We start from the raw sequence: 55,626 nt of genomic DNA, 5'->3' as shown, positions 1-55,626 counted from the left end.
GCCACGCACCCTGAACTGGCGCGACCTCGAGCGAGTCCATCGTCGGGCATGGCTCGACCGTTCGGCGCGAACGCCGCGGGTCAGATCAGCGATGTCAGAGATGGAGGGGTCGCGAGGTCAGCGCGTACTCGGCGCTCCGTCACACGCGGGAGGCTGGAGATCCGACGGGGCTGAAACGGCATCGTTGGAAAAAGAAACGTGCTGCAATACCGCGCTGAGTCCGTAAGACATGATACCTCCCCGTCCTGCCGTGATCGCTCACGACAAGGTCCTGCGTGTCCTGAAGACAACCGCGCCGTACTCCTGTCGCGGATGTCTGCCCAATGTACTCGTCGTCCGCTCGACTTCGCCACCTTGCGTGCCGGGGTAACTTCGCGATGTCTCTCATTTGCGCTTGGCGCGAGCGAGGAGATCCCGCTTGGAGACATTCAGACAAAGAGCTACCATTCCCACATTGCTGTGGGTTTTGAACCGACATCACTTGTTGAAGCGTCGCCTACGTGCCTACCGCCGCCGATCTGCACGTTCGCCCCGTTTCCTAAACCGCGCTGGTCTCAAGATCGTGGGCGCCGCTGACTGGGTTAAGGAATACACTAAGCGGAAAGACTCGCAACGAAATTGATTCACAGTTGAGGCGTCAAAAAACTTGACCTCGGTTAATGCCGCACAGGAGTTGTTCACAGGCTCCGAAGCAAGTTTTTGAATCCGTGCACAGAATCGAGAAGGCCGCGCGTCATGTGACAATTCTCGTTCAGCGCCAAATTTTTTTTATAAATTCGTCATGCGCCCGACGTGCGGGCGAATTTTCCAAATGCTTGTCGCTGCTATGTAGATAAGTGATTATCGAGTCATCGCTTTTCGAGACTCGTTTTGCAGGGTAACTCCACACTCGCTCGCGTTCCGGTGAATCTACGGTGTGCAGAACTCTCATCGGCCACCGATTCAATTCGCGCCCGCGGCACAGGGGTTTTTGCAACGCAGTGAAGTTTCCACTGTTGCAGAACATCGGCAGGTAGAACTACGGAACGAAAACTGACGCAGACGATTTAAATCGTCCAAGCGAGGCGTGAGCATCGCGTGACTGCTGGCGTGAAATTATGACAGCCAACAAAAAAGCCCGGCGTGAGGCCGGGCTTTTTGACGCGCTGACCGGATCGACCGATCAGACGATGTCGCCAAGATGACTTGGCAAGATTTACTTCGCGAGCTTGGCGATCTGCGCGGTGAGGCGCGAGACTTTGCGGCTGGCGTTGTTCTTGTGAATGATGTTGCGCTGGGCGGCGCGCATCAAGGCGGGCTCGGCAGTCGCGAGTGCCTTCACGGCAGCGGCGCGATCGCCGCTCTTGATGGCTTCCTCGACAGTGCGCACGGCGCCACGCATCTGGGTGCGGCGCGACTTGTTGACGGCGGTGCGGCGGGCGATCTTGCGCGTCGCTTTCTTGGCGGAAGTGGTATTGGCCATGGTCTCAATGTCCTTTGCGGGTACCGGTCGCGTCTTGGTCGGGTAGCGCCGGCTTGCTTGACCGCGTAATCGACGCTCGGATTTAGGGTGTTCGGTTGCTGGGCCGTTCCCGGAACATGAGCGACCGCCTTGCGGCTGTCTCTGAGGCTCCACGGTGACTTCAAGCTCGAGAGAGTCCTGAAGCCCAAGGTGCCTGCAACTGCTCAAAGAACAGCGGCGGCGGGATTGCGCCCACCGCCAGTTGGCGCCCTTATAGAGAGGGTCTTTCGCACCGTCAACGCTTTCGGGGGCTGGAAACGCGCCTTTGGCGGGCCGGTTTGGTGCCGTAACGCCCTGAAGAGGTTGAATTTCCGCCGTCGCCCGGCTATTGGCTGGCATCGTTTCGCAAGGTCGTCCGGTCGGGCGACCATCGTAGGTGAGGCATGATCCGCGGCTTTTTCCGACTGATTGGGCTGTTGCTGCTCGCCGGCGGGTTCATCTTCATGGTCTATGACGGCGCCCGCTGGGTGGCCGACCAGACCCTCAAATTCACCCGTTTCGGCCAGTTCTGGAACGACATCAATCAGGCCAGCCAATCGGCCTTCCGCACCTGGGTCGAGGCCAAGGCGCCTTGGCTCTGGACCTCGGTGATCCGCCTGGTGCTGGAGCAGCCGGTCTTCGCCGTCCTCGGCATTTTGGGCATCCTCCTGATGATCCTGTTCCGCCCGCGCAAGCCCTTGATCGGCTATTCCCGGGATTGAGCTTTCAAGTTCCGCTGGCCGCCGCGTAACAGCGCTGCCTCTTGCCGCGTAGAGCCCTATATTCCCACCTCATCGCGAGCACGCGCCTGGTCTCCCGACTGGCTCAGGCATGCGCTCGCTTCGGAGATCCATCATGCTGTTCATGCGCAAGACCACTGCATTGCCGAGCGCAGCTGACGCGCTGCCGGGCCGTGCGCAGGCCATCCCGACCGCGACCACCCATTTCGTCAACGGCGCAAAGCTGAAGCCGCCTTATCCCGCCGGTCTCGAGCAGGCATTGTTCGGCTTAGGCTGCTTCTGGGGCGCCGAGCGCAAGTTCTGGCAGCTTCGCGAGGGCATCTATGTGACGGCCGTCGGCTATGCCGGCGGTCACACGCCGAACCCGACCTATGAGGAGGTCTGCTCGGGCCGCACCGCCCACACCGAAGTGGTGCTGGTCGTGTTCGATCCGAACAAGATCTCCTACGAGACGCTTCTGAAGACTTTCTGGGAAAGCCACAACCCGACGCAGGGGATGCGCCAGGGCAACGACGTCGGCACGCAATACCGAAGCGCGATCTACACCACTTCCGATGCGCAGAAGCAGGCGGCCGAGCAGTCGAAGGCGCTCTATCAGAAGGCGCTCGCAGCGAAGGGGCTCGGTGCCATCACCACCGAGATCGCGCCCGCCGGTGCGTTCTATTTCGCCGAGGACTACCATCAGCAATATCTGGCGAAGAATCCCGCCGGCTATTGCGGCCTGGGCGGCACCGGCGTGTCCTGCCCGATCGGCGTTGGCGTGAGCGCGTGAGCTAAACGACGTGTCTTGCTTACCCTCCCCTGGAGGGGGAGGGTCGGCACGCGATCGAGCGAAGCGAGATTGCGTGACGGGGTGGGGTGATCTCTCCACTCGGGCACTGTTCGTCGCGGAAAGACCGTCACCCCACCCCGCTCGCGCTACGCGCGATCGACCCTCCCCCTCCAGGGGAGGGTGGCACCGTCATCCCTCCACTCAACGCTTTATTAACCATACCCGGTGCATCAGTGGAGCTGTCTCGTTTCGAGGGATGGGTCCGGTGCCGGTTGCACGCGCGTTTCGATGGTCGAACTTGGCGTCCTTGGCAGCGTCCGCCGCGCTGGCCCTTGGCGGCTGCATGCAGACCGCAACCCCCGTCGCGATGGTGCAGCCTCGTCCCGATCTCGATTCCATGGCCTACGGCCAGCCCTACGGCGTGCCGCAGCCGGTGGTCGTCGCCAACAACGGCGGCGGCGCCATCGCAGCCTTCAGCAATTCCTTTGCCGCCTCGCCCGCGCCGATGCCGGTCGGCTACGCCGCGCCGATGGCGGCACCGGTGCGCAATGGCGCCTCCTACCATCTCGACGCCGGCGACAAGCTTCGCGTCGTGGTCTATGGCCAGGAAGGTCTCACCAACAGCTATGCGATCGATGCCGGCGGCTCCATCACCATGCCGCTGATCGGCGCGGTGCCGGCCCGCGGCCGCACCACGGCAGGGCTGGCCGGCGAGATCGCCGCACGCCTGCGCAACGGCTACATCCGCGAACCTTCGGTGGCGGTCGAGATCGAGACCTATCGTCCGTTCTTCATCCTCGGCGAGGTCCTTGCGCCCGGCCAATATCCTTACGTGCCGAACATGACGGTCGAGAGCGCGGTCGCCATCGCCGGCGGTTTCTCCCCGCGCGCCAAGCGCGACGTGGTCACGGTCACGCACAGCGAGAACGGCGGCGCCATGCGCGCGGTCGTTCCGCTCGGCACGCCGCTCGCACCGGGCGACACCGTGTTCGTCGGCGAGCGCTGGTTCTAGGGTTCTCTCCTTCTGTCATTCCGGGGCGCGACGAAGTCGCGAGCCCGGAATCCATTCATCCACAAGCGCTGACGCTCGATGGATTCCGGGCTCGCGCTGCGCGCGCCCCGGAATGACGGTGGAGAAACCCGCACTCTATTTCAAATGCTTCGCGAAGAACGCCATGCTGCGCGGCCAGGCGATGTCGGCGCTGGCCTTGTCGTAGCTGGCGCGCTCGTCGCAATGGAAGCCGTGCTGGGCGCCCGGATAGATGTGGACTTCGACCTCGGGCCGCTTCGCCTTGACGGTCTCGACGTCGGTGAGCGGAATGCCCGCATCCTTCTCGCCGAAATGCAGCTGGGTCGGCACCTTCGGCGTCTCGTCGGCGAAGCGCACGACGGCGCCGCCGTAATAGCCGATCGCGGCCTTCAGGCCGGTCAATCGCGTCGCCGCGACGAAAGCGATGCTGCCCCCTAAGCAAAAGCCGATGATGCCCACGGGCCCGGTGCTCTTCACCGCATCGATCGCAGCTTGCGTGTCGCGCAGCATTGCCGCCCAGTCCGGATTGGCCACGAACTTGCGCGCCTCCGCGATCTCGTCGGGCGAATAGCCCGACTGGAAGTTCGGCGCCGTCCGGTCGAAGATCGACGGCGCGATCGCGACATAGCCTTCCCCGGCAAGGCGGTCGCAGACCGAGCGGATGTGGTGATTGACCCCAAAGATCTCCTGGATCACCACCACCGCGCCCTTCGGCGTGCCGGCGGGGTCGGCGCGATAGGCGCCGAGCTGGAAATTGTCGGAGGCCGTCAGCTTGATGTCTTGTCCCACGCGGGTTGTCCTTCTTGGTTGTTACGAACTCAGGCTCTCAGGATGACGGTCATAGATGAGAGCTCGCTGCTTCAACACCGTCATTGCGAGCCACCGGGTCCGCGCAAAGCGCGGCCCGATGACAGGCTCCGCGAAGCAATCCAGAATCCCTCCGCGGAAGCAGCCTGGATTGCTTCGCTGCGCTCGCAATGACGGAGTATGGTGTAGGGCCATTGTCCGCCAGCCAGCACCTCAAATCCTAGCGATAGCTTCACATTCTCTCAGGATGAAGCGCAGCACCTCACTCCCACATCCAGTTCTCGCCGTAATCCTCCTTCCATCCGGCCAGCCGTCCGTGACGGAATTGCAGGAACAGGCGGTGGCGAGAGGGGATCAGGCGGCTGCCGCCGATGTTGCGCAAAGCGAGATAGATCTCGTGGCCGGGACGTCCCCGCACATATTGCAGCGGCTGACCGAGCGCGCGTGCGGTTTGTTCGGCATCCATGCCGAAGGCGAGCGGAATGTTGTTCGACAAGGTCGTGACGAAGGGCTGGCGTGGCGGCACGGCGCCGATCGGCTCGGCCTGCGCAGATAGCGACAGCAGCATCGTGCCCGCAGCCAGCATCATCAGCTTCATCGCCCGTGTCCCTGCTCGATCGCCCTATGCCGGCAAGTTCTTCAGGAAAGGCGCGACCGCGTCAACAAAAGCCTGGGGTTGATCGATGTTGACGGCGTGTCCGGCGGCGGGGATCACGACCTTTTGTGCGCCGGGGATTTTTGCCGCCATGTAGTCGGACGCGGCGAGGAACGGCGTGTCGTCGGCGCCGACCACGATCAGGCTGGGCACCCGGATGTCGGGCAACAGCTCCATCACGCGCGCATCGCGCTGGGTCAGCATGCCGCGCGCGGCAAGCGCCAGTCCCCTGGCGTTGCGATGGCGCGCGGTGGCGCGCTCGCGCGTCGCCGCCTTCAACACGTCGAGGCCTTCGCGGTCGAGCCGCTCTGCGGTGGCAAGCGCCCGCGCGTTCCAGGCCTCGCGCGCATCGTCCTTCCTGAAGCCGGGGCCGGTGTCGATGATCAGCAGCGCGCGGGCCCGCTCCGGATGTGCGCGATAGAACGCGAGCGACATGTAGCCGCCGAGCGAAAGCCCGCCGATGATGGCGCGCTTCGCACCAACCGCATCGAGGATCGCCGCCATGTCGCCGATCGTCAGCGCTTCGCTGTACGCGTTCGCATCGTCGGGATAATCGGACTGGCCGTGACCGCGCATGTCCCACAGGATCAGCTGGTGATCCCTGGCCAGCGCATCGATCTGCCCATGCCACATCGCCGATGTCGAGGAATAGCCGTGCGTGAGCAGCAGCGGCGGCCCGTTGCCATGAACCTCGTAATAGATCCCGACGCCGTCCCGGTTTATCCTTGGCATTGTTTCCCGCCCTTTCTTTTCCTCGCCACTAACTCGGTGCTTCACCCTCCCCTGGAGGGGGAGGGTCGGCTCACATGGAGCGCAGCGAAATGTGAGACGGGGTGGGGTGACGGTCTTTCCACATCCAACAGTGCCCGTGTGGAGAGATCACCCCACCCCGCTCGCGCTTCGCGCGATCGACCCTCCCCCTCCAGGGGAGGGTAAGGGTTTGCGTGCGGCTGCACTCTAGCTCGCCAAGTTACCTCGAAGAAACCGCTCGAACGCGATGGCACGCATGCCTGACGCACGCGCTGTTGTGTCCAGTGGCTGCGTCGCCGCCCTTGGCGCGGCGCACAACGGGCGAGTGTGGCGGTCGATTTTTCGACTCGTTCCAAATTGCATTTGCCTCCGCGCCGGAACGCGATCATTCTCGCGGGCAAGGTTGACGCCAGCCCGGTGGGCGTCCGCCATTCAAGTTGCCGCCGTAAGCGGCTTCATGCACCGGCAGGGGAAGACGCCTATGCCAACACTCACCATCAACGGGCGGAGTCTGTCCGTGGATGCGGCGAACGACACGCCGCTCCTCTGGGCGATCCGCGAGCAATTGCAGATGACCGGCACCAAGTTCGGCTGCGGTGCCGGGCTGTGCGGTGCCTGCACCGTGCACGTCAACGGCGAAGCCGTACGCTCGTGCCAGACCATGGTCGGCGACGTCGCCGGCAAGAAGATCACCACCATCGAAGGTCTCTCCGCCAAGGGCGATCATCCCTTGCAGAAGGCCTGGATCGCCGAGCAGGTGCCGCAATGCGGCTATTGCCAGTCCGGGCAGATCATGCAGGCGGCGTCGCTGCTCGCGAAGAATCCCAATCCGACCAAGGAAGAGGTGGTCGCCCATATGGACGGCAATCTCTGCCGCTGCATGACCTATTCGCGGATCCAGAAGGCGATCATGCGCGCCGCATCCGAGATGCGCACCGCATCCGCCACCTCCAACGAGCGGAGGCCCACATGAACGAGCATGTGAAGAACGTGACACCCGAGACGACGGATCTCAGCCGCCGCTCCTTCCTCGTCGGCACCGCCGCGACCGGTCTCGTGCTCGGCTATGCCGGCGTGCCCGGCATCGAATCGGCAGCCGCCGCGCCGGCCAATTTCGAGCCGAGCGTCTGGTACGCGATCTCGCCGGACGGGCTCGTGACCGTGACCTGCGGCAAGGCCGACATGGGCCAGCACATCGCCTCCACCATGGCGCAGATCGTCTGCGAGGAACTGGGCGCGAAATGGAGCGACATGCGCGTGCAGCTCGCCTCCAACGATCCCAAGTTCAACGATCCCGTGCTGGGCGCACAGATCACCGGCGGCAGCTGGTCGACCATGATGAACTTCGAGGCGATGAGCCGGGCCGGTGCGGCCGGGCGGATCGCATTGACGGAAGGTGCCGCCGCCGCCATGGGCGTGCCGGCATCGGAGCTGGTGGTGCGCGATTCCATGATCGTGCATCCGAAGTCGAAAAAGCAGATGTCGTTCGCCGATGTCGTGAAAAGCGGCAAGGCGACGAAGACCTTCACGCCGGACGAGCTCAAGGCACTCAAGCTGAAAACACCCGATCAATACACCATGATCGGCGTGTCGGTGCCGCAGCTCGACATCCCCTCCAAGACCAACGGCACGGCCAAGTACGGCATCGACGTGATGTTGCCGGGCATGGTCTATGGCGCGGTGGTCACGCCGCCGGTGCGCTTCGGCGCCACGGTGAAATCGGTCGATGACAGCGCGGCAAAGAAAGTGCCGGGCTTCATCAAGGCCGTCACGCTCGACGACAAGACCGCAACGACGTCGGGCTGGGTCGTCGCCGTCGCCGGCACCTACGCCAACGCCAAGAAGGCGGCACAGGCGCTGAAGATCGCCTATGACGCGGGTCCGAACGCGAAGCTGTCGAGCCAGTCGCTGCTCGACGAAGCCAAGCGGCTCCAGGGCCTGGAGGATTCCGGCCAGTTCTTCGTCAAGGACGGCGATCCCAATGCTGCCTTCGGCTCGGCGGCCAAGGTGGTGGAGGCGGAATACACCACCAGCATCAACATCCACGCGCCGCTGGAGCCGATGAACGCCACCGCGGAGTTCAAGGGCGACATCCTGCACATCTATTCCGGCAACCAGTTCGCGACGCGCTCCGGTGCGATCGCGGCGGGCGCTGCCGGGATCGATCCGAAATTCGTCGTGATGCATCAGCATTGGCTGGGCGGCGGCTTCGGCCGGCGGCTCGATGCCGACATGATGATTCCGGCGGTGCAGGCGGCCAAGGCGGTCGGCAAGCCGGTGAAGGTGATCTATTCGCGCGAGAACGACATGACGATGGATTTCTCGCGTCCGCTCACCTACCAGAAGGTCAAGGCCGGCGTGGACGGCGATGGCAAGCTCGTTGCGATCAGCCACGACGTGGTCTCGGCCTGGCCGACCGCGCGCTGGGGAATCCCCGATTTCCTGACGCCCTCGGTCGACAAGAAGGGCCCGCTTGATTCCTTCACGGTCAATGGCGCGGACTTCTTCTACACCGTGCCCAACCATTATGTGCGGGCGATCAAGAACGAGCTCGCGCACAACGCCACGCCGTCCGGCCAGCTTCGCTCGGTGGCGCCGGGCTGGACGTTCTGGGCCGTCGAAAGCATGATCGACGAGATCGCGGCAGCGACGGGCAAGGATCCCGCGCAGTTCCGCATCTCCTTGCTCGACGGCGCCGGCAAGAACGACGGCGGCGCGCAGCGCTTGCGCAACACGCTGCTCGCCGCGATGGGACTGTCCGGCTACGGCACCAAGCAATTGCCGAAAGGCGAGGGCATGGGCGTCGCCTGCGTCTCCTCGCAGGAGCGCGCAACCGCGAGCTGGACGGCGTGCGTGGCTCACGTCGCCGTCGCGCCGTCGGGGGAGGTGACCGTGAAGAAGCTCACGGTCGCAACCGACGTCGGCACGCAGGTGCATCCCGACAATATCCGCGCCCAGGTCGAGGGTGCGGCGCTGTGGGGCCTGTCGCTGGCGATGTACGAGAAGGCGACACTCAAGGACGGTGGCATCGAGCAGACCAATTTCGACAGCTACACGCCCTTGCGGATGAGCCAGACGCCCGAGGTCGCGGTTGCCGTGATTGCCAACGGCGAGAAGGCGACCGGCGTCGGCGAGCCCGCGGTGACCGTGGTCGCGCCGGCCATCGGCAACGCCATCTACAATGCCAGCGGCGCCCGCGTCCGGGCGCTACCGATCACGGCGGAGGCCGTGAAGGCGAGCATGAAGGCGTAAGCCGAGCCGCGATTGCAGAATCAAATGGTCCGCCGGAGGGCAACCTCCGGCGGATTTGTTTTTGGAGCCGCCTCCCACCCTCACTGTCATGCCCAGCGAAAGCGGGGCATCCAGTACGCCGCGGCATCTCGGTTCCAGCCTTGCCGTCTCGGCGTACTGGGTCGCCCGGTCCCGGCTCCGCCAAGGCTACGCCGAGGCTCACACGGATGCCCGGCGCGCCGAAGCTTCAGCGAAGGTGGCAAGCCGGGCGACGACAGCGGAGGTAGGTCTTAGGGCCAGTAGAAATTCCCCTGTGTTATCAATGCCCGCTCTACTGTGCATGGGGTTGTTTTCTCACTTTTGAGGTCCCCCCCCCGGAACCCAATCCCTAAAATTGCGTGCAATTCCCCAAGCCTCCATTGAGCACGCCTCTTAAGGGCCAGAGAACCTGATCCGGCTTAGGCTCATCGGCCAATACGCCCGAGTTCCCGGTCCTTGTGGGGAAGCCATGAACGCCACAGCCAAATCCGCCGCCAAACGCCGGCTTCTGCTCGCCTCCGATCGCAGCGACGGCAGCAGCGAGCTCGCCAGCATCTTGAAAGCGGTCGGCGACGTCTCGACGGTGAAGACCGAGGAGATCCCCGCCCAGCCGGCGCGCGATCTCTCCGGCCTCGTGGTCGACATCAACCTGCGCTCGCCCGAGAGCGTGCAGCGGGTCCGCAACAAGCTGCGCGGCGATGCCTATCGTTCGATGCCGCGGCTGTTCGTGCTCGCGGACGCCCTGCATCACGGCACCATGCAGGCCTGGGCGCTCGGGGCCACCGACACCATCTCGCGGCCACTTCAGGCCGACGCCATCCTGCAGCGCATCCGCGCCGCCTTCCCGGACACCGCCGCCTATGACGCCACCGATCGCGGCAAGACGCTCAACCGCGGCGTCGAGGCGGCGCATGCGGTGCTGACCAAGATGTTCGAGAAGCTGCCGCTCGGCGTGCCCCTGACCTTCGACGACGTCATCGCCGCCGAGAGCAAGATCCTGAAGGCGATCAAGCATTCCTCGCTGCGTGAATGGCTCACCACGGTGGGCTGTCATCATGTCGGCAGCTATCGCCACTGCCTGTTCGTCACCGGCTTCGCCGTCGCCTTCGCCCAGCATCTCGGCATGCGCGAGGACGACCAGCGCCGCCTGACCCGCGCCGCGCTGCTGCACGACGTCGGCAAGGCCTTCGTTCCGGCCTGGCTGCTCGACAAGCCCGGCAAGCTCACCGACGAGGAGATGGCCGAGGTCCGCCAGCATCCGCGCCGCGGCTATGACGCGCTCGCCGCCCAAGGCAGCTTCCCGCCGGAGATGCTGGACGTGGTGCTGCATCACCACGAATTCCTCGACGGCTCGGGCTATCCGAACGGCCTGTCGTCGAACCAGATCAGCGACATCGTGCGGCTGACGACGATCGTCGACATCTACGCCGCGCTGGTGGAGAAGCGCGCCTACCGCATGCCCTTCACCCATTCCCGCGCCTTCACGATGATGGAAGGCATGGGCGGCAAGCTCGACCAGCAGCTGCTGCAGGCGTTCCGCCCGGTCGCGCTGGGGTCGTTCTAGGATAAGGATCTCTCCAACCTCGTCATTGCGAGGAGCGAAGCGACGAAGCAATCCAGACTGTCTCCGCGGAGGAACGCTGGATTGCTTCGCTTCGCTCGCAATGACGGGTGAACTGTCTTCGCGCGCCTCACCCCACCATCTTCCGCAGCTCCGCCTTCGCCACCTTCTCCAGCGTCGAGCGCGGCATGTCGTCGACGAACCTGATCTCGCGCGGCAGCTTGAAGTCGGCGAGGCCCTTGCGGCAGGCGTCCATCACGCGATCCTGCAGATCGGGCGCAGCGCCCGCGACGCCGCCCTGCGGGATGATGAAGACCACAGGCACCTCGTCCAGCATCGGATGCTTCTTCGCCACCACCGCGGCCTCGCCCACGCCCGGCACGACGGCGATCACCTGCTCGATCTCGGAGGCCGCAACGTTCTCGCCGCCGACCTTCAGCATGTCCTTGGCGCGGTCGCCGAACTTGATGAAGCCGTTCTGGAGCCGCTCGACACGGTCGCCGGTGAGAAAGAAGCCGTGCTCGTCAAAGCTCTCGCGCGTGGCCTTCTCGTTGTGCAGGTACTCGGCGAACAGCGACAGGCCCGGGATGCCCTTGATCGCGAGATTGCCGGTGTCGCCGACCTCCGTCGGCCGTCCGTCGTCGTCGGTGATGCGGATCTGATATTCGGGCGCGGCGCGGCCGATCGACATCGGGATGTTGGGCTGGTCGACCTCGCCGACGATGCCGTGGGTGATGGTCTCGGTCATGCCCCACCAGCCGATCATCTTGATGCCGAACGCGGCAAAGGCCGGCGGCTCGTTGATGGCGGTGCCCCACAGGCGGAACTTGTGGTCCTTCGGGATCTCCTGTTCGAGCAGCGCCTTCGTGCAGAACGGGATGGTCGAGGTCCAGGTCGCGCCATGCTCGCGTGCGACGCCCCAGAACCGGCTGGCCGAGAAGCGCGGCTGGATCACGCAAGTCGCTCCGACCCACAGCGTCGCCAGCATGGAATAGGCCAGCGCGTTGGTGTGGAACAGCGGCAAGTAGGCCTGGTGCACGTCGCCGGCGTGCAGGTCCTCATGCGCGGCGTTGATCTTGGCGCCCCACAGCGCGTTGGCATGGGTCCACAGCACCGCCTTGGGCCGCGACGTCGTGCCCGAGGTGTATTGCACGCTGCATGGCGCCAGCGGATCGGTCGCGCGCCGGGGACGATCGGCACTGTCGGCGAACAGCGATTCGAAGCTGTCGCCGCGCGACACCCCTTGCGCGGGCGCCGCGCCCGCATCGTGCGAGGTCACCGCCAGCCAACGGATGTTGCGGCAGTTCTGCGCGACGATGTCCGCATAGGCCGGCTGCGTGATCGCGGCGACCGCGGCGCAATGATCGGCGAAATACGCGATCTCGGCCGGCGCCGAGCGCGTGTTGGTGGTGACCGCGACGGCGCCCAGCTCGACGCAGGCGAACCAGGCCAGCATCGCCTCGATGCAATTGTCGAGATGAATGAGCACATATTCGCCCGGCTTGACGCCGCGCCTGGCGAGCCCGGCCGCGAGCGCGCCGACCCGCTCGTGAAACTCGCCGTAGCTCCAGCGCCGCGCCGGCGCATCGAACGGCGCCCAGATCAGGAACGGATGTGAGCTGCGGATTTCGGCGCGCATCTTCAAGAGCCAGGGCACGTCGAGCCCATCGAACGGGCCCACGATTCCGGCTGTGGTCTGTTGAACTGGCATGGCTCCTCCCGGTGCAGCCTGCATCTTGCTGGCGGCTGTCTTTTGATGATTGCGTCTTCCTGCCATCGGATGAGGCGTGAAGCAAATCGGGGGAGAGGGCCGAGCGCTCTCCACCGTCATTGCGAGGAGCCCTTGCGACGAAGCAATCCAGACTGGTTCCGCGGAGGGATTCTGGATTGGTTCGCTTCGCTCGCAATGACGGTGTTTGGGGCGGGAAGCGGAGGTCCTACCGGCTACCATCCTCGTACGACGAGATCTCGATCAGGCTGCCATCGGGATCCCGGCAATAGACCGAGCGCAGCGTGCCGCGGGCTCCTTGCCTCGGGCCCGGGCCTTCCTCGATCGCGACGCCATGTGCCCGCAAATGCGCCACCACCTCGTCCGGCGTGGCGGAAGTGAGAAAGCACAGGTCCTCGCTGCCCGCCGTCGGGTGGTCCGCGGTGAACCACTCCACCTTGTCGGCGTCGCGTTGCCGGACGTTGATCCTCTGGTTACCGAATTCAAGGAAAGTCCGCGGCGCTTTGCCGCCGCCGGGATCGAACAGCTTGACATCCATGCCGAGAATCTTGCCGTACCACGCAGCACTTGCCGCGACATCGGTGACATTGATCACGAGATGATCCAGGGCATGAACCTTGACCGTCATGTCTCATCCTTTCGTCGTGAAGTGCCCCGCGCACTTTCCGCCCGCGGCCAGCTTTGTTACAACCGCGGCCACGCGGCCTTCAAGCCATCCGACTTCAAGAACAACACTGGGAGAACCCTTGAGATGATCACTCGCCGTACCGCGCTGGGCCTGCTCGCCGCCAGTCCGCTTGCCGCCACCCCGCTGTCGAAGGCGCTTGCCGCCGATTATCCGGCCCGTCCGGTGAAATGGGTGGTGGGCTATCCGCCGGGCGGCGCCACCGACATCCTGGCACGGCTGATCGGCCAGCGGCTGTCGGAAAAGCTCGGCCAGCAATTCGTGATCGAGAACAAGCCGGGCGCCGGAAACAACATCGCGACCGAATCGGTCATCAATGCCGAGCCCGACGGCTACACGCTGCAGCTGGTCAATCCGGCCAACTACATCAACGCCTCGCTCTACGCCAATCTGAAGTTCAACTTCGTGCGCGACATCGCGCCGGTCGCCTCGTTCCAGCGCGTGCCGAACGTGATGACCGTCAACAAGGACGTGCCGGCCAAGAACGTCGCCGAGTTCATCGAGTACGTGAAGGCCAATCCCGGCAAGGTGAACATGGCTTCGTCCGGCAACGGCACCTCGGTGCATCTGTCCGGCGAGATGTTCATGGCCATGACAGGCTGCAAGATGCAGCACGTGCCCTATCGCGGCGCCGCGCCCGCGATCACCGACATGCTCGCCGGCCAGGTGCAGGTGATCTTCGACAACATGCCCTCGATCATCCAGCACATCCGCTCCGGCAGCCTGCGCGCCATCGGCGTCACCACCACGGAACGCTCGCCGCAGCTGTCCGACGTGCAGCCGATCGCCGACACCGTGAAGGGCTATGAGGCGAGCGCGCTGTTCGGCATGGGCGCGCCGAAGAACACGCCGAAGGAGATCATCGCCAAGCTCAACGCCGAGGTCAACGCGGTGATCAAGGAGCCCGACATGGCCAAGCGCCTGGTCGAACTCGGCGGCGAGCCGCGGGTGCAGACGCCCGAGGCGTTCGGCGAGGAGATCAAGGCCGAGACCGAGAAGTGGAAGAAGGTCGTCGAGTTCGCCGGCCTGAAGGTCGAGTAGCGATCTCGTGATGACCGGGAAGAGAGCCCTGCCGTTCGGCAGGGCTTTTTTCTTTGCGTTGCTTGGTTGATGCAGCCTGCGTCCAGCAACAGATCACGCAGTCGTGCGGATCCGCGTCTGCGGGTTCCGGCTTGACGGTGTCGCGCTCGCGTCTATGCTAAACCACATGGTTAAGTATAGGGACGAGACGCTGGACCGGACTTTTGCGGCGCTGTCCGACCCGACGCGGCGTGCCTTGCTGGCGCGCCTCGGCGAGCAGGACGGCCTGTCGGTGAGCGAGCTGGCGGCCCCGTTTGCGGTGTCGCTGCCGGCGATCATGAAGCATCTCGACGTGCTCACGGATGCCGGGCTGATCGTGCGCGAGAAGACCGGGCGCACGGTTGCCTGCCGGCTGACCGCGCAACCGATGGAGCAGGCGATGAACTGGCTCAATCGCTATGCGCAGTTCTGGTCCCACAATCTCGATCGCCTCGCCGCCTTCGTGGAGGAAGAGACATGGCCAACGCAGTCGCCAACGCCGCCGAACGCCCGGCAGAACGACCAAGCCTCACGCTCACGCGCCGGCTCCGCGCGCAGCCGCAAAAGGTCTACGCCGCCTGGACGCAAGCCGCGCAGCTAGCGCAATGGTTCGGGCCGCCGAACATGAAGCCGGCGACGCTTAAAGCCGAGCTCGACGTTCGCGTCGGCGGCCGGTTTCGCATCAGCTTCATTGGCGATGACGGCGAATATTTCGAGGCCGGCGGCCGTTATCGCGAGGTGATGCCGAACGAGCTTCTCGTCTTCACCTGGGCCTGGCACTCGACGCCGGAGCGTGAATCGCTGGTGACGATCTCGCTGAAACCTGATGGCGCCGGCACCTTGATGATCTTCCATCACGCCCAGTTCTTCGACGAGACCGCACGCGACAACCACCAGCGCGGCTGGAGCTCGTTGTTCGACAAGCTCGATGCTTTCGTCGCCTGACCAAGGAGAACGCCATGCAGCAACATCAGATCGTCTCGCGCGAGCAATGGATCGCCGCGCGCAAGGCCCTTCTGGACCATGAGAAGGAGTTGACCCAGGCCCGCGAACGGCTTGCCGACGAGCGCCGCCGGCTGCCCTGGGTCAAGGTCGACAAGGCGTACGAATTTGACGGGCCGAACGGCATTCTGTCGCTGGGCGACCTGTTCGAGGGCCGGCCGCAGCTCATCGTGCAGCACGTGATGTTCGCACCCGATTGGGAGGCGGCGTGCAAGAGCTGCTCGTTCTGGGCCGATGGGTTCGAGCGCATGGTGCCGCATTTGGCCGCGCGCGACACCGCGATGGTTGCGGTCTCGCTGGCGCCAAGCGCAAAGCTCGAGGCGTTCAAGAAGCGGATGGGCTGGACCTTCGACTGGGTTTCCTCAGGCCGCAACGACTTCAACCGCGATTACGGCGTGACGTACTCACAGGAAGAGGTCGCGACCGGCAAGCCGATGTATAATTTCGGGACCACGCCGCTGTACGGCCCCGAGCTGCCCGGCATCAGCGTGTTCTACCGCGACGAGGCCGGCGCGATCTTCCATACCTATTCCTGCTTCGCCCGCGGTCTCGACATGATGAACGCCGCTTATCAATATCTCGATCTCACCCCGCTCGGCCGTCACGAGGAAGGCCTGCCCTATCCGATGGACTGGGTGCGTCTGCGCGACCAGTACGAACCGCAGCCGGCGAAGGCGGCGTGCTGTCACGGGTGAGGGCAGCGCTCGACGCACATCAAATGTGTCATCGCCCGGCTTGACCGGGCGATCCAGTACTCCGAGGCGGCGCGGCTAGGGCCGAGAAGCCGCGGCGTACTGGATTCCCCGCTTTCGCGGGGAATGACAGCGGAGGGTGATATGCAGGGTGTGCCTTGCTCCGATAGCTACCGCTTCGCGTCGGCCTGCTCCGTCGCATTGCACGAGATCAGCATCGTGTACGGCCGGGCGTTGGCGGCGATGTCGGTGGTCTTGAGCTCGCTCTTTGGCTCGGCGGTCTGATAGGGCACGATCGAATTGTCGAGGAAGTCGCGCAGCACGCCGGTCTTGATGGCGAAGTTGATGTTCTCGGGGATGTTGCCGGTCGCCACCGCGATGCGCAAGGCCGGGATCTTGCCGGTGACCACGCCCACGACCTGGCCGGTGTTGTCGAACAGCGGCCCGCCGCTATTGCCGGGCTGCACGGGTGCGCTGATCTGCAGGAAGCGCGAGTCGTTGCGCATGCCGCTGAGCGAGCTCACGATGCCGGTGGTCACGCTGAAGTCCGACGTCAGGATGATAGGGAAAGCCGATCGCGACGACGGAATCGCCGGAGCGGATCGAGCGGTCGCGGATCCGGGCGAAGTCCTTGAAGGTCGTCGTCGAGGGCGCCTGCAACAGGGCGAGATCGTTGTTGGCGTCGCTCGACACGACGCGCAGCACCATTGCGGCTTCGCCGGTGAGATTGCCCTTGATGTCGCCGACGCAGCCGTCGATCACATGGTGGTTGGTGACGATGTGCCCGCCCGTGCTGACGACGAAGCCGGTGCCGCTCCTGGCTCGGGCAGGCTTGCCGCCGGAGGGCGGTGCCGCCTGCTTCTCCGCCGTCGCCGCCGGCTTGGCCGCACCCTTGGTGAAATCGCCCGCCTTGTCGAGCCCGTCGGCTTTCACCTTGCTTACGCAGTTGGTCAGTGCCGCGATCACCGGCCCGGTCGATGTCAGATCGAAATTCAGAACGGCGCGACCGGCTGTCGCCACCATGAGGCTCGCCTTCTGAAAGGTACGCACGACTTTGAGCGGCATGACGGCGGTGAGCATGTTGGACTGATACGCCGTAGCGTACAGCCTGGCTTGCTCCTGGCCGTCGAAGGTCACGTCGATCGCGGCGCTCTCGCCCTTGTTGAAGCGGTAGCTCGGACTCGCAAAAGCCAGCGTCCAGGTGCCGGTGGCATTGTAACCCACGACGAGAATGACGCCGTTCGCGTAAGGCGTCGTCGCCGCGCAATGGGAGAACGCGCCCGTCTCGTCATTGCTGAACGCGCCGCCGATCCAGTTGCCGACATTGACGGTGCCGAACGGCCCCGCCGCGTTCGCTCCGACCACACTCAGCTGCAACACCAACGCAACGACCAACGACCTCAACCACATACCAGCCCCCGGCAAACGCGCTTGCACCCATCTTATCCGCGAGGGCAGGTGAGGCGCAACCGTCAGTTGTCCGCTCTCATCGTTTCGGCTGCCCGCAGCAATTCGGGCTTGCATTTACTTTGCGGTGCCATATACTTTGCAATACAAAGTAACGGGACCAGCTGTCCTGCGAATGCCCGGGTGGAACGAGGTTTTGGCGGTGCCGATGCGCGATCTCGACAAGGCGCTGGCCGACATCGTGGCGATCCGCAGCCAGATCGCGGCGGGCACGGCCTTCCGCGGCTACGGCCCGGCCGCGATGGCTGCGACCGGCGCCGTCGCACTCATCACCGCCATTCTGCAGTTCTGGTTGCTGGATGATCCCACCGGCGAGCCGCTCGGTTTCTTCATCGGCTGGTTCATCGCCGCCGCGCTCTCGGGGCTGATCATCGGCATCGAGATGCGCGCGCGGTCGCGACGCCATCATTCCGGTCTCGCCGACGCGATGATTCACCAGGCGGTCGAGCAGTTCCTGCCGGCGGGCGTTGCCGGCGTTCTGCTCGCGGTGGTGATGTGGAAGTTCGCGAGCGAGACGCTGTGGCTGCTGCCGGGCCTGTGGCAGATCCTGGTGTCGCTCGGCATCTTCGCCTCGGTCCGCTCGTTGCCGCGCACCGTCGCGCTCGCCGGCGCCTGGTATTTCGTGTCCGGCTTCGCGGTCGTGGTGCTCGCGAGCCGAACCCACGCGCTGTCGCCATGGACCATGGGGCTGCCCTTCGTGATCGGGCAATCGCTCATGGCGGCCATTCTGCATTTCGCCTCCGGAGACAACGATGTCGAAGACTGACAGCGCGCCCTTCTCCTATGAAGGGCTCGACCGCGTGATCCACGAGAAGGCGAGGCTCGGCTTGTTGACGTCGCTGATGGCGCATCCCAAGGGGCTGGCATTCGGCGATCTCAAGCAGCTCTGCGGCCTCACCGACGGCAATCTCAGCCGGCACCTTGCCGTGCTCCAGGAGGCCGGCCTCGTCGAGGTGACCAAGGGCTACGAGGGCAACCGTCCGCACACCACCTGCCGTCTCACCAAGGCCGGCCGCCGCCGCTTCCTCGACTATCTCGCCGTGCTCGAGCGGCTGGTGCGCGACGCGGCGAAGGCCGCCGGCCGCGAGGCGCCGCCGCTCGGCCGCCTCGGTATCGCCTCGACCTGATCCTCCCCCTTTTTGACCGGAGACTTTGCAATGCAAAGTGACATCACGTCCCGTAACGAGAAGCTTCATGTCGGCATCATCATGGACGGCAACGGCCGCTGGGCGACGCGGCGCGGCCTGTCGCGCCTGCGCGGTCACGAGGCCGGCGTCGAGACCATCCGCCGCATCGTCGAGGCCGCCCCCAAGCAGGGCATCGGCACGCTGACGCTCTACGCCTTCTCCACGGACAATTGGCGGCGGCCGAAGGCCGAGGTCGCGGCGCTGATGACCTTGCTGCGCTTCTACCTCGCGAACGAAGTGCAGAGCCTCGTCAAGAACGGCGTGCGCCTCTCCGTCATCGGCCGCCGCGATCGCCTGCCCGACGGCATCGCCGCCGCGATCGCGCGCGCCGAGGCGGCCACCGCCGATGGCCGCACGCTGCATGTGCGCATCGCCGTCGATTATTCCGCGCGCGACGCCATCCTCAATGCCGCGGCGAAGGCGGCCGCGCTGACCAGCCTCACCCGCGAAGCCTTCTCGCAGCTGGTCACAGGCGAGGCTGGCCTTCGCGACGTCGATCTCATCATCCGTACCTCCGGCGAGAAGCGGCTGTCGGACTTCCTGCTTTGGGAAGGCGCCTATGCCGAGCTGCACTTCACCGAGCGGATGTGGCCCGAATTCGACGCGGGCGATCTCGCCGAGGCGCTCGCCGCCTTCCACAACCGCGAGCGCCGCTTTGGCGGACTGCAGGCGATCCTGCCAGGCGAAGTGCCTTCGCTGTCCCAGGTGTGACGCGCCTCGCGCCCGCCGCTCCCCGCTGATTGCCGCCCGGCATGGATCGTGCTCTAGTATTCCGGCACTGGGTATCGTCCCGCGACGGAGCTTTCGTACGATGCGTGCAGTCCTCGATTATTGCACCGGCGGAACGGAGCGGCAGCTTGCCGCCGGCACGATCATCGTCGCCGAGGGGGGCACCTCCGGCCATCTCTACGTGCTGATGCAAGGCAGGCTCGAGGTGCTCAAGGGCGAGATGGTGGTCGCCACCGTCACCGAGCCCGGCGCCGTGCTGGGTGAGATGTCCGTGCTGCTGGGCGAGCCGCACACCGCAACCGTGCGGGCCTGCTCCGACGCCATCGTCTACGAGTTCGAGGATGCCGCCTCGTTCCTCGAGAAGGAGCCGGGCGTGGCCCTGCTGATCGCAAAAATGCTGGCGCAGCGGCTCAACGTCGCCAACACTTACCTCGCCGATCTGAAGCGGCAATATGCCGGCCACGGTACGCATCTGGCCATGGTCGGCGAGGTGCTCCAGAGCATGATCAACCTGCCGCCGCTTGAGGTTTCGCCAGGCTCGGATCGGCAATCCGATCCAAGAATGTGAGCCAGTCGGGCGGCGCCTCGATGGCGGCGGCGGGCCGCTGCAGCGGCGCATTCAGGTCGATCCACTGCGCCGCGCCGGCCGCCAGCCAGAACGCCTTGTCGGCATCGAGATCGAGCACGATGTAGGTCGGCGGACGGCCGGGTTGCAGGCCCGTGTTGAAGACCCAGGTCTGGCCCAGCCGATCGAACCACGATCCATTGCTGATGAAGGGTGATTGATGCACATGGCCCGAGATCACCATCGACGGCTGGTATTGCATGATCCACTGCACCAGCTCGACGTCGCCGAAGAAGCGCTTGCCGCCCCAGCTCGTCGGTGAATCCGCCGGCGGCGCATGATGCGCCCAGATCCAGCGCTGCGGCCTGACGGCCGCGGCATCGCGCAACTGCGCGACGAGGCGTTGCTTGACCTGAGGTCCGTCCCACCACGGGCACACCGTGAACAGGGTGTCGCCGACGATAAGGCTGTCGCCGTCGCAGGCGATGCCGAGCTCGCGCACCTCCGAGATCCAGCGCGAAATCTTCTCACCTTCGGCGTTGCGCTCGTCGAGATCGTGATTGCCGGAGCAGAGGATCACGCGGGTCGTCGCGGCCAGCAGCGCGAGATACTTCTTCACCACCACGATCTGGGCGCGGAAATCCACCATCGAGCCGATGTCGAGCGCGTCGCCGGCGAAGATCACGAGGTCGAATCGCGGCGCCGCGCTGACCAGCCAGTCGAGCTGAGGCAGCGAATAGTGCAAGTCGGCCACGACCAGGCAGCGCATTGAAAATCCGTCAGGTCAAAGCAATCGGAAGGCTTGCGAATTGACGGATATTGCCACGGCCGGCATCCAAGGCAAGAAGCAAACCGGCCCTGTCGGCCCCGCCGACGCGGCAAAAGGGCCGCGCCCGAGCCGATCGGGGGCCGGCCGTCTTTCAGTTGCCCTTCTCCCTTCCCAGGATGCCACGGCCCGCCAGAGCCTCGGCAAGCTGCTCGGTGTAGATGATCCGGCTCCATCGATGCAGATGCGAGGGATAGTGCGCGTACATGATGTCCAGCATCATATCCGGCGTATCGAGGAAGTGCGATCTGTCGATGCCGAGCATGGCGGCGATCCTTTCACCAGCCTCGGCATGAAAGCTCTGTGGACCGCCTTGGGCATAGAGCGAATTGACCGGCGTGATGACGAGGTACACCTTCGACCGGTCGAACTTCGATAGCGTTTCCGACAAGGAGGCGAGCGCCTTCTCGAATTCCGCGTTCATCACGAACGGCTTGATCTTGGGATCGGGCTTGAAGAAGACGTGACCGGCCAGCGTGGCCTTGTAGGCGTCCAGCGAAGGAATATCGAGCATCCGATTGGGATCGATCGCGCTGCCATGCTCGCACCAAATGGTTGAAATGAACTGGTCCTTGCCGCCGTAATACACCGCGTAACCACCGGGCAGCGGATTGTAGACCGCTCGCTCCATCAGCAGGCGGATGTACTCCGGGCCTCCGGCCGGAAACGTCAGGCCGGACGGAACTTCGAAGCGGTTGGTCCGGATGAAACTCACCCATTCATTCCACCTCGGATCGCGCTCGTACTGAATCGGGTTGAACACCAGAACCAGCTTCCTGGGTTGGCGCCCGCGGGCGATCATCTTTTCAAGCATCGCGCCATAGCCATCCGGACCGACGAATCCGATGGTGCAGAACGACTCGATCCCGGACCCCGGGAATGCCCGCAACAACGTCGGGACGTGAATCCCCATCAGGCAGGAGCTATCGCCGAGAAAGGCAAGGTCGGCCGCAGGCAGCCGCTCCGAGCGCCTGATTTGCTCCAGGACGATGTAGGTCTCGATGCCGCGCGACCATTGATGCAAGCTCTGCTGATGGATGTAATGTGCGACGCCGAGAATGAGGGCGGTGAGCACGCCCAGCGGAATGAGCCGTCGGGCAACGATGCATACCGCACCTGCCAGCGGCCATTGTCCGATCGATTCGACCGTCTGTTTCAGGGGCATGATCTAGAACTGGAAATAGATGAAGGTGGCATTGACGTGTCCGGAGGCGGCGATCGTCATCGCCGCCAGCGTAGCAAACAGCGGATATCTCAGCCATGCAGGCCACTGCAGGACCGAATAGTCGCCACGCGACCGAAGCTGCCACTCCAGCAGCATCAGCGGCACGGACAGCGACAGGATCGCGAGACCGGCGGCGCTATGCACCGGAGCCCACTCCCAGTTGCCGAGGGCGTAGAGCATGCCCACCAGCAAGTTCCAATTGGACGCGCGGAAGAAGAACCAGCCCACGAACACCACCAGCATGGTGAGAGCCCAGCCGAGGCCGCGGGCGACCGTCGAGCCCGGCGCCTCCTTGCCGGAAAACGCGCGCCAGGCCACGAGGGCCAGGCCGTGAACCAGGCCCCAGAGCACGAAGGTCCATGACGCGCCGTGCCAGAGACCTCCCAGCGCCATCGTAAGCAGCAGGTTTCGGTTGGTGATGAGCTCGCCGCGGCGGTTGCCGCCGAGCGGGATGTAGAGATAGTCGCGCAGCCAGGTGCTGAGGCTGATGTGCCAGCGATGCCAGAACTCGCTGATCGAAACCGACCAGTAGGGGTAGCGGAAATTCCAGATCAGCTCGAAGCCGAACAGCAGCGCGACGCCTTTGGCGATCAGGCTGTATCCGTTGAAGTCGGCATAGATCTGGATGCCGAATGCGAACGTGGCGAGGATGACCGACCAACCGAAGGGCTGCTCCGGAATGAAGAGCGTGTCCACGATCGGCGCGAGGCTGTCTGCCACCACGACCTTCATGGCATAGCCGTAGATCAGGAGCCAGAGCGCGCGCTCGGCGTGATCGGACGTGAAACGTCGCGGCGCCGAAAATTGATCCAGGAGGTTGCTCGCCCGCTCGATCGGGCCGGCCACGAGCTGCGGGAAGAACGCCTTGAAGGCGAGAAACTTGACGACGTCCCTCTCGGCGGCATGCTTGCCGCGATAGACGTCGACCACGTAGGCGATGCCCTGGAAGGTGATGAAGGAGATGCCGAGCGGCAGCACGATGCGCAATGTCGGCAGGTTCGGATGAAGCCCCACGCGCTCGGCGATCATCGAGAACGAATCGATGAAGAAATTGAAGTATTTGAAGATCGCAAGAACGATCATCGCCGCTGCGATGGCGAGAGTGAGCAGGAGCTTTCGGGTTTGTTCGCGCTTGGAGGCGGCGATGACGATCGCCGCGGCATAGTTGACGATGGAAATGCCGGCGAGCAGGGGCAGAAAGCGCCAGTCCCACCAGCCGTAAAATACGTAGCTAGCGACCAGGATGATGACGTTCTGAACCGCAAGCCGCGAGGTGGCGTGATAGAGCAGAAAGGTCGCGGGAACAAAGCAAAGGAACGCCAGGGAAACGAACGACATCGCAGCAGACAGTCACTTGCTGAGCAGCAAGCGCGCCGCTCGCCATATCAATGGGGACGACAACGGGAAGGAAGACAGGGGCGTTGTGGTGACAAGGATCATTTCCATCACTCCGGCATCAGAATAGCAACCCCGAGATGAAATCAACATAAATTCGCCTGATCCGGCGATGCGATCAGGACGCCTGATATTCGCGGGACTGGACCCGCCGCGTGAATTCTGATGTCGTGGCGCATCCTCGAGAGCGCATGTCCACATGACCTCCTTCAAGACCGTTCGCGCCCGCGCCGAGAAGCGCAAGGGCGGGCCCAGGGCGCTGGACAAATTGATGCCGGCCAAGCCGGACCTGAAGCGGCTGGCCAAGCTCGGCGACGATCGTATCCTCGCCGAGATGACCAGGCGGGTGTTCTGCGCCGGCTTTGCCTGGAGCGTGATCGATTCCAAATGGGACGGCTTTGAAGCGGCCTTCCTGCATTTCCAGCCCGCCAAGCTCAGCTTCCAGCCCGAAGACTATTGGGAGGGCCTGCTGCGCGATGCGCGCATCGTGCGCAACGGCGCCAAGATCATGTCGGTGCGGGACAATGCCGCGTTCGTGCAGGAGATCGCGAAGGAGCACGGCAGCTTCGGCAAGTTTCTGGCGAAATGGCCGTCGTCCGACGAGATCGGCCTGCTCGATCTCCTCAATAAGCGCGGCAGCCGGCTGGGCGGCAACACCGGCCAGATGCTGCTGCGCTTCGTCGGCTGGGACGGCTTCGTGACGTCCAAGGACGTGGTGGCCTGCCTGCGCGATGCTGGTCTCGACATCGCCGAGGAGGTCAAGTCGAAGGGCGATCTCGCCAAGGTGCAGGCGCAGTTCAATGCCTGGGCCGAGGAGAGCGGCCTGCCGTACACATATCTGTCACGCATCTGCGCGCTGTCGGTCGGCGAGAACAGCAGCGAGTAGCGCGTCGATCGGCCGATCGTGTGCATCCTGTGGCGATCTTGTGCTGCGAACGCGGCCGATGAAACTCGCGATCACGAAATACATTTCGCAGGAACATTTGTCCGCAGCGCCTGTTCGGGACTCTGAGCCAGGCGCACAAGGGCGCAGGGAATGCTCGCTCCCGCCCGGCTCGATGACAACCGGATCCAGCAACGGAGCAGCTCATGAAGCTCACATCGGAACAGGTGAAGCAGACCGTCCACCAACTCGGCGCTCAGGTGCTGCCCGACGAACATCCGGCGATGCCGCAGCTCAACAGCATGTTCGGCGAGCACACTTTCTTCGTCGACGAGATGGGGCTCAAGGTCCTCGAGCCGACGGGATCGCTCGGCAGCGACCGCGAGAGCGGCGAGGTCGTCAGCCTCGCCGATTGGGGCGATTCCGACCTGACGCGCCTGATGGCGCATGAGCCCGAACCGACCGGCGTGATCGTGGTGTTCGAGCATATGAAGCATTGAACGGACCCGAGCGCGATTGCCTCCATCGGTGGCGGATCGAAACATCCGCCACCGTTCGTCGCGCCTGGTGCGCTCCGTCGCCGAAAGCTCGCGCCGCGTTCAGATGCCCAGCGTCAGCTGCGGCTCCGATTCGCCGGCGGCGTGGAGCGAGGACAGCGCAACTCCCAGCAGCCTGACGCGCTTGGGCAGCGGCATCTCGGCTTCGAGCAGGCCGCAGGCCAACCGCTCCAGATCGTCGCGCCCGGCAACGGCCGCCGCGACCGATCTGCTGCGCGTGATGATCTCGAAGTCGGCGAACTTGATCTTCAGGGTGACGGTGCGGCCGCGATTGCCGGTCGCCTCGCAATGCCGCCAGACCTTGTCGACGAGAGGCCTGAGCTCGGCGGCAAGCGCGTCGAAGGCGTCGAGGTCGGTCGAGAACGTGTTCTCCGCGCCGACAGATTTGCGGATCCGGTTGGCGCGCACAGGGCGTTCGTCGACGCCGCGTGATATCCAATAATAATACGCGCCCGACTTGCCGAAATTGGCGTTCATGAACTCCAGCGACTGGTTACGGATGTCGCGGCCGGTGAACAGGCCGAGCGCGTTCATCTTCGCCGCGGTCGCCGGACCGATGCCGTGGAACTTGCCGACCGGGAGCGTCTCGACGAAGGCGGGCCCCATCTCCGGCGAGATCACGAACTGGCCGTTGGGCTTGCGATGATCGGACGCGAGCTTGGCCAGGAACTTGTTGTAGGAGATGCCCGCCGACGCGTTGAGGCCGGTCTCGGCCTTGATCTTCGCGCGGATCCTCAGCGCGATGTCCCGCGCCAGCGGGATGCCTTGCAGGTTCTCCGTCACGTCGAGATAGGCTTCGTCCAGCGACAGCGGCTCGATGACGGGCGTGTGCTCGGCGAAGATGTCGCGGATTTGCCTGGAGATCGCCTTGTAGACCTCGAAGCGCGGCCTGACGAAGATCAGATCGGGACATTGCCGCTTCGCCGTCACCGACGGCATGGCCGAGCGGACGCCGAACCTGCGCGCCTCGTAGCTCGCTGCCGCAACGACACCGCGTTCCGCGGAGCCGCCGACCGCGACCGGCTTGCCGCGCAGCTCCGGATTGTCGCGCTGCTCCACCGACGCATAGAACGCATCCATGTCGATATGGATGATCTTGCGCACGGCCGCGGCTGCGCCAGGCATCGTGTCGGATTCGCTCATGGCAGGATGATACAATCGCGTGAAAAGAAGCGCGAGGTGATGGATGGGCGGTTGTCAAAGCGCGATCGCAGGCTTGTGAGTGGCAAGCAGGGGCACGCGACCCAATATGAGTCCGCGGAGGACAGGTCCATGCAATACAGCTCCGAGCTCATTCACACGATGCGTCAGGCACTGGAGACCGTGATGGCAAGCGTGCCGGCGCATCAGTCAGTCTTCGGCCTGAAAGCGGCCGTGGCCGAATGCATCCTGAAGGCCGCCGCACACGGCCAGACGTCATATGACGGACTGGTGACGACCGCGTCCGACCAGATCCAGGCGATTGTCGCGATGCTGAATTGAGTGCCGGCACGATCTCGTCTGACCTTGATACGCCCTGCCAATGTAGCGTCCTGGGAGCCGTTGGCACGTCACGCTCATGCGAAGTTCATTCGCGTCTTTGCACGTAAAGCGAGATGAATCGATCGATCATGGCGTTGATCTGCTCCGGCACCTCGAGCGACAGGAAATGCCCGGAGCCAACAGCCTTGGCCGTAACCAGTTGCGGGCATAGTGCGCCAAGGCGGTCTAGATCCGCGAGCCGATGAGCCGCTTCGATATACAGCACCGGGACCCGGCACGCTTGGGCGCACTGACCCGCCCGATGCACATCCCAGGGAAACAGACTCCTAAACGTCGACACCAGCACGTGCTGTGGCGTCGCCAGGAAGGTCTGTTCGACATGGGCGTGGCATCTATCGGTCGGCAGACAGGAGTCCGCCACGATTTTTCGGATCTCGTCCGCAAAGTTCGGCCCCTGCAGGCCCTCCAGGTAGCTGGTGAACACCGCTCCCGCCGAGGCAGGGAAGAGCACGCCGGAATCGAGCAGCACCAGCCCCGCAGGAAAATCCGGATAACGGGCCGCAATTTCGAGTGCCATGTTGCCGCCCATGCTTTGACCCACGATGACCGGATTCGTTATCTCTTGCCGGGCACACGTGCCGACCGAAGTACTCCATCTGTGGCGCAAAGTGGGTGCGATCCCCGCCAAGGCCATGGACGAACAGGAACTCAGGCGATCCCTTCCCAGCGATGTCGAACGACAGTTGGATACCTTCACGCGCGAGCTTCATTGGTCATCTCCGTATCCACCGGCATTCCAGGCTTCTCGGGCAATGATGCGGGTAAGGGGGCTGGGGCGACCCGTCGATCGCTGACGTCAAGCCTCGAACGGCTCCTTGCAATCGCGTATGGCCAATCTTCGAGCGCGTCCTAGCGCGTGGTCCGGAAAAGTGTGCAGCGGTTTTCCGAAAAGACTATGTCCAAACAACCATCTAAAGCGCGATGAGACCCATCCCAATCGCATCGCGCTGTTAGGAGACTCGCACGGCCTCGCGCAAAATCCTGAGCTGGCGCACCCGACACGATTCGAACGTGTGACCTTTGCCTTCGGAGGGCAACGCTCTATCCAGCTGAGCTACGGGTGCAGTTGCAGGTTCATTTAGCCGATTGGCGCGGGGCGGGCAACCGCTTCTCGCCGGAGCGCGCTTCAGGCCGATTTGCGCCTGACCGGGGCCGGAACCGGCTTTCCGCCGCGGGCGGCGAATTCGGCAAGCGCCCGTTCGGCGCAGACGACGCGGTTGCGGCCGAGGCGTTTGGCGACATAGAGCGCCTCGTCGGCGGCGCCGAGCAGCCGGTCCGGGCCGCCGTCGCTCCCATCAGGAACGTGGCTGGCGACGCCGACGCTGAGGGTGACGTGATCGCCGGCACCCATCGCACCATGGGCGATCGCCAAGGCCATGACGGCATAGCGGATCTGCTCGGCCACCATGCAGGCGGTGTCAGAATCCATGTCGGGCAGGATCAGCGCAAACTCCTCGCCGCCATAGCGGCTGGCGAGATCGAGCGGGCGCACCGCGTGCCGGCTGACGACGCCAGCAACCGCGCGCAGGCACTCGTCGCCGCTCTGGTGGCCGTGCTGGTCGTTGAACAGCTTGAAATGGTCGACGTCGACGAACAGCAGCGCCAGCGGCTTCTGCGTGCGCTGGGCGCGGGCCCATTCGCCGAGCAGCATCTGGTCGAAGGCGCGGCGGTTCGCCAAGCCGGTCAGCCCGTCCTTGGTGGCGAGCTCCTTCAGGGCCATCTCGGCGCGCTTCTGGTCGGTGAGGTCGCGCAGCGTCTCCACCACCGCAATCAGGTTGCCAGCCTCGTCGTGGATCGGGCCGGCGTCGATGGCGAGATAGAGTTGGCTGCCGAGCTTGGGCATCACGCACCAGTTCTCCGCGGAGAAGCCGAGCCCGTTGTGGCCGCGCGCGGCATATTCCGGATAGTACTCCGGCAGCTGCTCGGGCCGGTCGAGCGCGACGAGGTCGGCAAGGCAGGGGCGCTTCGTCTCGTAGAACGCCTGCCAGTGCTTGCTGGTGCCGATCACCTCGGAGGCGGCGACGCCGGTCAGCCGCTCGCAGGCCCTGTTCCAGATCACGACGCGGCGCTTCGGGTCGATCACGAAGGTCGGCACCACCAGGTGCTGCATCAGCCGCACCGCGTAGGAATCGGCGACATCGACGGTCCTGCGCGACTTCGGCATCAGGCCACCGCCGCCACGGGCAAGGTTCCGGGCGAGCCATCGCCGGCACCGAACAGCTTGCGCACCTCGCTGGCCGGCTTCGGCGCGCTGAACAGATAGCCCTGCATCTGCGTGCAGCCGAGCGCGCGCAGCATGTCGCGCTGCGCCTCGGTCTCGACGCCCTCGGCCACCGTGGTCATGCTGCTGGCGGCCGCGATGTTCACCACCGCCTGCACGATGACCGGCGAGCCGGTGGTCTCGGCGATGTCGGCGACGAAGCAGCGGTCGATCTTGATCTTGTCGAACGGGAAGCGCTTCAGGTAGCTCAGCGAGGAATAGCCGGTGCCGAAATCGTCGAGCGCGATGCGCACGCCGATCGCGCGGAGCTGGTGCAGGATCGAGAGCGCCGCCTCGTCATCGCGGATCAGCACGGCCTCGGTGATCTCGAGCTCGAGCCGGCGCGGATCCAGCCCGGAGGCGGCGAGCGCGCTCGCAATCCGCAGCGCCAGCGTGTCGCATTTGAGCTGGACGGGCGAGACGTTGACCGCGACGCGCACTTGCGCCGGCCAGGTCGCGGCCTCGTTGCAGGCCATGCGCAGCACCCAGTCGCCGAGCTCGGTGATCAGGCCGGTGTCCTCGGCGACCGGAATGAACTCGGCCGGCGACACCATGCCGCGCTCGGGATGGCGCCAGCGCAGCAGCGCCTCGCAGCCGGAGACTTCGTTGGTGCGCAGGTCGACCAGCGGCTGATAGTGGATCTCGAAGCCGCCGTTCACCAGGGCCTGGCGCAGATCCTGCTCCATGCTGAGGCGCGCCTTGGCGCTGGCATCCATCTCCGGCTCGAAGAAGCGGTGGGTGCGGCGGCCCTCGGCCTTGGCGCCGTACATCGCGAGGTCGGCGTTCTTGATGAGTTGATCGAGGTCTGAGCCGTCCTGCGGCGCCAGCGCAATGCCGATGCTGGCATCGGTCGAGAGCTGGTGGCCGAGGCAATGATAGGGCTGGCGGATCGCCTGGTAGATCCTCGTCACGAAGGACAGCACGTCCGCGGGGGATTGAATCCCGGTCTGGATCACCGCGAACTCGTCGCCGCCGAGCCGCGCGATCAGGTCGCCCTGCTTGAGGCAGCCGCGGAGGCGGCCTGCGATCGCCTTCAGCAACTCGTCGCCGACGTGGTGGCCGAGCGAATCGTTGATGCCCTTGAACTCGTCGACATCGATATAGAGCAGCGCGAACTGGCAGCCATCGGCGACGTTCGCCAGCTCGCGTTCGATCTGCTCGCGGAACAGGGTCCGGTTCGGCAGGTCGGTCAGCGCATCGTAATGCGCCATATGCGCGATCTTCTCGTCGGCGCGCCGACGCTCGGTGACGTCGTCGATGACATGAATGAGATAGCGCGGCTCGCCGGCGCCGTCGTTGATGCCGATGCGGGTCGAGGTGATGTAGCGCAGGCCCATGCCGGGCATCTGCCAGGCGTGCTCGTCCTTGAACAAGCCCTTGGCCGATTTCAGCGCCCTGCTGTCGTCGTCGGTGATGTGGGCGGCGGCCCCCTCGGGGAAGATGTCGAAGGCGGTCTTGCCGACGACGTCCTGGCGGGACTGGCCGAACAGCTGCTCGGCGACAACGTTGAGCAGCAGATATTGCCGCGTCCGGGCGTCCTTCACGGTGATCTGCGACGGGATGTGGTCGATGATCTCGCGCAGGAATGTGTAGTTGCGGTCGCGCTCCTGCTCCAGGTTGCGGCGCTCGGTGATGTCCTCGATCGTGGCGACCCATCCGCCCTGTGCGAGCGGCGTGTTGATGACCTGGAAGGCGCGGCCATTGGCCAGTTGATGGGTCAGCGTCGAGACCGTGCCTTCGGCGACGACCCTCATGACCTCGGCGCAAAACGCCTCGACGTCGCCGTCGAACGCGCCGCGCTCCTTGCGATGATACATCGCCTCTCGGATGTGACAGCCGGGCTTGATGACGTCGTGCGAAAGGCCGAACATCTCGGCGTAGCGGCGGTTGCAGGTGACGATGGTGCCGCCGGCGTCGTACAGGATCAGCCCCTGCGACATGTTGTTGAGGGCGGTGTCGAGTCGGAGCCGCTCCGCCTCGATCCGCTGCTGGGCCTCGCGGTTCTGCCGGTTGATCTGGCGGATGATCAGATAGAGGATCAGCGCGATCACGCCCGCCGAGAAGCCCGCCGTTGCCACCATGAAGCCGGTCTGCTGCCGCCAGTCCGCGAGCGCCGCTGCCGTGATGTTGGTGGCGATGATGACCAGCGGGAAATGCGTCAGCGACGCGGCCGAGCCGAGCCGCTCCTCGCCGGTGACGGGGCTCCTGCCGCGGAGCGTCTGCTGACCGCCTTCGGCCAGCACTTTCTGCATCAGCGGCGCGTCCTTGAAGTTCCGCCCGATCAGTTCCTCGGCGTGCGGATAGCGCGCCAGCAACTTGCCCTCGCGGTCGAGCAACGAAATGGCCGTGCCGTCGGCGAGCGCGACCGATGCGAAGTATTGCTGATAGCTGTCCGGATCGATCCGCCGCACCATGGCGCCGAGGAAGGTGCCGTCCGCGCCGCGCAGCCGGCGTGCGACGACCGTGGTCCATTTGCCGATCAGGAAGCTGCGGACCGATTCCAGGATCACCGGCTCGGCCGCCGGGTTGAATTTGAACGACTGGAAATAGGCGCGCGAGGAGACGTTGATCTTGGGCAGCGGCTGGGCCCGCGACCAGTTGATCAGCTCGCCCTCGGCATCGTAGATCGCGATGTCGCCGAGATACGACACGGAGCTGATCTTGCTGCGCAGCATCTGGTTGGCCGCTGGCCCCGACATGCGCTCGCGGAACATCGCAGGCGAGGTGATCTCCGGCAGGTTCATCTGCCCGATCAGGTCGGCGGCGACGACGTCGGAATCCTCGAATTGCTGATCGAAATGCCGCGCGATCAGCTTCACCGTGTTTTCAAGCTCGCGTTCGCGGTTGGCGAGGGTCCGCTCGCGAAACTCGCCGACGGCTACCGCCGTGGCGATGAAGATTCCCGCGACCAGAAACACGCCGCACAGGGTCAGCCACAGGACGGGACCACGGCGCGCCAAGGCCTCCCAGCCGTTTCTCGCGGCTTGAGACATTCCGGCTGCTACCCTGGCAAAGACCTGGCGCATTCCCCCTCACTGGAGGACCAGGAATACACCGCACAAATGGCGCAAACCTTAGGAAAGCCAGTTACCTAAGCATTAATGCAGCTGGGCTGATCGCACATCCATATGCAGCACCGCGGGTATCACGCGCGAGGATTGTGTCGTGCGCGCCGCAATCACAGCGCTGCATCATGAATCATCGGTTAATGCGAGGGGCCGGCGGTCTTCTTGCCGCCGCCATGGCGCAGCCGTCCGACCACGCCGGTCGGGAAGAAATAGACGCTGGCTATGAACAGCAGCCCGAGCCAGAGCAGCCAGCGGTCGGGATGCAACAGCCCCGGCAGCAGCGGCAGGCCGGCTTCGTCCGCCGCCTTGGAGGCGACGCCCATCAGCGACTGCAGATAGTTCTGCGCGAGGATGAAGATCGTGGCGCCGATGATCGCGCCGTAGATCGTGCCCATGCCGCCGATCACCACCATCAGCAGGATGTCCAGCATGATGGAGAAGCTGAGCGAGGTGTCGGGACCTGCATAGCGCAGCCACAGCGCGTTCAGGATGCCGGCGCTGGCGGCGACGAGGGCCGCAAGGCAGTTGGCGTAGGTCAGGTGGAACACGGTGCGGAAGCCGAGCGCCTCGGCGCGAAAGCGGTTCTCGCGGATCGCCTGCAGCACGCGCCCGAACGGCGAGTTCACCACGCGGAGCAGAGCGAGGATCATCAGGCCTGAGATCGCGAACACCAGGTAGAAGGTCAGGATGCGGCCGTTGATCTCGAAGCCGAACAGGTTCTTGGGGATCAGCACCGTGCCGGGGCGGAGCAGCTCCGGCAGCTGGAAGCTGCGCCCGTCCTCACCGCCGGTCAGCCAGGACAGCTGCGAGGCCAACACCTGGAAGGCGGAGGCGACCGCGAGCGTGATCATGGCAAAGAAGATCGCGGCGACGCGCAGCGAGAACAGCCCGATCGCGAGCGCCAGCAACGCGGCGAGCGGCAGGCCGGTGACGATGCCGGTGCCGACCGCGGCCCAATTCGGACCCATCCCGTACAGCGCGATCGCGATGGCGTAGCTGCCGATGCCGTAGAACATGGTGTGGGCGAACGACACCGACCCGGTATAGCCGAGCAAGAGATCGTAGGAAGCGACGAGGGCTGCGAAGACGCAGATCTTGGCCGCGACGTTCAGCGCCTTGGCGCCCGGAAACAGGAACGGCGTCGCCGCCAGCGCCAGGATGATGACGACGAGAACGAGGGTCAGGACGCGGCTGCGCGGCGGATCGCCCGAGAGGATCATCATCGGCTGGTCACCGCATAGAGGCCGCGCGGCCGCCACATCAGAATGGCGACCATCAGCAGGATGTTGGAGACGAGGGCGAGCTTCGGCACCAGGAAGCCGCCGTAATTGGCGACCATGGCGACGAGGATGGCGCCGATGAAGCAGCCGCCGATCGATCCCAGCCCGCCGATGATGACGACGATGAAAATGAGCACGGTGAGGTCGTCGCTCATCGAGGCGTGGACCTGCTCGCGATAGAGCGCCCACATCACGCCGCCGAGGCCGGCCAGCGCCGATCCCGTCATGAACACGCCGAGGAACAGGCGGCGGATGCGATAGCCGAGCGCCTCGACCATCTCGCGGTTCTCGACGCCGGCGCGGATCAAGAGGCCGAGCTTGGTGCGGTTGAGCACGAGCTGGATCGCGATGAAGACAGAAAGCCCGATCAGCATCGCCAGCACGCGGTACTTGGCGATCGCGACGTCGCCGAGGATGAAGGAGCCGCGCAGCGAGGCCGGCAGCGGCATCGGGATGATCTGCGGTCCCCACAGCGCATAGAGCGTCTGTTCCGCAACAATGAGGCCGCCGGTCGTCATCAGGATCTGCTTCAGGTGCTGGCCGTAGACGGGCAGGATCAGCACGCGCTCGACGACGAGGCCGAGCGCGCCCGACACCGCCATCGACAGCAGCGCGGCCGGGGCCAGCACCGCGAGGTTCGTCCAGAGCGAGTCGGCCTGGATGGAGGCCGCGAACGGCGCCAGAACGAGCATGGCAACATAGGCGCCGACGGCGATGAAGGCGCCATGGCCGAAATTGAGCACGTCCATCAGGCCGAACACCAGCGTGAGCCCTGAGGCCATGATGAAGATCATCATGCCCATGGCAAGGCTCGCGGCGGTCAGGGTCAGCCAGGACGAGGTCGATCCGATCAGCGGGATCATCAGCAGCGCCAGCGCCACCGGCAGCAGGATCGGCGCGAGGTCGCGCTTCGGCTTCGGCAGCGGATCGGTTGCGGCAAGGTCTGTCACTGATGCGCCTCCAGGCTCAGGCCGAGCAGCCGCTCCTGCAGCGGCACGTCGGCGGCGAGCGCCGCCATCTCGCCGCGATGAACGATGGTGCCGTTGTCCATGACCAGCACGTTGTCGCCGAGCTCGCGGGCGGCAAAGAAATTCTGTTCGACCAGGAGGATCGTCGCGCCCTTGCGCTTGATCTCCTTCAGGCACTCGATCAGCGCCATCACGATGGCGGGCGCGAGGCCCTTGGTCGGCTCGTCGATCAGGAGCAGCTTGCGCGGCTCGATGATGGCGCGGGCGATCGACAGCATCTGCTTCTGCCCGCCCGACAGGCTCCCCGCGCGCGACAGCCAGAAGCGGCGCAGCGCCGGGAAGAAGCCGAAGATCCAATCCAGCTGCGTGTCGTCGATCGGCGCGTCGCGCGCCGCCAGCACCAGGTTCTCCTTCACCGTGAGATCGGAGAACACCGCCATGCTCTCCGGCACGTAGCCGACGCCGAGCCGCGCGATGTCGGGCGTCGCAAGGCTCTCGATGCGCCGGCCGGCGAGGGTGATCTCGCCTTTTGAAGCCTGCCACAGGCCCATGATGGTGCGCAGCGTCGTGGTCTTGCCGGCGCCGTTGCGGCCGAGCAGCATCGTGACCTGTCCTTGCGGCACCGTGAGATCGATGCCCTGGAGGATGTGATAGCGCCCGATATGGGTGTGCACGCCGGACAGCTTGAGGAGATCGCTCATGATGCGCTCCCTGCCGCGCTCTCTATAGCGTTCTTGGGCGCGACGCCGAGATAGGCTTCCTGCACGATCGGCGAGGCGATCACTTCGGCAGGCACGCCGTCGGCCACCAGCTGTCCGTTATGCAGCACGATGATGCGGTCCGCGAGCGAGCGCACCACGTCCATCTTGTGCTCGACCAGCAAAATAATCTTGCTCCTGTCCTGCTTGAGCTGCGCGATCAGGTTGAGGACGACAGGCACCTCGTCGATGCTCATGCCGGCGGTCGGCTCGTCGAACATGAACACCTTTGGCTCCAGCGCGATCATCAGGGCCACTTCCAGCTTGCGCTGGTCGCCATGCGACAGCGCGGTCGCAGTGACGCCGCGGCGATTGCCAAGCGCGACCTGGTCGAGAATGGCGTCGGCGCGCGCGATCAGGTCGCGCCGCACCATCCAGGGCCGCAGCATCTCGTAATGGGTGCCGCTAGCGGCCTGCACCGCGAGGCGAACATTCTCTTCCACCGTCAGGTTGGGAAACAGGTTGGTGAGCTGGAACGCGCGTCCGAGACCCGCACGGGTCCGCATCGGCGCGGAATGCTGGGTGATGTCGGTGCCGTCGAACAGGATGCTGCCGCCAGATGCCCGCAGCTGGCCCGAGATCAGATTGAAATAGGTGGTCTTGCCGGCGCCGTTCGGCCCGACGATGGCGGTAAGCTCGCCCGGGCGAAACGTGCAGGAGACATTGTTGACCGCGACATGGCCGCCGAAGCGGATGGTGAGATCGCGGGTTTCGAGGGTGAGGGGCATGGGTTCAAGCGTGTCGGCTGGTTGTGACACCTCTCCCCGAAGGGGAGAGGTCGATTTGCGCAGCAAATCGGGTGAGGGGCACAGGTCCCACGAGAGGGTGGTACCCCTCACCCGGCGCTTCGCGCCGACCTCTCCCTACGGGAGAGGTGAAGAAATCACCGCTTGTTCTTGATCGGAACGTCCATGTCCTCGATCTTCAGCTCGCGCACCGGCTCGAGCACGGCCCAGGCGACGTTCGGATCGACCTTGACCTTGAAGTGATACATGCTCTGCAGCGCCTGATGGTCCTCTTTCCGGAACACCATCTTCCCCTTGGGCGTATCAAACTCCAGGCCTTCCATCGCGGTGATCAGCTTCTCGGAGTCGGTCGACTTCGCCTTGGTGACGGCGGCGACGACGGACATCGCAGCCGCAAAACCGCCCGCGGTGAAGAAGTCCGGCGGCGCGTTGAAGCGCTTCTGGTGCTCGGCGACCAGCCAGTCGTTCACCGGGTTCTTGGGGATCTCATAGAAGTAATAGGTCGCGCCTTCCATGCCGGGCAGGCCCTTGTAGGCTGCGAGCGCCGGCAGGATGTTGCCGCCGGTGGAGAGCTCGATGCCATAGCGCTTCGGATCCATGTCCTGGAGCTTGGCCAGCGGATTGCCGGCGCCGGCCCAGATCACCCAGATCACCTTGCGACCGGGCTTGTCCTTCAGCGCGTCGAACAGGCGTTGGCCGACCGCGGTGAAGTCGGTGGTCGAGGTCGGGGCATATTCTTCCGCCGCGAGCGTCGCACCGGTCTTGGCGAGCGCCTCCTTGAAGGCGGCGACGCCGTCGCGGCCGAAGGCGTAGTCCTGCGCCAGCGTCGCCACGGTGACGCCCTGCTTGCCGATCGCGACCGCGTTGGAGATCGCGTCCTGCGAGGAGTTGCGCGCGGTGCGGAAGATGTAGCGATTCCACTTCTCGCCGGTAATCTGGTCCGCGACCGCGGGTTCGACGATCAGGATCTTCTTGTTCTCCTCGGCGACGGGAAGAATGGCGAGCGCCGCGGCCGACGACGTCGTGCCGATCGCGATGTCGGCCTTGTCGTCCTGATAGGCTTCCGCGAGAGCGGCCTTGGCGAGGTCCGGCTTGCCCTGGTCGTCCTTGGTGATGATGACGATCTTGCGGCCGTCGAGCGTCATGCTGCCTTTGGTGGCGTATTCGAAGCCCATCTTCAGGCCGGTCTCGGTCTGCTTGGCGTAGGCTTCGAGCGGACCGGTCTTGCCGTAGATCAGCGCGATCTTGAGATCGTCGGCCAGCGCGGAGGTGCCCACGCCGAGCGCGAGAATGGTTGTTGCTATGATGAGTGATCGACGCACGATGGTCCCTCCTGATTCAAAGTTTCTCGGCAACAGCGATTTGCACAACGTTACAGACATTGCAATTGAACCTTCCGCCTGAGCATCTCGGCCTTTCGAACATGCATCATTTTTGAGCTGGCCGCGCATCGCCGGCGCCCTCGGCTTGACGCCGATCAGACTGCGCTTCCTCCGCGCTCTCGAAGATGTGCGGCGCGACGCCGCGCTTCTCCAGGGCTTCGCCGAGCTTGATGCGCAGGAAGCCCGACGTGGTGTAGCGCGACACACCGGAATAGAAGCGGTCGACGAGGCTGCGGACCATGGCCGAATAATCGTCCATCAGCTCCGGCAGGATGGAAAAATTGTCATAATTGACGATGGCGTAGACCCGGCGTCCGAGCGGCGCCAGGCGGGCCTCGACAATGGCAGCGATGGTGTCGATCTCGGTCTTGCTGCGCAGCGGATAGCGTTCCAGGTTGACGAAGAACAGGTTTTGCTGCTCGTCCAGCGTGAAGCGCTGGTCAAGCGGGATCGTGAGCAGGCGCTCGCGCAGCTCCATCAGCCCGTCGCCGAAAATGCGCGAGTCCATCAGCGCCGGATCGCGCGGGATCAGCGGCTTGAAATCCATCAGGCGCAGGATGTCGCGCTCGATGTCGATGCCGGGCGCGATCTCGATGAGCTCGAGCCCGCCCGGCCGGAGCTCGAACACGCAACGCTCGGTGACGTACAGCGTGCGCTGCTTGCGCGCGGCGGCAAACGGGCCGCTGAAGGTGACGTGCTCGACGCTCTCCACGAACTTGCGCGACTTGGCCTCGTCGAGGATGGCGAGCTTGCCGTCCTTCACCGCAATGCGCTGCTTGCCCGCGCCGAAGGTGCCGACGAAGATCACTTCCTTGGCGTTCTGGCTGATGTTGATGAAGCCGCCGGCCCCGGCAAGCTTCGGTCCGAATTTGCTGACATTGAGGTTGCCCACGCGATCGACCTGGGCGAGGCCGAGGAAGGCGGCATCGAGGCCGCCGCCGTCGTAGAAATCGAACTGATAGGGCTGGTCGATCACCGCCTGCGTGTTGATCGCCGCGCCGAAATCGATGCCGCTCGCGGGGATGCCGCCGATCACGCCGGGTTCCGCCGTCAGCGTGATGAGATCGATGATGCGCTCTTCGTTGGCGACCGAGGCGATCCCCTCCGGCATGCCGATGCCGAGATTGACGACGCTGTTGGCCTTCAGCTCCAGCGCGGCGCGCCGGGCGATGATCTTGCGCTCGCTGATCGGCATCACCGGCAGCGAGGCGGCGCGGACGCGGATCTCGCTCGAGAACGCCGGATTGTATTGCGTGCCGAACGTCTGCCAGTGATTCTCCGGCTTCGCTACCACGACGCAGTCGACGAGGATGCCGGGAATCTTGACCTGGCGCGGATTGAGGCTGCCGGCCTCGGCGACGCGCTCGACCTGGGCGATGACGATGCCGCCGGAATTGTGCGCCGCCATGGCGATGGTGAGCGCTTCCAGCGTCAGCGCCTCCTTCTCCATGGTGAGATTGCCGTCGGGATCGCCGGTGGTGGCGCGGATGATCCCGACGTCGATGGGAAAGGTCTTGTAGAGCAGGCACTGCTCGCCGCGCAGCGTGATCAGCTCCACCAGGTCCTCGGTGGTGCGCGCATTCAGCTTGCCGCCGCCGTGCCGGGGATCGACGAAGGTGCCCATGCCGACGCGGGTGATGTGGCCGGGGCGGTGCGCGGCGATGTCGCGGAACAGATGCGTGATGACGCCTTGCGGCAGGTTGTAGGCCTCGATCTGGTTCGCGATCGCGAGCTGCTGCAATTTCGGCGCAAGACCCCAATGCCCGCCGATCACGCGCCGCACCAGGCCTTCATGCGCGAAATGATTGAGGCCGCGCTGCTTGCCGTCGCCCTGCCCGGCGGCATAGACCAGCGTCAGGTTGCGCGGCTTGCCTTGCGTATAGGGCGCATCGCCCTCGTGGGACAGATAGAGCTCCTCCAGCGCGACCGCGATCTCCTCGGCAAAGCCGATGCCGACGAAGCCGCCGGTCGCCACCGTGTCGCCGTCGCGGATCAGCATGACGGCTTCATTCGCCGAGACGACCTTGCCCTTCTCGGAGTTGCGCAGATAAGGCAGAGCTGGATGATGGCTCACGGCGTTCCTCCCGCTCCCTGGACCGTAGGCCTTGTTTTGCTTGATCTTATCGCGAAGAGCTGCCCCGGAACAGGTTGCTCCTCGCGAAGGAAAGACGGCAAAGCGGATAGCAAGGTCCGCGCCAGATCCCGCAGTGCCGCGCAAAACGGCTGAAATCTGCGGCAATTGCCTGCAATTCACCCCCGAAGAGCGGCCGGATGCGGTGTCCGGAATCCGAGACTCCGGACACTCCCATGTCTCGAAACTCAGACGGGCGCCGATCCCGAGGCGAGGCCGAATTTGGCGAGCTTCTTGTAGAAGGTCGCACGCGAGATCCGCAGCATCCTGGCGGCCTCGGTGATCTGGCCGTTGCTGGCGGCGAGCGCTTGTTCGAGTGTCTGCTTCTCGAACTCGGCCTCGGCTTCGGCATAGGGCACCACCGATCCGGCCGGGCGCTCGGGCGGTGCAAGCCTGACCTCGGTCTCGATCGGGAGAATGCGGGCGACATCCTCGCCGGTCAGCCGCCCGGAATCGCTGAGGATCAGTGCGCGCTCGAGGATATTGCGGAGCTCGCGGACATTGCCCGGCCAGTCGTAACGAGCGAGCGCAGCGAGCGCGCTCGGCGTGATCTTCGCCTTGACGTAGTCGCCCGATGCGCTGATGTCGTCGAGCAGCCGGGCGCAGATGTCAGGGAGATCGTCCAGGCAGTGGCGCAGCGGCGGCAGGTCGACCGAAAGCACGTTGAGACGGTAGTAGAGGTCGGCGCGAAATGCGCCGTCGCTGACGCGCTTGCGCAGGTCCACATTGGTCGCGGCGATGACGCGGACGTCGACCCTGGTGATCTTGTCCGAGCCGAGCGGCTCGATCTCGCGCTCCTGGAGCACCCGCAACAGCTTTGCTTGGAGCTGCAGCGGCATCTCGCCGATCTCGTCGAGGAACAGCGTGCCGCCGTCGGCAATGCGGAATTTGCCCTCGCGTCCCCGTCGGTCGGCGCCGGTATAGGCGCCCGGCGCAGTGCCGAAGAACTCCGATTCGATCAGCGTCTCGGGGATGGCGGCGACGTTGACGCTGACGAACGGCTTCTCGGCGCGCGAGGAGGCGTTGTGGATCGCCTGCGCCAGCATCTCCTTTCCCGTCCCGGTCTCGCCGGTGAGCAGCACCGTGACGCTCTGCCGCGCGGCGCGGCTGGCGAGCTCCTTGGCGCGCGCGATGGCCGGCGTCGTGCCGACGAAATCGGCGAAGGTGAAACGCGCCGCGCGGGCGTTGGACAATTGCCGCCGCGCCAGCCGCAGATCGCTCTCGAGCTGGGCGACGCGGGCGAGCAGGGGCTTCAGGCTTTCGAGATGATCGTAGAGCACGAAGCCGATCGCGCCGATCACCGTCCCGTTCTCGTCCTCGATCGGCATGCGGGTGACGACGAGCTGCTCGCCGCCGAGCTCCATGATGTCGAGCAGGATCGGCTCGCCGGTCTCTGCCACCCTCCGCATCAGGCTGTTGGGGATGACCTCCTCGATCGACCGGCCGATCGCCTCGCTGGGATGGTTGAGGCCGAGGGCTGCAAGATATTTCTCGTTGACGTAGACGACGCGCCCGCCGCGATCGATCGCAATCGCGCCCTCGCAGAGCTTCTCCAGCCGCTCGAACAGCGTCTCCATCGCGCGCGCACGGAGATAGGCGGGATCGCTGATCGAGGAGGAAGCGGCAGGCATGAGATACCTCGGGGAGGTCCGCCTGTGTATTACCAAAAGTGTAGCGATTTCAAAGGGGGAATTGGTGGCTGAAGCCAGCTCCAGCAATTGCTGTCGTCCCGGGGCGCGAAGCGAGCCCGGGACCCATACCCCCAGGGAGCAATTTGGCGAAGACTCTGAGTGGGAGCGTCGCGCAGCAACTGCGCTCTGTGGTTATGGGTCCCGGGCTCGCGCTTTGCGCGCCCCGGGACGACAGCGGGATGTGTTGCGCTGCCCCTACCGCCGATACCCGCTCGCCCGTGAATAGCCCTGGCGGTTCTGTTGCGCGGGGCGGCTTGCCACGCTGACCCGCGCCTCGCTCGACGAGGGCGTTGCGAGCTTCAGCTCCTCCAGGAAGATCGGCCGCGAGAAGTAATAGCCCTGCGCGTAGCGGATCTTGGTGGCGGCCTGCAGATAGGCCAGCTCCTCGTAGGATTCGAGGCCTTCGGCGATCACCGTCATGCCGAGCGCCTCGCTCAAGGATTCGATCGCGCGCAGGATGCCCTGGCTGCGCGGACGCTTATGGATGTCGGTGATGAAGGAGCGGTCGATCTTGATCTCGTCGGCGGTGATGTCGGCGAGCGCCGAGAGCGAGGAATAGCCGGTGCCGAAATCGTCGATCGAGATGCCGACGCCGAGCTTGCGGAACATCGGCAGGATCTCAGCCTGGAAGTGATTCTTGGCGACGAAGGCGTCTTCCGTCACCTCGATCATGAACCGCTGCGGAAAGCCGGTGTCGTCCAGCGCCTGCGCAAAGCTGCGCATGAACTCGGGATTGCCGGCCTGCTTGGCGGCGACGTTGATGCTGATGGTCGCTTCCGGGCCGAACGTGTCGTTGATCAGGTCGATCGACTTGACGATCTCGGCGAGCACGAGATGGGTCAGCTCGTCGATCAGGCCGAGTTCGCCGGCAAGATTGATGAACGAGCCGGGTGCCTGGATCACGCCTTCGTCGTCACGTAGGCGCACCAAGGCCTCGATGCCCTTCACCGCCTGCGTGCGGATGTCGACCTTGGACTGGAAGGCGCAGCAGAAGCGCTTTTCCAGGATCGCGAGCCGCAGCGACTGCTCGACCTTCATCCGCGCCTGCGCCTCGCGCTCCATGCTGGCATCGAAGAAAGCGGCCAGTCCCTTGCCGTTGTTCTTGATGCGGTACATCGCGATGTCCGCGTTCTGCCGCAGCGTCTCGAAGCTGCCGCCATGGTCGGGATAGAGGCTGATGCCGACCGAGGTCGAGGCGAACACTTCCGAATGGTCGATGAAGAACGGCGCGGTCAGCCGCTCCAGCGTCGATTGCATGAATTCGGCGACTTCCTCCTGTCCCTGGATCGGTGACAGCAGCAGCAGGAATTCGTCGCCGGAGATGCGCGAGAGCATGTCGGAATCGCGCAAGTCCCGTCCGAGCCGCTTCGACAACTCGACCAGCAGCGCGTCGCCCACGGCGTGGCCGTAATAATCGTTGATGTGCTTGAAATTGTCGACGTCGAGAAAGGCCAGCGCAAAGCGTTCGTCGCCGCGGTCGCGCGCGAGCAGGGCATTGGCGCGGTGCTCGATCACGCGCCGCGAGGGCAGCCCGGTCAGCTCGTCGAAATAGGCCGAGCGGAACAGCTGGTCCTCGAAGTTCTTCTGCTCGGTGATGTCGGAGGATGCCGAGATCAGGAGCTCGCGTCCGTCGAGACGAACCGGACGATGGGTCGTGAGCAGCACCTTTCGCGCGGCGCCGGCGTGAAGCGCTTCCTCGGTCACGACCGGCTGGCCGGCGCTCAGTGCCTGCCGGCAGGCTTCGCGGCGCGGCGTCAGATCGGGTGAAGGACGGCTGCCATCCAGGCCGAGCTGCGCGGCGGCGGCATCGTTGACCAGCAGCAGTTCGCCATTCGCGTCCTGCACGGTGAGGCCGGCCGGCAGCATTCTAACGATTTCCTTGAGAAAACCGAGCTCGGCTTCAGTCGCGCCGGAATATCGATTGTCGTTCATAGAAGTCATGAATCTTGTTGTTTGAGCGCGCCTTTAGCAATGGGCGCGATCTTCCGCGGTTCCCTCTTAAGTTTGGTTAAGGGGTCGGGAGAAATACGGGGGTGTTTTGGAGAAAACTTGCGAGGATCCGACGCGCGCCGACGATCGTCATTAACAGAGCGTCAACGCGCTCAGCAAAACAGCGCGAGGTATGCGCGTGGGAGCGATTTCGCCTGCGGCCATCCTTCGAGACGCCCGCCGTCGGCGGGCCCTCAGGATGAGGAGCGGAGCGCGCTGCGCCAGTTTCAGCGAACACCGAGGCCGCTTAGCCTCATCCTGAGGAGACCGCGAAGCGGTCGTCTCGAAGGACGAGGCGCTTGCTCAGGTCGCGCAAATGCCGCACGCGATTGCGCCACCGCGCAAGCGGGGGGAAGGATTACACCTTTCATGTCGCGATGTTCTATTCGCTTCGTGGAATTCGACACTGCATGATGCAATGCAGACCGGTTTTCAGATACGAGATCTCGGTCCTGCCGTCGAAAGCCGAGAGTGCCGATTTCAAGAGCTTGGTGCCGAAGCCGGGCTCCGACACCTTGTCCACGCTCGGTCCTTCGGTTTCGTCCCAGGTGACGGTCAGGCGGTCGTCGATGATGGTCCATGACACCTGCAACAGACCGCGCGGGGCGGAGAATGCGCCGTACTTGCCCGCATTGGTGGCTAGCTCGTGAAACATCAATGACAGCGTGACGGCGAGCTTCGGCGGCAGGAACAGCCGCTCGCCGTTGAGCGTGAAGCGGACATGGCCGTAAGGCCCGAGCTCGGAGATCAGGAGGTCGCGGATGTCGCAGCCGGCCTTGTCGATCCGCGAGATCAAATCGTCGGTTGCGGCCAGCGAGCGCAGCCGCGGATCGACCCGGGCCCAGACCTGCGGCTGGTCGTGCAGCACCTGGTGCAGCACCGCATGCACCGTGGACAGCTTGTTCTTCAGCCGGTGCTGGAGCTCCTCCACCAGCAGCTTGCGATAATCTTCTTCCTCGATCAGGCGTTTGGAAATTCGGCGCTGCTCGGCCAGCATGGTGCGATAATGCTCGACACCCCAGATGGTCATCGCGCACACGGCCCAGTAAAGTGCCAGCAGGGCAAACCGCGCGCGATCGGCAAAAGCATCGCCGAAATTGAGGACGACGCCGAGCACGCCGCCGACGAGCGCCGTCACGATGCCGATCCGGAAGCCGCCCAGGGCCGCAGCAAAGAACACGGCCGGGAAGTAGGGCGTGAAATAGATGTCGGGACGAACCTGAGCGAGGCCCCAGCGGACCAGGGTTGCACCCAACAGGCAGACCACCGCAAAGCCGATGCTCAGACCGAGCGAAGGCGGCGCCGTACCCTGCCAGCCCTTGCGGAACTCGTCGATCAGCTTCTTCATGCGCTGCCCGGTTGCGATGGGCGTACGACGATCGAGCGGCCCGCGAGGATGTTACGCATGCCGCTCGTCCAAGCATAGCTTGCCTTGTCGGAAGCGGGCAGGGATAGTGACCGCTGCGGCGACGGCGGCCGGCATTCGCCTTTTGGCATCAAATCGCTCGAAAACAGGAACATTCCATGGGCAGGCTGGACGGCAAGGTTGCGGTGATTACGGGAGCGACGAGCGGCATCGGATTGCGCACTGCGGAAGTCTTCGTTGCCGAAGGTGCCAAAATTGTGATCGCGGGTCGGCGCGTGCCGGAAGGCGAGGCGTTGGCGAAGCAACTCGGGGAGAGTTGCATCTTCCGTCAGACCGACGTCACCGTCGAAGCGCAGATGCAGGCGCTGATCGCGCTTGCGGTGGACAAGTTCGGCAGGATCGATTGCCTGTTCAACAATGCCGGCGGGCCGGCACAGACCGGCGGCATCGAGGGCCTCGAGGTCGAGCGGTTCGATGCGGCCATGGCGACGCTGGTGCGCAGCGTCATGCTCGGCATGAAGCACGCCGCGCCCTACATGAAGAAGCAGGGCGCGGGCAGCATCATCAACAATGGCAGCATTGCTGGCCGCCTCGCCGGCTTCTCGTCGTCGATGGTCTATAGTGCGGCCAAGGCGGCGGTGATCCACCTCACCAAATGCGTGGCGATGGAGCTCGGCGAATCCAACGTCCGCGTCAACGCGATCTCGCCCGGTGCGATCGCGACCGGCATCTTCGGCAAGGCGCTGGGGCTCTCGACCGATGCCGCCGAGAAGACGCCGGCAGTGATGCGCGAGGTCTACAAGACCGCGCAGCCGATCCCGCGGGCCGGCCTCCCCGACGACATCGCGCAGGCCGCAGTGTTCCTGGCGAGCGACGAATCCAGCTTCATCAACGGCCACGACCTCGTCGTCGACGGCGCCATGACCGGCGGCCGCAATTGGAGCCTGCAGCAGCAGGGCTATGTGGCCCTGCGCAAGGCGTTCGATCAGGGGGCGTAGAAGCCCCCGCCGACGGTGCCGTAGGGTGGGCAAAGGCGCGCTCTTCGCGCGCCGTGCCCACCATCGATGTTTGAACCCGGCGAGGCATGGTGGGCACGCTTCGCTTTGCCCACCCTACGAGACTAGGCTTCCGTCATTGCGAGGAGCCCTTGCGACGAAGCAATCCAGACTGTTTCCGGGGAGACAGTCTGGATTGCTTCGCTTCGCTCGCAATGACGGTGGTGACGCTAAACCGCCCTCACTCGCACCCGCAGCCCGTCCCGCGGCTTCGGGATCGGCCACATCTGCCAGTCCGGCTTGTAGCCTGGTGCGAGCGACACCTCGATGTTCTCCAGGAAATGCCGCGCGAAACACTTCGCCTGCATGTAGGCGAAGTGCAGGCCTAGGCACATATGCGCGCCGCCGCCGAAGGGCACGAAGGCGAAACGGTGGCGGCCGCGCTGCGCGTCCTCGGTGAAGCGCAGGGGATCGAAACGGTCCGGCTCCGGCCAGATCTCCTTCATGTGGTGCGTATAAAGCGGGTTGATGCCGACCGCTGTGCCGGCGGGGATCGCAAAACCCTTGAAGCTGAAATCGCGCATCGCGCGGCGCGGCATCGACGGCACCGGCGGCTTGATCCGCAGCGCTTCCTTGAACGCCATCTCGGTCAGCGGCATCTTTTCCAGATCGTCGAAGCTGGTCGGCGCGCCGGAGACGAGACCGAGCGCGAGCACCTCCGCGCGCAGCCGGTCCTGCCAGTCCCGATTGGCGGCGAGCTCGCCGATGAAGGAGGTCAGCGACGAGGTCAGCGTGTCGTGCGCGGCCATCATCAGGAAGCTCATATGGTCGATGATGTCCTGGTCCGACAGCAGCGCGCCGTCCTCATGGGTGGCGCGGCAGAGCTGCGAGAACAAATCGTCGCCGCCGTGATTGCCGCGTCGCAGCGGAATCTGCTCGCGGAAATAGGCGATGATGCGCTTGCGTCCCTTCACCCCTCGCGCCATCTGGGTGCCGGGCAGGGGACGGCGGATCGGGGTGACGGCGGCCGCCACCATGTCGATGAAGGCGCGGTTGATCTCGTCGACCTCGGGCCCGATATCGGCGCCGAGGAACGAGGCCGCGGCGAGATCGAGTGTGAGCTGCTTCATCGCCGGATAAAGCTGCATCTCGCCCGGCTTGGCCTTCCATTGCGCGACGCGCGCGGAAATGCCGCGGTCGAGATCTCCGAGATAGGACTTCATCGGCCCGGATTTGAAGGCGACCGAGAGCGCCTTGCGATGCAGGCGATGCTCCTCGAAATCCAGCAGCATCAATCCGCGCGGAAACAACAGCCCCAGCACCTTGTCCCAGCCATGAGTCGAGGAGAACAGCTTCTGCTGGTCGAACAGCACGAGCTCGTTGGCCTCGGGCCCGAGCAGCACGACATTGGTCTCGCCGAAAAAATGCGTGCGGTAGACCAGGCCGTACTTGGCGCCGTTCGCTTCGATGTGGCCCTTGGGATCGGCGAGCACCTGAAAGGTCTTGCCGATGATCGGCCAGCCTTCGTCGCCGGGAATGTGGGTCAGCTCGTTGCGCCGCGGCGGAGTGAACGGAAGCGCAGGGGCGGCCAAATTCTGCATCGACATGACGATCGCTCCGATTGGCTGGCTCGGCGAGCATAGCATATCGAGGTAGGCCAGCGCGCCGATCGTCTCATGCACAATGTCGTCAGCCGCCATCGGCGCCGCAGCGAGGGCAACGGCGCTTGAGAGCCTCCCTGCGGCCATCCTTCGAGATGCCCGCCTTCGGCGGGCCCTCAGGATGAGGACGGAGTGCGCGGCAGCAGTTTCAACGGATTCCGATGCCGCCTAGCCTCATCCTGAGGAGACCGCTGAAAGCGGTCGTCTCGAAGGACGAGGCGCTCGCTCAGGCGCCGCCGAGAAGTTCTGTATGAGCTGAGCCTTGCCCTACCGCTTCGCCGCTTCCTTCTGCAGATCCGGCGCGTTGACGGCGGGAATGGCGACGCGGCCGGGGCCGGTGACCTTCAGCGCCTCGGCGGCCTTCTCGTTCTCCATGATCTTGGCCATCACGGCCTGGCCCGCGCGCTCGAAGATCGCGCGGTTCTCGATCACGAATTTTTGCGACCTGCGCAGCCCGTCGATGTAGCCGTTGATCTCGGGCACGACGTAGCGCGCCACCATGTCCCAGCTCCGGCGTGTGTTTTCCGGATTGGCCCAGTCGTGCACGAAGCCGATGATGGCGCCGACGCCGCCGGAGACCTGCATCACGTTCTTGATGGTTTTGACGAGATCGTCGGGCGTGCCGATGGTGGACGCCGCGCCCTCGACGAAGGCGGTCTTGTCGACGGCCTCGTCGGGCGAGGAGAACGCGGTGAGGCCCGGCCGCTGCAGCGTGCCGACATTATATTCGTTGTGCCAGCGCATCAGGCCCGCGCCGGCCTCGCGTCGGGCTTGTTCACGCGTCTCCGCGATGTGCCAGGTCAAGAGCACGCGCCAGTCGGCGCGATCGACCTTGGTGCCGTGCTTCTTGGCGGCATCCTCGGCGAACTGCCATTGCTGCTGCAGCGACATCAAGCCCTGCGTCGTCATCGAGCCCAGCGAGATGATACCGATGCCGTATTTGCCGGCCAGCGTCATGCCGGAGGGCGAGATCTGCGAGGCCACCACGAACGGCATCTCCTCCTGCAAGGGCAGAATCTGCAGCGCGGCGTCGTTCATGGTGAACCAGTCGCTCTTGGCGGTGACGCGCTCGCCGTTGAAGAGGCGGCGGATCACGCCGATCGCCTCGTCCTGGCGGTCGCGCTGCGTCATCGGATCGATGCCGAGCGTGTGCGCATCGGAGGCGAGCGCGCCCGGTCCGGAGCCGAAAATGGCGCGGCCGCCGGTCATATGATCGAGCTGCACCATGCGCTGGGCGACGTTGAAGGGATGGTGATAGGGCAGCGACACCACGCCGCTGCCGAGCTTGATCCGCTTGGTGCGCTCGCCGGCCGCGGCCAGGAACATCTCGGGCGAGGCGATCATCTCCCAGCCCGAGGAATGATGCTCGCCGCACCAGAACTCGTCATAGCCGAGCGCATCCAGCTGCTCGACGAGGTCGAGATCGCGCCGGAACTGCAGCATCGGATGCTCCCCGATCGGGTGATGCGGGGCAAGAAAGGCTCCGAACTTCAGGCGCGCCATGTGTTCTCTCCGGCTGAATTTTCTGTTTGTTGGTCGTGTCAGGCTACGTGCCTGACGGCACGAACGCAATCACGCGATGTCCCGCGTGGTGGAATGCAGGCATGCGCCGAAGCGAGGAGGGGAGCCTCAGCGGGGGCTGATGTAATTCAGTGTCTCGATGGTGCCACGCCGTCATTGCGAGCGCAGCGAAGCAATCCAGAGTATCTCCGCGGCATGACTCTGGATTGCTTCGCTGCGCTCGCAATGACGTGTCGAGAGGGCGTCGCTCAAGTGATATCGGACTCGCCGAGAGGCGAAGCGATCTGCGATCGAATGAAGAGGCGCACGCGCTGGCGCCCAGGATGATCGTCTTCAGCTATGGCGCGACGATCAGATCGGAAATGCGGCCGGAATGGCCGCAATCAGCACGCGTAGCCTTTCTCGTCTCGATCGCGCTGTTTGTGACATTAACCGTGACCCCGCGCCGCATTTCCGGCGCGGATGCGCCGCGCCTCTGCAGGAAGTCGAGGCATTGCTGTTAATACCTGCGGAATCCTGCGGTCTTCCCGCGAATTTCACCGAGATCGACAGCGCACGGTCTTTTTATTTTGCAACGCAGCAACTATCTGGTTGGGCTGGACGTTGAACGTCGCCCACCAGGACATTGCCGTGTCATTAGCCAGAAATATCGATCTCTTGAGACGTCTGCCCAGGCTGGACGGACTGCGCTTCGCCGAGCCCGGCCGCGGTGCAGGTGGATTCAGCCCGCTGCAGGAGGTCACTGGCTTCGGCGACAATCCCGGCGCCTTGCGCATGTTCGCGTTCGTGCCGGCGCAATTGCAGCGGCCGCGCGCGCTCGTCGTCGTGCTGCATGGCTGCGGGCAGACGGCGGCCGGTTACGATCTCGGCGCGGGCTGGTCGACGCTCGCGCAGCATTACGGCTTTGCGCTGCTGATGCCCGAGCAGCAGCGCATCAACAACGCCAACACCTGCTTCAACTGGTTCAATCCGGAGGACACCGCGCGGGACAGCGGCGAGCCGCGTTCGATCCGCGCGATGATCGCGCACATGGTGAAGGCGCATCGCATCGATCCCAGGCGCGTCTTCATCACCGGCCTGTCGGCCGGCGGCGGCATGACCTCGGTGATGCTCGCGACCTATCCGGAAGTCTTTACCGCCGGCGCGATCATTGCCGGGCTGCCTTACGGCATCGCTTCCAATCTGCGCGAGGCGCTCGACGGCATGTTTCATTCTCCGGCGCGTCCCGCGCGCGAGCTCGGCGATCTCGTGCGCAGCGCCTCCGATCATCGTGGGCCCTGGCCGAGGGTTTCGGTGTGGCACGGCAGCGCCGACCGCACCGTCAATCCCGGCAATGCCAACGAGATCGTCAAGCAGTGGCTCGACCTGCACGGTCTGCCCGAAGTGCCGATGGCGGAGACCAATGTCGACGGCTATCCGCGCCAGGCCTGGTGGGACAAGGACGGCGAGACGCTGGTCGAGTCCTTTGCCATCACCGACATGGCGCACGGCACGCCGCTTGGGCTGGCCGACAACGATCAGCGCTACGGCATCGAAGGCGCCTTCCTGATCGAGGCCGGCATCTCATCGTCCTATCACATCGCTAAGTTCTTCGGCCTCACCGGCTGGATTCCGGACGCCGCCACGAAGAAGGCGGAGGCCAAGCCTGCCATGAAGTCCGCTACGAAGCCTGCCGCGAAACCGGCGCTCTCGCCTGCGCCGCATCTCGCCCGCTCGATCCGCACCGCGGTTGCCGCAGAGCCGGCCGAGCCGCAGCGCGAAATGGCGCGCGGCTTCGACATCGGCCAGATCATCACCCGCGCGCTGACGGCCGCGGGATTGATGAAGTAGTTGGTCGACACACATTCAGCCGTCGTCCCGGACAAGCGCGCCTCAAGCGCGCGCAGATCCGGGGCCCATAGCCACAGGACAAAGTTGGGCACGAAGAGGTAACTCCGAGTCCCGTAACCACATCTCCCTGTGGTTATGGATCCCGGATCTGCGCTTGCGCTTGTCCGGGATGACAGCGGAGTTTGTAGCGCCTCACATCTCGCCGGTGATGAACGGATTGGTCATCCGCTCCTGGCCGATGCTCGAGCCCGCGCCGTGGCCGCAGATGAAGCCGACGTCGTCGCCGAGCGGCAGCAATTTCGTCTTGATCGAGTCGATCAGCGTGGCGTGACTGCCGCCGGGCAGGTCGGTGCGCCCCACCGAGCCGGCGAACAGCACGTCGCCGACATGGGCAAAGCGCAGATCCTTGTTGAAGAACACCACGCTGCCCGGCGAGTGGCCGGGGCAATGCAGGATGTCGAAGTGCAGGTCGCCGATCGACACGCGCTCGCCCTCGTCGAGCCAGCGGTCGGGCGTGAAATCGCGTCCTCCGGTCATGCCGAAGCGCGCGCCGCTCGCCACGACGTTGTCGAGCAGGAACTTGTCCGCGACATGCGGACCCTCGATCGGCACCTTCAGCGCATCGCGCAGCTCGGCCGCGCCGCCGACGTGATCGATATGGCCATGGGTCAGCCAGATCTTCTCCACGGTGACGCCGGTTTGCTTGATCGCATCCAGAATCTTCGGCACGTCGCCGCCGGGATCGATCACCACGGCCTTCTTGGAAGGCTCGTCCCAGATGATGGTGCAGTTCTGCTCGAATAGCGTCACGGGAACGATGATCGCGCCCGCCTTGGCTTGCCGGGATTCTTGGGTGTCGTTTTGCTCGGTCATGGCCTCACAATGCCGATTTTTGCCGGGCCGCCAAGCAAAAGATTCGTGCCCGCGCCGGGGAACAACCGTCACACGGCCGTCCCAATTGGCCTGCCAATTTGAACCGGGGCGTTGCTGTCGCGTTCTCCCGCGCAAGGCGGCGGATTTGGGTGGTCTTCGGCATGGCTCACGACAACGAGAATTGGTGGCGCGACGGCATCTTCTATCAGATCTATCCGCGCTCGTTTCAGGACTCGAACGGCGACGGCGTCGGCGATCTCGCCGGCATCCTGCAGCGGCTGCCTTATGTCAAATCGCTCGGCGTCGACGCGATCTGGCTGTCGCCGATCTTTCCCTCGCCGATGGCGGATTTCGGCTACGACATCTCGGACTATGTCGGCATCGAGCCGCTGTTCGGCACGATGGCGGATTTCGACGCGTTGCTCGCGGCCGCCCATGACAATGGCCTGAAGCTGATCCTCGACCTCGTGCCGAACCACACCTCCGACCAGCACCCCTGGTTCGTCGAGAGCCGGTCCTCGCGCGACAATCCCAAGCGCGATTGGTACATCTGGCGCGATCCGGCAGAAGGCGGCGGCGTGCCGAACAATTGGCTGTCCGAGTTCGGCGGCAGCGCCTGGGCGTTCGACGAGGCCACCGGCCAATATTACTACCACGCCTTCCTCGCCCAGCAGCCGGATCTCAACTGGCGCAATCCGGACGTCCGCGCCGCGATCTACGACGTGATGCGGTTCTGGCTGGACCGGGGTGTCGACGGCTTTCGCGTCGACGTGATCTGGCACCTGATCAAGGACGCCGAATTCCGCGACAACCCGCCCAACCCGCATTATGTCGAGGGCCGCCCGCCGAACGAGAGGATCCTGACGCAATATTCCACCGACCAATCGGAGGTGCACGATGTCATCGCCGAGATGCGGCGTGTCACCGATTCCTATGGCGCGCGCGTCCTGATCGGCGAGATTTATCTGCCGCTGCACCGGCTCATGGCCTATTACGGCAACGACCTCACCGGCGCGCAGATGCCGTTCAATTTCGCGCTGCTCTCGACCTTCTGGAGCGCCCGCTCGATCGAAAAGATCATCGAGGATTACGAGAAGGCGCTGCCGCGCGGTGCCTGGCCGAACTGGGTGCTCGGCAACCACGATCGCCCGCGCGTCGCGAGCCGCGTCGGGCCAGAGCAGGCCCGCGTTGCCGCCATGCTGCTGCTGACGCTGCGCGGCACGCCGACGCTTTACTACGGCGACGAGATCGGCATGCACCAGCTCGCGATCGCGCCGGAGGATGTGCGCGACCCCTTCGAGAAGAACGTGCCCGGCATCGGTGTCGGCCGCGACGGCTGCCGCACGCCGATGCAATGGGATTCCACGAACTTCGCCGGCTTTTCACAAGCAAGGCCGTGGCTGCCGCTGCCGGAGGACCACATCCGCGAGAATGTCGCCAATCTCGAATCCGATGCGCGCTCCATCCTCAGCCTCTACAAGCGCCTGATCGGCTTGCGGAAGAGCTGTCCCCCGCTGGTCGCAGGCGATTATCATCCGATCGCCGCGCAAGGCGATCTCCTGATCTACCGCCGGGAGGCCGCCGGCAAGGCCGTGATCGTGGCGCTCAATCTCGGCCCCGATCCGGTCGCGGTGACCACCAGCGCGATCCGTTTCGGCAGCAGCATCCTGCTGTCGACGTTCCTGGATCGCGAAGGTGAGGAGATCGAAGGCGTGCTGAACCTGCGCGGCAATGAGGGCGTGGTGGTGGCGTCGCCGTAGGCGTCGCTTTCGCTGGGAGAACGGCGGAGAAGGTGGCCACCGCTATCTCCCCGTCATTGCGAGGAGCCCTTGCGACGAAGCAATCCAGAGTCTTTCCGTTGAAAGATTCTGGATTGCTTCGCTGCGCTCGCAATGACGATCGTTGAAACAGCGGAGCTAGCGACGGCGTCTCGACCTCACCCCGGATGCTTCTTCCCGCCCACGGCGTCGTCGTCGATATCGCTCCGCTTCAACAGATAGTCCAGCCCGCCGACGCGATACCAGCGGTAGCCGTATGGCTCCAGCACGATGCGATGCTGGCCGCGCTTGTCGGCGTGGCTGTGGTCCTCCGCGAGCAGATTGATCAGGTGCGCGCCGGTCTCGCCTGACAGCCCTGTCGAGAACGCGACCTCGCGCGGCTTCTCGTCGAGATTGTGCACGAACAGCACCGAATTGTTGCGCCAATCGTAGCGCATGATGAACACCGCGGGATCGCGCACGGGAATGACGGTGAAATCGCCCCAGCCGACCTCAGGCACTTCCTTCCGCATGCGGATGATGCGCTCGGTCCAGTTCAGCATGGAGTTCGGATCGCGCCGCTGCTTGGCGACATTGACGTGCGGAAAGCCGTAAGGGCCCTCGTCGATGACGGGACATGCAGGCTTGTCGCTCTTGGTGAAGCCGCCATGCGGCTCGGTCGACCATTGCATCGGCGTGCGCGCGCAATTGCGCTCGGGCAATGAGAGATCGTCGCCCATCGCGATCTCGTCGCCGTAGCGGATCACGGGCGTCCCCGGCAGCGTGCACATCAGGCTGTAGGCGAGCTCGAGCCGCCTGCGGTCGCCGCCCAGCATCGGCGCGAGCCGCCGGCGGATGCCGCGGTCGTAGAGCTGCATGTCCTTGTCGGGTCCGAAGGATTTGAAAACGGTGTCCCGCTGCACCTTGGTCAGCCGCCCCAGATCGAGCTCGTCGTGATTGCGCAGGAACAGGCCCCATTGCGCCGTCGCCGGCCGCGGTTTTGTTGCTTTCAGCGCCTTCGCCAGGGGGCGCGTATCGGCGGATGCCAGCGCATAGAACAGGTGCTGGTTGACGTGGAAGTTGAACATCATGTGCATGCGATCGCCGTCGCGCCCGAAATACTTCATGTCCGTCTTCGGCAGCACGTTGGCTTCGGCGAGAATGATGGCGTCGCCCTGCCGCCATTGCAGGAATTCGCGGAAGGCGCGCAGCATGTCGTATTGTTCGACCGGCTTTTTCACCTTCGCGCCTTTGGTGGCGATGATGAAGGGCACGGCGTCCATGCGGAAGCCGGAGACGCCGAGCTGGATCCAGAAGCCCATGATCTTCAGGATCTCGGCCTGCACATGCGGGTTCGAGGTGTTGAGATCCGGCTGGAAATCGTAGAAGCGATGGAAGTAATACGCGCCCGATTCCTTGTCGCGCGTCCAGGTCGATTTCTGCACGCCGGGAAACACCATGCCCTTGTTGGCACCGGGAGGCTTCTTGTCCGACCAGACGTACCAGTCGCGATAGGGCGAAGCCTTATCGCGCCGCGCTTCCTTGAACCAGCGGTGCTGGTCCGAGGTGTGGTTGACGACGAGGTCGATGATGACGCGGATGCCGCGCTGCTTGCAGCCATGGGTGAACTCGACGAAATCGCCGAGCGTGCCGTAGCGAGGATCGACGCTGTAATAGTCGGCGACGTCGTAGCCGTCGTCGCGCCCGGGCGAGGTCTGGAACGGCATCAGCCAGATCGTGGTGATGCCGAGCCCGTGCAGATAATCCAGCCGCCGCAACAGCCCCTTGAAATCGCCGACGCCGTCGCCGTTGGCGTCCATATAGGAGCCGACGGACAGGCAATAGATCACGCCGTTCTTGTACCAGAGATCGTCGATCATGCGCGGAGCCTGGGTGGTTCCGCCCGGGTGGGCGGCTGCGTGATAAGTGTTAAGGCCGAGCGCGGTTCCGCGCTCTCACGTCACACTCGCCGTCGTCCCGGGGCGCGCGCAGCGCGAGCCCGGGACCCATAACCACAGGCAGCAATTTTGCGAAGACTCGAAGTTGCCCGCTTTGCCCCACACGTCGCCCCGTGGCTATGGATTCTCAGATGCGCAATTGCGCATCATAGCTCGCGCTGCGCGCGCCCCGGAATGACGGGCGAAATGGAATCGGCTATCCTCCCCGCCATGGACAACACCGCCCGCATCACCCTCGTGCCGCCGCCGGATCGCCGCCAGTCGGAGACGGCGCTGGCCATCGCGCGCGGCACCGCGCGTCTGCTGCGCTCGCTCGGCTTCTCCTGCATCAGCGAATTGCCGCTGCCGTCCGGCCGGCGCGCCGATCTCGTCGCGCTGAACGAGCGCGGTGAGATCTGGATCGTCGAGATCAAGTCGTCGGTCGAGGATTTGCGCGCCGACCAGAAATGGCACGAATACCGCGCTCATTGCGACCGGCTGTTCTTCGCCTTCACGCAGGATCTGCCGTGCGAGATTTTTCCTGAAGACACCGGCCTGATCATCGCCGACGCCTACGGCGCGCACCTGCATTGCGAGGCGCCCGAGCACAAGCTCGCCGCCGCCACGCGCAAGCAGATGACGGTACGGTTCGCAATGGCGGCGGCCCTGCGGATCAACCGCCTGGTCGATCCGCAGGGCCACGCGGATTTTTGGGAATAGCAGGCGCCGCAAAATAAGGTGCCGTAGGGTGGGCAAAGCGTAGCGTGCCCACCAAACTAGTCGATCATGATAGGAGAGACATGGC

General features: G+C 64.7%; 46 protein-coding genes, 1 tRNA gene and 2 pseudogenes. 21 read left to right on the top strand and 28 right to left on the bottom strand.

What is annotated here, in order from left to right:
• Positions 1 to 1,195: 1,195 nt before the first annotated feature.
• Positions 1,196 to 1,462: a 30S ribosomal protein S20 gene (gene rpsT / locus ACNJYD_RS38110; RefSeq protein WP_024338506.1), complete on the bottom strand. Its 267-nt coding sequence runs from the start codon at positions 1,460 to 1,462 to the stop codon at positions 1,196 to 1,198.
• Between the two features lie 422 nt (positions 1,463 to 1,884).
• Between rpsT and ACNJYD_RS38105 the strand changes: the two genes are divergently transcribed.
• From ACNJYD_RS38105 to ACNJYD_RS38095, 3 genes are all read left to right on the top strand, one after another.
• On the top strand, positions 1,885 to 2,202 hold the full coding sequence (locus ACNJYD_RS38105; protein WP_025033220.1) for a hypothetical protein: 318 nt from the start codon (positions 1,885 to 1,887) through the stop codon (positions 2,200 to 2,202).
• A gap of 133 nt (positions 2,203 to 2,335) precedes the next feature.
• Positions 2,336 to 2,992 (top strand): peptide-methionine (S)-S-oxide reductase MsrA, encoded by a 657-nt coding sequence (msrA, locus tag ACNJYD_RS38100; RefSeq protein WP_260381367.1) that lies wholly within the window; start codon positions 2,336 to 2,338, stop codon positions 2,990 to 2,992.
• Between the two features lie 265 nt (positions 2,993 to 3,257).
• Entirely contained in the window at positions 3,258 to 4,004 is a 747-nt protein-coding gene (locus tag ACNJYD_RS38095; protein ID WP_439364988.1) for a polysaccharide biosynthesis/export family protein, read from the top strand.
• 135 nt (positions 4,005 to 4,139) lie between these two features.
• On the opposite strand, the gene ACNJYD_RS38090 is transcribed toward ACNJYD_RS38095, so the two are convergent.
• The 3 genes from ACNJYD_RS38090 to ACNJYD_RS38080 form a co-directional block, all read right to left on the bottom strand.
• Positions 4,140 to 4,811: a dienelactone hydrolase family protein gene (locus ACNJYD_RS38090; RefSeq protein ID WP_439364986.1), complete on the bottom strand. Its 672-nt coding sequence runs from the start codon at positions 4,809 to 4,811 to the stop codon at positions 4,140 to 4,142.
• Between the two features lie 280 nt (positions 4,812 to 5,091).
• Positions 5,092 to 5,427, bottom strand: coding sequence for a hypothetical protein (locus ACNJYD_RS38085; protein WP_212255616.1), 336 nt, complete (start codon positions 5,425 to 5,427; stop codon positions 5,092 to 5,094).
• Between the two features lie 24 nt (positions 5,428 to 5,451).
• The gene (locus ACNJYD_RS38080; RefSeq protein WP_212255618.1) at positions 5,452 to 6,216 is read right to left on the bottom strand and encodes an alpha/beta fold hydrolase; all 765 of its coding nucleotides are present in this window, start codon (positions 6,214 to 6,216) and stop codon (positions 5,452 to 5,454) included.
• Between the two features lie 499 nt (positions 6,217 to 6,715).
• Between ACNJYD_RS38080 and ACNJYD_RS38075 the strand changes: the two genes are divergently transcribed.
• The 3 genes from ACNJYD_RS38075 (at position 6,716) to ACNJYD_RS38065 (ending at position 11,068) form a co-directional block, all read left to right on the top strand.
• Positions 6,716 to 7,207, top strand: coding sequence for a (2Fe-2S)-binding protein (locus tag ACNJYD_RS38075; RefSeq protein WP_135163526.1), 492 nt, complete (start codon positions 6,716 to 6,718; stop codon positions 7,205 to 7,207).
• Positions 7,204 to 9,486 carry a molybdopterin cofactor-binding domain-containing protein gene (locus tag ACNJYD_RS38070; protein ID WP_439364984.1) on the top strand — a complete coding sequence of 761 codons (2,283 nt, stop codon included), beginning with the start codon at positions 7,204 to 7,206 and terminating at the stop codon, positions 9,484 to 9,486. The genes ACNJYD_RS38075 and ACNJYD_RS38070 overlap by 4 nt, the downstream gene beginning before the upstream one ends.
• A 487-nt stretch (positions 9,487 to 9,973) precedes the next feature.
• Complete coding sequence (locus ACNJYD_RS38065; protein WP_439364982.1) at positions 9,974 to 11,068, top strand: HD-GYP domain-containing protein; 1,095 nt, start codon at positions 9,974 to 9,976, stop codon at positions 11,066 to 11,068.
• A 127-nt stretch (positions 11,069 to 11,195) separates the two neighbouring features.
• On the opposite strand, the gene ACNJYD_RS38060 is transcribed toward ACNJYD_RS38065, so the two are convergent.
• Both ACNJYD_RS38060 and ACNJYD_RS38055 read right to left on the bottom strand, forming a co-directional pair.
• Entirely contained in the window at positions 11,196 to 12,776 is a 1,581-nt protein-coding gene (locus ACNJYD_RS38060; protein WP_439364981.1) for an AMP-binding protein, read from the bottom strand.
• Positions 12,777 to 13,002: 226 nt separating this feature from the next.
• Positions 13,003 to 13,422, bottom strand: coding sequence for a VOC family protein (locus ACNJYD_RS38055; RefSeq protein WP_172787954.1), 420 nt, complete (start codon positions 13,420 to 13,422; stop codon positions 13,003 to 13,005).
• Positions 13,423 to 13,545: 123 nt separating this feature from the next.
• On the opposite strand from ACNJYD_RS38055, the gene ACNJYD_RS38050 reads away from it, so the two are divergent.
• The 4 genes and pseudogenes from ACNJYD_RS38050 to ACNJYD_RS38035 all read left to right on the top strand — a co-directional run bounded on the left by ACNJYD_RS38050 (position 13,546) and on the right by ACNJYD_RS38035 (position 16,235).
• Positions 13,546 to 14,520 carry a Bug family tripartite tricarboxylate transporter substrate binding protein gene (locus ACNJYD_RS38050; RefSeq protein WP_439364979.1) on the top strand — a complete coding sequence of 325 codons (975 nt, stop codon included), beginning with the start codon at positions 13,546 to 13,548 and terminating at the stop codon, positions 14,518 to 14,520.
• 166 nt (positions 14,521 to 14,686) lie between these two features.
• The gene (locus tag ACNJYD_RS38045; protein WP_172787952.1) at positions 14,687 to 15,139 is read left to right on the top strand and encodes an ArsR/SmtB family transcription factor; all 453 of its coding nucleotides are present in this window, start codon (positions 14,687 to 14,689) and stop codon (positions 15,137 to 15,139) included.
• 11 nt (positions 15,140 to 15,150) lie between these two features.
• Positions 15,151 to 15,483, top strand: a pseudogene (locus tag ACNJYD_RS38040) (SRPBCC family protein); the annotation flags it as partial.
• A gap of 14 nt (positions 15,484 to 15,497) precedes the next feature.
• Positions 15,498 to 16,235: a DUF899 domain-containing protein gene (locus ACNJYD_RS38035; protein ID WP_172787951.1), complete on the top strand. Its 738-nt coding sequence runs from the start codon at positions 15,498 to 15,500 to the stop codon at positions 16,233 to 16,235.
• A 167-nt stretch (positions 16,236 to 16,402) separates the two neighbouring features.
• Here the strand turns inward: ACNJYD_RS38035 and ACNJYD_RS38030 are convergent.
• Positions 16,403 to 17,642: pseudogene (locus ACNJYD_RS38030) on the bottom strand (S1C family serine protease).
• Between the two features lie 205 nt (positions 17,643 to 17,847).
• Between ACNJYD_RS38030 and ACNJYD_RS38025 the strand changes: the two are divergent.
• The 4 genes from ACNJYD_RS38025 to ACNJYD_RS38010 all read left to right on the top strand — a co-directional run bounded on the left by ACNJYD_RS38025 (position 17,848) and on the right by ACNJYD_RS38010 (position 20,183).
• Positions 17,848 to 18,465 carry a hypothetical protein gene (locus ACNJYD_RS38025; protein ID WP_260381356.1) on the top strand — a complete coding sequence of 206 codons (618 nt, stop codon included), beginning with the start codon at positions 17,848 to 17,850 and terminating at the stop codon, positions 18,463 to 18,465.
• The gene (locus ACNJYD_RS38020) at positions 18,452 to 18,826 is read left to right on the top strand and encodes a transcriptional regulator (RefSeq protein ID WP_025033235.1); all 375 of its coding nucleotides are present in this window, start codon (positions 18,452 to 18,454) and stop codon (positions 18,824 to 18,826) included. Before ACNJYD_RS38025 ends, ACNJYD_RS38020 begins: the two co-directional genes overlap by 14 nt.
• A gap of 30 nt (positions 18,827 to 18,856) precedes the next feature.
• Positions 18,857 to 19,597, top strand: coding sequence for a di-trans,poly-cis-decaprenylcistransferase (locus tag ACNJYD_RS38015; protein WP_439364976.1), 741 nt, complete (start codon positions 18,857 to 18,859; stop codon positions 19,595 to 19,597).
• A 100-nt stretch (positions 19,598 to 19,697) separates the two neighbouring features.
• The gene (locus tag ACNJYD_RS38010; RefSeq protein WP_439364975.1) at positions 19,698 to 20,183 is read left to right on the top strand and encodes a Crp/Fnr family transcriptional regulator; all 486 of its coding nucleotides are present in this window, start codon (positions 19,698 to 19,700) and stop codon (positions 20,181 to 20,183) included.
• Here ACNJYD_RS38010 and ACNJYD_RS38005 read toward each other — a convergent pair.
• From ACNJYD_RS38005 to ACNJYD_RS37995, 3 genes are all read right to left on the bottom strand, one after another.
• Positions 20,122 to 20,949, bottom strand: a complete 828-nt coding sequence (locus ACNJYD_RS38005; protein WP_439364973.1) for a metallophosphoesterase family protein — start codon at positions 20,947 to 20,949, stop codon at positions 20,122 to 20,124. The genes ACNJYD_RS38010 and ACNJYD_RS38005 overlap by 62 nt on opposite strands.
• Before the next feature lie 151 nt (positions 20,950 to 21,100).
• Complete coding sequence (locus tag ACNJYD_RS38000; protein ID WP_439364971.1) at positions 21,101 to 22,171, bottom strand: hypothetical protein; 1,071 nt, start codon at positions 22,169 to 22,171, stop codon at positions 21,101 to 21,103.
• Between the two features lie 3 nt (positions 22,172 to 22,174).
• On the bottom strand, positions 22,175 to 23,569 hold the full coding sequence (locus ACNJYD_RS37995; protein WP_439364970.1) for an MBOAT family O-acyltransferase: 1,395 nt from the start codon (positions 23,567 to 23,569) through the stop codon (positions 22,175 to 22,177).
• A 256-nt stretch (positions 23,570 to 23,825) separates the two neighbouring features.
• Between ACNJYD_RS37995 and ACNJYD_RS37990 the strand changes: the two genes are divergently transcribed.
• Positions 23,826 to 24,512 (top strand): DNA-3-methyladenine glycosylase I, encoded by a 687-nt coding sequence (locus ACNJYD_RS37990; RefSeq protein WP_439364969.1) that lies wholly within the window; start codon positions 23,826 to 23,828, stop codon positions 24,510 to 24,512.
• 203 nt (positions 24,513 to 24,715) lie between these two features.
• Positions 24,716 to 25,009 carry a hypothetical protein gene (locus ACNJYD_RS37985; protein ID WP_172787942.1) on the top strand — a complete coding sequence of 98 codons (294 nt, stop codon included), beginning with the start codon at positions 24,716 to 24,718 and terminating at the stop codon, positions 25,007 to 25,009.
• Positions 25,010 to 25,108: 99 nt separating this feature from the next.
• On the opposite strand, the gene dinB is transcribed toward ACNJYD_RS37985, so the two are convergent.
• Positions 25,109 to 26,209, bottom strand: coding sequence for a DNA polymerase IV (dinB, locus tag ACNJYD_RS37980; protein WP_439364967.1), 1,101 nt, complete (start codon positions 26,207 to 26,209; stop codon positions 25,109 to 25,111).
• Between the two features lie 129 nt (positions 26,210 to 26,338).
• Between dinB and ACNJYD_RS37975 the strand changes: the two genes are divergently transcribed.
• Positions 26,339 to 26,548, top strand: coding sequence for a hypothetical protein (locus ACNJYD_RS37975; protein ID WP_439364966.1), 210 nt, complete (start codon positions 26,339 to 26,341; stop codon positions 26,546 to 26,548).
• An 85-nt stretch (positions 26,549 to 26,633) separates the two neighbouring features.
• Here the strand turns inward: ACNJYD_RS37975 and ACNJYD_RS37970 are convergent, their stop codons facing one another.
• From ACNJYD_RS37970 to ACNJYD_RS37910, 13 genes are all read right to left on the bottom strand, one after another.
• Positions 26,634 to 27,137: an alpha/beta fold hydrolase gene (locus ACNJYD_RS37970; RefSeq protein WP_439364964.1), complete on the bottom strand. Its 504-nt coding sequence runs from the start codon at positions 27,135 to 27,137 to the stop codon at positions 26,634 to 26,636.
• A 458-nt stretch (positions 27,138 to 27,595) separates the two neighbouring features.
• Positions 27,596 to 27,672, bottom strand: a tRNA-Arg gene (locus ACNJYD_RS37965).
• Between the two features lie 62 nt (positions 27,673 to 27,734).
• Positions 27,735 to 28,772, bottom strand: a complete 1,038-nt coding sequence (locus ACNJYD_RS37960) for a sensor domain-containing diguanylate cyclase (protein WP_212255755.1) — start codon at positions 28,770 to 28,772, stop codon at positions 27,735 to 27,737.
• On the bottom strand, positions 28,772 to 31,894 hold the full coding sequence (locus ACNJYD_RS37955) for a bifunctional diguanylate cyclase/phosphodiesterase (protein WP_439364962.1): 3,123 nt from the start codon (positions 31,892 to 31,894) through the stop codon (positions 28,772 to 28,774). The genes ACNJYD_RS37960 and ACNJYD_RS37955 overlap by 1 nt, the downstream gene beginning before the upstream one ends.
• Before the next feature lie 179 nt (positions 31,895 to 32,073).
• The gene (locus ACNJYD_RS37950) at positions 32,074 to 33,159 is read right to left on the bottom strand and encodes a branched-chain amino acid ABC transporter permease (protein ID WP_439364961.1); all 1,086 of its coding nucleotides are present in this window, start codon (positions 33,157 to 33,159) and stop codon (positions 32,074 to 32,076) included.
• The gene (locus ACNJYD_RS37945; protein WP_439364960.1) at positions 33,156 to 34,166 is read right to left on the bottom strand and encodes a branched-chain amino acid ABC transporter permease; all 1,011 of its coding nucleotides are present in this window, start codon (positions 34,164 to 34,166) and stop codon (positions 33,156 to 33,158) included. The genes ACNJYD_RS37950 and ACNJYD_RS37945 overlap by 4 nt, the downstream gene beginning before the upstream one ends.
• Complete coding sequence (locus ACNJYD_RS37940; RefSeq protein ID WP_439364959.1) at positions 34,163 to 34,885, bottom strand: ABC transporter ATP-binding protein; 723 nt, start codon at positions 34,883 to 34,885, stop codon at positions 34,163 to 34,165. Before ACNJYD_RS37940 ends, ACNJYD_RS37945 begins: the two co-directional genes overlap by 4 nt.
• Positions 34,882 to 35,670 carry an ABC transporter ATP-binding protein gene (locus ACNJYD_RS37935; RefSeq protein ID WP_439364958.1) on the bottom strand — a complete coding sequence of 263 codons (789 nt, stop codon included), beginning with the start codon at positions 35,668 to 35,670 and terminating at the stop codon, positions 34,882 to 34,884. Before ACNJYD_RS37935 ends, ACNJYD_RS37940 begins: the two co-directional genes overlap by 4 nt.
• Before the next feature lie 155 nt (positions 35,671 to 35,825).
• Positions 35,826 to 37,010: a substrate-binding domain-containing protein gene (locus ACNJYD_RS37930; protein ID WP_439364957.1), complete on the bottom strand. Its 1,185-nt coding sequence runs from the start codon at positions 37,008 to 37,010 to the stop codon at positions 35,826 to 35,828.
• Positions 37,011 to 37,116: 106 nt separating this feature from the next.
• The gene (locus ACNJYD_RS37925) at positions 37,117 to 39,144 is read right to left on the bottom strand and encodes an acyl CoA:acetate/3-ketoacid CoA transferase (RefSeq protein WP_439364956.1); all 2,028 of its coding nucleotides are present in this window, start codon (positions 39,142 to 39,144) and stop codon (positions 37,117 to 37,119) included.
• Positions 39,145 to 39,389: 245 nt separating this feature from the next.
• Positions 39,390 to 40,832, bottom strand: coding sequence for a sigma-54 interaction domain-containing protein (locus ACNJYD_RS37920; protein WP_212255767.1), 1,443 nt, complete (start codon positions 40,830 to 40,832; stop codon positions 39,390 to 39,392).
• A 255-nt stretch (positions 40,833 to 41,087) separates the two neighbouring features.
• A complete protein-coding gene (locus tag ACNJYD_RS37915; RefSeq protein WP_212255769.1) occupies positions 41,088 to 42,824 on the bottom strand; it encodes a putative bifunctional diguanylate cyclase/phosphodiesterase in 1,737 nt (578 codons plus the stop codon).
• Between the two features lie 439 nt (positions 42,825 to 43,263).
• Positions 43,264 to 44,229 carry a sensor histidine kinase gene (locus tag ACNJYD_RS37910; protein ID WP_172787928.1) on the bottom strand — a complete coding sequence of 322 codons (966 nt, stop codon included), beginning with the start codon at positions 44,227 to 44,229 and terminating at the stop codon, positions 43,264 to 43,266.
• A gap of 176 nt (positions 44,230 to 44,405) precedes the next feature.
• Here ACNJYD_RS37910 and ACNJYD_RS37905 point away from each other — a divergent pair, with 176 nt between their 5' ends.
• Positions 44,406 to 45,245, top strand: coding sequence for an SDR family NAD(P)-dependent oxidoreductase (locus ACNJYD_RS37905; protein ID WP_212255770.1), 840 nt, complete (start codon positions 44,406 to 44,408; stop codon positions 45,243 to 45,245).
• Between the two features lie 227 nt (positions 45,246 to 45,472).
• On the opposite strand, the gene ACNJYD_RS37900 is transcribed toward ACNJYD_RS37905, so the two are convergent.
• Both ACNJYD_RS37900 and ACNJYD_RS37895 read right to left on the bottom strand, forming a co-directional pair.
• Positions 45,473 to 46,849, bottom strand: coding sequence for a cytochrome P450 (locus ACNJYD_RS37900; RefSeq protein ID WP_439364955.1), 1,377 nt, complete (start codon positions 46,847 to 46,849; stop codon positions 45,473 to 45,475).
• 321 nt (positions 46,850 to 47,170) lie between these two features.
• Positions 47,171 to 48,406 (bottom strand): LLM class flavin-dependent oxidoreductase, encoded by a 1,236-nt coding sequence (locus ACNJYD_RS37895; RefSeq protein ID WP_439364954.1) that lies wholly within the window; start codon positions 48,404 to 48,406, stop codon positions 47,171 to 47,173.
• A 648-nt stretch (positions 48,407 to 49,054) separates the two neighbouring features.
• Here ACNJYD_RS37895 and ACNJYD_RS37890 point away from each other — a divergent pair.
• Positions 49,055 to 50,254 carry an extracellular catalytic domain type 1 short-chain-length polyhydroxyalkanoate depolymerase gene (locus ACNJYD_RS37890; protein ID WP_439364953.1) on the top strand — a complete coding sequence of 400 codons (1,200 nt, stop codon included), beginning with the start codon at positions 49,055 to 49,057 and terminating at the stop codon, positions 50,252 to 50,254.
• 192 nt (positions 50,255 to 50,446) lie between these two features.
• On the opposite strand, the gene ACNJYD_RS37885 is transcribed toward ACNJYD_RS37890, so the two are convergent.
• Positions 50,447 to 51,127, bottom strand: a complete 681-nt coding sequence (locus ACNJYD_RS37885; protein ID WP_172787922.1) for an MBL fold metallo-hydrolase — start codon at positions 51,125 to 51,127, stop codon at positions 50,447 to 50,449.
• A 161-nt stretch (positions 51,128 to 51,288) separates the two neighbouring features.
• Here ACNJYD_RS37885 and ACNJYD_RS37880 point away from each other — a divergent pair, with 161 nt between their 5' ends.
• Complete coding sequence (locus ACNJYD_RS37880) at positions 51,289 to 52,887, top strand: alpha-amylase family glycosyl hydrolase (protein ID WP_439364952.1); 1,599 nt, start codon at positions 51,289 to 51,291, stop codon at positions 52,885 to 52,887.
• A 176-nt stretch (positions 52,888 to 53,063) separates the two neighbouring features.
• On the opposite strand, the gene ACNJYD_RS37875 is transcribed toward ACNJYD_RS37880, so the two are convergent.
• Positions 53,064 to 54,764 (bottom strand): alpha-amylase family protein, encoded by a 1,701-nt coding sequence (locus ACNJYD_RS37875; protein ID WP_439364951.1) that lies wholly within the window; start codon positions 54,762 to 54,764, stop codon positions 53,064 to 53,066.
• Between the two features lie 288 nt (positions 54,765 to 55,052).
• Between ACNJYD_RS37875 and ACNJYD_RS37870 the strand changes: the two genes are divergently transcribed.
• Positions 55,053 to 55,541: an MmcB family DNA repair protein gene (locus ACNJYD_RS37870; RefSeq protein WP_172788010.1), complete on the top strand. Its 489-nt coding sequence runs from the start codon at positions 55,053 to 55,055 to the stop codon at positions 55,539 to 55,541.
• Positions 55,542 to 55,626 lie beyond the last annotated feature (85 nt).

This window comes from Bradyrhizobium sp. SPXBL-02, assembly GCF_051853065.1.
GTDB lineage: Bacteria > Pseudomonadota > Alphaproteobacteria > Rhizobiales > Xanthobacteraceae > Bradyrhizobium.
Note: the sequence above shows the minus strand (reverse complement) of the source record. Positions and strands in the feature narration are given on the sequence as shown.

Coding starts and splice junctions, on each gene's coding strand:
- ACNJYD_RS38105 (WP_025033220.1), top strand. CDS start 1,885: ATGATCCGCGGCTTTTTCCGACTGATTGGGCTGTTGCTGCTCGCCGGC.
- ACNJYD_RS37920 (WP_212255767.1), bottom strand. CDS start 40,832: ATGCCTGCCGCTTCCTCCTCGATCAGCGATCCCGCCTATCTCCGTGCG.
- ACNJYD_RS38065 (WP_439364982.1), top strand. CDS start 9,974: ATGAACGCCACAGCCAAATCCGCCGCCAAACGCCGGCTTCTGCTCGCC.
- ACNJYD_RS37870 (WP_172788010.1), top strand. CDS start 55,053: ATGGACAACACCGCCCGCATCACCCTCGTGCCGCCGCCGGATCGCCGC.
- ACNJYD_RS37915 (WP_212255769.1), bottom strand. CDS start 42,824: ATGAACGACAATCGATATTCCGGCGCGACTGAAGCCGAGCTCGGTTTT.
- rpsT (WP_024338506.1), bottom strand. CDS start 1,462: ATGGCCAATACCACTTCCGCCAAGAAAGCGACGCGCAAGATCGCCCGC.
- ACNJYD_RS37975 (WP_439364966.1), top strand. CDS start 26,339: ATGCAATACAGCTCCGAGCTCATTCACACGATGCGTCAGGCACTGGAG.
- ACNJYD_RS37970 (WP_439364964.1), bottom strand. CDS start 27,137: ATGGGCGGCAACATGGCACTCGAAATTGCGGCCCGTTATCCGGATTTT.
- ACNJYD_RS37935 (WP_439364958.1), bottom strand. CDS start 35,670: ATGCCCCTCACCCTCGAAACCCGCGATCTCACCATCCGCTTCGGCGGC.
- ACNJYD_RS38000 (WP_439364971.1), bottom strand. CDS start 22,171: ATGCCCCTGAAACAGACGGTCGAATCGATCGGACAATGGCCGCTGGCA.
- ACNJYD_RS38015 (WP_439364976.1), top strand. CDS start 18,857: ATGCAAAGTGACATCACGTCCCGTAACGAGAAGCTTCATGTCGGCATC.
- ACNJYD_RS37960 (WP_212255755.1), bottom strand. CDS start 28,772: ATGCCGAAGTCGCGCAGGACCGTCGATGTCGCCGATTCCTACGCGGTG.
- ACNJYD_RS38075 (WP_135163526.1), top strand. CDS start 6,716: ATGCCAACACTCACCATCAACGGGCGGAGTCTGTCCGTGGATGCGGCG.
- ACNJYD_RS38025 (WP_260381356.1), top strand. CDS start 17,848: ATGCGCGATCTCGACAAGGCGCTGGCCGACATCGTGGCGATCCGCAGC.
- ACNJYD_RS38055 (WP_172787954.1), bottom strand. CDS start 13,422: ATGACGGTCAAGGTTCATGCCCTGGATCATCTCGTGATCAATGTCACC.
- ACNJYD_RS38080 (WP_212255618.1), bottom strand. CDS start 6,216: ATGCCAAGGATAAACCGGGACGGCGTCGGGATCTATTACGAGGTTCAT.
- ACNJYD_RS37940 (WP_439364959.1), bottom strand. CDS start 34,885: ATGAGCGATCTCCTCAAGCTGTCCGGCGTGCACACCCATATCGGGCGC.
- ACNJYD_RS37880 (WP_439364952.1), top strand. CDS start 51,289: ATGGCTCACGACAACGAGAATTGGTGGCGCGACGGCATCTTCTATCAG.
- msrA (WP_260381367.1), top strand. CDS start 2,336: ATGCTGTTCATGCGCAAGACCACTGCATTGCCGAGCGCAGCTGACGCG.
- ACNJYD_RS37990 (WP_439364969.1), top strand. CDS start 23,826: ATGACCTCCTTCAAGACCGTTCGCGCCCGCGCCGAGAAGCGCAAGGGC.
- ACNJYD_RS38045 (WP_172787952.1), top strand. CDS start 14,687: ATGGTTAAGTATAGGGACGAGACGCTGGACCGGACTTTTGCGGCGCTG.
- ACNJYD_RS37905 (WP_212255770.1), top strand. CDS start 44,406: ATGGGCAGGCTGGACGGCAAGGTTGCGGTGATTACGGGAGCGACGAGC.
- ACNJYD_RS37885 (WP_172787922.1), bottom strand. CDS start 51,127: ATGACCGAGCAAAACGACACCCAAGAATCCCGGCAAGCCAAGGCGGGC.
- ACNJYD_RS37950 (WP_439364961.1), bottom strand. CDS start 33,159: ATGATGATCCTCTCGGGCGATCCGCCGCGCAGCCGCGTCCTGACCCTC.
- ACNJYD_RS37910 (WP_172787928.1), bottom strand. CDS start 44,229: ATGAAGAAGCTGATCGACGAGTTCCGCAAGGGCTGGCAGGGTACGGCG.
- ACNJYD_RS38005 (WP_439364973.1), bottom strand. CDS start 20,949: ATGCGCTGCCTGGTCGTGGCCGACTTGCACTATTCGCTGCCTCAGCTC.
- ACNJYD_RS37995 (WP_439364970.1), bottom strand. CDS start 23,569: ATGTCGTTCGTTTCCCTGGCGTTCCTTTGCTTTGTTCCCGCGACCTTT.
- ACNJYD_RS38085 (WP_212255616.1), bottom strand. CDS start 5,427: ATGAAGCTGATGATGCTGGCTGCGGGCACGATGCTGCTGTCGCTATCT.
- ACNJYD_RS37985 (WP_172787942.1), top strand. CDS start 24,716: ATGAAGCTCACATCGGAACAGGTGAAGCAGACCGTCCACCAACTCGGC.
- ACNJYD_RS38035 (WP_172787951.1), top strand. CDS start 15,498: ATGCAGCAACATCAGATCGTCTCGCGCGAGCAATGGATCGCCGCGCGC.
- dinB (WP_439364967.1), bottom strand. CDS start 26,209: ATGAGCGAATCCGACACGATGCCTGGCGCAGCCGCGGCCGTGCGCAAG.
- ACNJYD_RS38060 (WP_439364981.1), bottom strand. CDS start 12,776: ATGCCAGTTCAACAGACCACAGCCGGAATCGTGGGCCCGTTCGATGGG.
- ACNJYD_RS38050 (WP_439364979.1), top strand. CDS start 13,546: ATGATCACTCGCCGTACCGCGCTGGGCCTGCTCGCCGCCAGTCCGCTT.
- ACNJYD_RS37955 (WP_439364962.1), bottom strand. CDS start 31,894: ATGCGCCAGGTCTTTGCCAGGGTAGCAGCCGGAATGTCTCAAGCCGCG.
- ACNJYD_RS37900 (WP_439364955.1), bottom strand. CDS start 46,849: ATGTCGATGCAGAATTTGGCCGCCCCTGCGCTTCCGTTCACTCCGCCG.
- ACNJYD_RS38020 (WP_025033235.1), top strand. CDS start 18,452: ATGTCGAAGACTGACAGCGCGCCCTTCTCCTATGAAGGGCTCGACCGC.
- ACNJYD_RS37875 (WP_439364951.1), bottom strand. CDS start 54,764: ATGATCGACGATCTCTGGTACAAGAACGGCGTGATCTATTGCCTGTCC.
- ACNJYD_RS38070 (WP_439364984.1), top strand. CDS start 7,204: ATGAACGAGCATGTGAAGAACGTGACACCCGAGACGACGGATCTCAGC.
- ACNJYD_RS37895 (WP_439364954.1), bottom strand. CDS start 48,406: ATGGCGCGCCTGAAGTTCGGAGCCTTTCTTGCCCCGCATCACCCGATC.
- ACNJYD_RS38010 (WP_439364975.1), top strand. CDS start 19,698: ATGCGTGCAGTCCTCGATTATTGCACCGGCGGAACGGAGCGGCAGCTT.